General features: G+C 73.1%; 51 protein-coding genes and 1 pseudogene. 26 read left to right on the top strand and 26 right to left on the bottom strand.

Annotation, left to right across the window (positions count from 1 at the left end; translation table 11 throughout):
* Positions 1–189 precede the first annotated feature (189 nt).
* Positions 190–1,374 carry an MFS transporter gene (locus E1266_RS03760; RefSeq protein ID WP_132043734.1) on the bottom strand — a complete coding sequence of 395 codons (1,185 nt, stop codon included), beginning with the start codon at positions 1,372–1,374 and terminating at the stop codon, positions 190–192.
* Between the two features lie 105 nt (positions 1,375–1,479).
* Between E1266_RS03760 and E1266_RS03755 the strand changes: the two genes are divergently transcribed.
* The 4 genes from E1266_RS03755 (at position 1,480) to E1266_RS03740 (ending at position 5,158) form a co-directional block, all read left to right on the top strand.
* On the top strand, positions 1,480–1,989 hold the full coding sequence (locus tag E1266_RS03755; RefSeq protein WP_132043732.1) for an Lrp/AsnC family transcriptional regulator: 510 nt from the start codon (positions 1,480–1,482) through the stop codon (positions 1,987–1,989).
* A 208-nt stretch (positions 1,990–2,197) separates the two neighbouring features.
* Positions 2,198–3,859 carry an AMP-binding protein gene (locus E1266_RS03750; protein ID WP_243718212.1) on the top strand — a complete coding sequence of 554 codons (1,662 nt, stop codon included), beginning with the start codon at positions 2,198–2,200 and terminating at the stop codon, positions 3,857–3,859.
* A gap of 35 nt (positions 3,860–3,894) precedes the next feature.
* Positions 3,895–4,809 (top strand): aminoglycoside phosphotransferase family protein, encoded by a 915-nt coding sequence (locus E1266_RS03745; RefSeq protein WP_243718211.1) that lies wholly within the window; start codon positions 3,895–3,897, stop codon positions 4,807–4,809.
* Positions 4,810–4,876: 67 nt separating this feature from the next.
* Positions 4,877–5,158 (top strand): zf-TFIIB domain-containing protein, encoded by a 282-nt coding sequence (locus tag E1266_RS03740; protein ID WP_132043728.1) that lies wholly within the window; start codon positions 4,877–4,879, stop codon positions 5,156–5,158.
* Between the two features lie 122 nt (positions 5,159–5,280).
* On the opposite strand, the gene E1266_RS03735 is transcribed toward E1266_RS03740, so the two are convergent.
* Together E1266_RS03735 and E1266_RS03730 are read right to left on the bottom strand one after the other, a co-directional pair.
* Entirely contained in the window at positions 5,281–7,833 is a 2,553-nt protein-coding gene (locus E1266_RS03735) for a polynucleotide kinase-phosphatase (protein ID WP_132043726.1), read from the bottom strand.
* Positions 7,830–9,239, bottom strand: a complete 1,410-nt coding sequence (locus E1266_RS03730; RefSeq protein WP_132043724.1) for a 3' terminal RNA ribose 2'-O-methyltransferase Hen1 — start codon at positions 9,237–9,239, stop codon at positions 7,830–7,832. The genes E1266_RS03735 and E1266_RS03730 overlap by 4 nt, the downstream gene beginning before the upstream one ends.
* 106 nt (positions 9,240–9,345) lie before the next feature.
* On the opposite strand from E1266_RS03730, the gene E1266_RS03725 reads away from it, so the two are divergent.
* A complete protein-coding gene (locus E1266_RS03725; RefSeq protein ID WP_132043722.1) occupies positions 9,346–10,176 on the top strand; it encodes a TIGR02452 family protein in 831 nt (276 codons plus the stop codon).
* 92 nt (positions 10,177–10,268) lie between these two features.
* Here E1266_RS03725 and E1266_RS03720 read toward each other — a convergent pair whose 3' ends face one another.
* Positions 10,269–11,195 (bottom strand): LLM class F420-dependent oxidoreductase, encoded by a 927-nt coding sequence (locus tag E1266_RS03720; protein ID WP_132043720.1) that lies wholly within the window; start codon positions 11,193–11,195, stop codon positions 10,269–10,271.
* Between the two features lie 31 nt (positions 11,196–11,226).
* Positions 11,227–11,766: a hypothetical protein gene (locus E1266_RS03715; RefSeq protein ID WP_132043718.1), complete on the bottom strand. Its 540-nt coding sequence runs from the start codon at positions 11,764–11,766 to the stop codon at positions 11,227–11,229.
* 215 nt (positions 11,767–11,981) lie between these two features.
* Between E1266_RS03715 and E1266_RS03710 the strand changes: the two genes are divergently transcribed.
* Positions 11,982–13,007, top strand: a complete 1,026-nt coding sequence (locus E1266_RS03710) for a glycoside hydrolase domain-containing protein (RefSeq protein ID WP_132043716.1) — start codon at positions 11,982–11,984, stop codon at positions 13,005–13,007.
* 24 nt (positions 13,008–13,031) lie between these two features.
* On the opposite strand, the gene E1266_RS03705 is transcribed toward E1266_RS03710, so the two are convergent.
* Genes E1266_RS03705 through E1266_RS03695 form a run of 3 tightly spaced genes read right to left on the bottom strand, consistent with a single transcriptional unit; the run spans position 13,032 to position 17,637 of the window.
* On the bottom strand, positions 13,032–14,216 hold the full coding sequence (locus tag E1266_RS03705; RefSeq protein WP_243718209.1) for a GNAT family N-acetyltransferase: 1,185 nt from the start codon (positions 14,214–14,216) through the stop codon (positions 13,032–13,034).
* Between the two features lie 54 nt (positions 14,217–14,270).
* The gene (locus tag E1266_RS03700; protein WP_207945400.1) at positions 14,271–15,611 is read right to left on the bottom strand and encodes a class I SAM-dependent RNA methyltransferase; all 1,341 of its coding nucleotides are present in this window, start codon (positions 15,609–15,611) and stop codon (positions 14,271–14,273) included.
* The gene (locus tag E1266_RS03695; protein ID WP_132043714.1) at positions 15,604–17,637 is read right to left on the bottom strand and encodes an APC family permease; all 2,034 of its coding nucleotides are present in this window, start codon (positions 17,635–17,637) and stop codon (positions 15,604–15,606) included. The genes E1266_RS03700 and E1266_RS03695 overlap by 8 nt, the downstream gene beginning before the upstream one ends.
* A gap of 145 nt (positions 17,638–17,782) precedes the next feature.
* On the opposite strand from E1266_RS03695, the gene E1266_RS03690 reads away from it, so the two are divergent.
* Both E1266_RS03690 and E1266_RS03685 read left to right on the top strand, forming a co-directional pair.
* Positions 17,783–18,448, top strand: a complete 666-nt coding sequence (locus E1266_RS03690) for a TrkA family potassium uptake protein (RefSeq protein ID WP_132043712.1) — start codon at positions 17,783–17,785, stop codon at positions 18,446–18,448.
* The gene (locus E1266_RS03685; protein ID WP_132043710.1) at positions 18,448–19,101 is read left to right on the top strand and encodes a TrkA family potassium uptake protein; all 654 of its coding nucleotides are present in this window, start codon (positions 18,448–18,450) and stop codon (positions 19,099–19,101) included. Before E1266_RS03690 ends, E1266_RS03685 begins: the two co-directional genes overlap by 1 nt.
* Before the next feature lie 31 nt (positions 19,102–19,132).
* On the opposite strand, the gene E1266_RS03680 is transcribed toward E1266_RS03685, so the two are convergent.
* The 4 genes from E1266_RS03680 to E1266_RS03665 form a co-directional block, all read right to left on the bottom strand.
* Entirely contained in the window at positions 19,133–19,804 is a 672-nt protein-coding gene (locus tag E1266_RS03680) for a DUF3159 domain-containing protein (protein ID WP_243718214.1), read from the bottom strand.
* Positions 19,805–19,863: 59 nt separating this feature from the next.
* Positions 19,864–20,274: an OB-fold nucleic acid binding domain-containing protein gene (locus E1266_RS03675; protein WP_132043708.1), complete on the bottom strand. Its 411-nt coding sequence runs from the start codon at positions 20,272–20,274 to the stop codon at positions 19,864–19,866.
* A 128-nt stretch (positions 20,275–20,402) separates the two neighbouring features.
* A complete protein-coding gene (locus E1266_RS03670) occupies positions 20,403–21,767 on the bottom strand; it encodes an ABC transporter permease (RefSeq protein ID WP_243718208.1) in 1,365 nt (454 codons plus the stop codon).
* Positions 21,764–22,561, bottom strand: a complete 798-nt coding sequence (locus E1266_RS03665; RefSeq protein ID WP_132043706.1) for an ABC transporter ATP-binding protein — start codon at positions 22,559–22,561, stop codon at positions 21,764–21,766. Before E1266_RS03665 ends, E1266_RS03670 begins: the two co-directional genes overlap by 4 nt.
* Before the next feature lie 173 nt (positions 22,562–22,734).
* Between E1266_RS03665 and E1266_RS03660 the strand changes: the two genes are divergently transcribed.
* Positions 22,735–23,436, top strand: coding sequence for a PIG-L family deacetylase (locus E1266_RS03660; protein ID WP_132043704.1), 702 nt, complete (start codon positions 22,735–22,737; stop codon positions 23,434–23,436).
* A gap of 208 nt (positions 23,437–23,644) precedes the next feature.
* On the opposite strand, the gene E1266_RS03655 is transcribed toward E1266_RS03660, so the two are convergent.
* Complete coding sequence (locus E1266_RS03655; RefSeq protein WP_132043702.1) at positions 23,645–24,463, bottom strand: DUF3710 domain-containing protein; 819 nt, start codon at positions 24,461–24,463, stop codon at positions 23,645–23,647.
* A 3-nt stretch (positions 24,464–24,466) separates the two neighbouring features.
* Positions 24,467–24,976, bottom strand: a complete 510-nt coding sequence (gene dut / locus E1266_RS03650) for a dUTP diphosphatase (RefSeq protein WP_132043700.1) — start codon at positions 24,974–24,976, stop codon at positions 24,467–24,469.
* A gap of 229 nt (positions 24,977–25,205) precedes the next feature.
* On the opposite strand from dut, the gene E1266_RS03645 reads away from it, so the two are divergent.
* The 7 genes from E1266_RS03645 to E1266_RS03620 all read left to right on the top strand — a co-directional run bounded on the left by E1266_RS03645 (position 25,206) and on the right by E1266_RS03620 (position 29,639).
* Positions 25,206–25,904: a hypothetical protein gene (locus E1266_RS03645; protein WP_132043698.1), complete on the top strand. Its 699-nt coding sequence runs from the start codon at positions 25,206–25,208 to the stop codon at positions 25,902–25,904.
* The gene (locus tag E1266_RS03640) at positions 25,901–26,431 is read left to right on the top strand and encodes a MauE/DoxX family redox-associated membrane protein (RefSeq protein WP_132043696.1); all 531 of its coding nucleotides are present in this window, start codon (positions 25,901–25,903) and stop codon (positions 26,429–26,431) included. The genes E1266_RS03645 and E1266_RS03640 overlap by 4 nt, the downstream gene beginning before the upstream one ends.
* Positions 26,428–26,910 carry a hypothetical protein gene (locus E1266_RS03635; RefSeq protein ID WP_132043694.1) on the top strand — a complete coding sequence of 161 codons (483 nt, stop codon included), beginning with the start codon at positions 26,428–26,430 and terminating at the stop codon, positions 26,908–26,910. The genes E1266_RS03640 and E1266_RS03635 overlap by 4 nt, the downstream gene beginning before the upstream one ends.
* Entirely contained in the window at positions 26,907–27,509 is a 603-nt protein-coding gene (locus E1266_RS03630; protein ID WP_132043692.1) for a hypothetical protein, read from the top strand. Before E1266_RS03635 ends, E1266_RS03630 begins: the two co-directional genes overlap by 4 nt.
* Positions 27,497–27,664, top strand: a complete 168-nt coding sequence (locus E1266_RS37760; protein ID WP_165965912.1) for a hypothetical protein — start codon at positions 27,497–27,499, stop codon at positions 27,662–27,664. The genes E1266_RS03630 and E1266_RS37760 overlap by 13 nt, the downstream gene beginning before the upstream one ends.
* A gap of 18 nt (positions 27,665–27,682) precedes the next feature.
* A complete protein-coding gene (locus E1266_RS03625; protein ID WP_132043690.1) occupies positions 27,683–28,237 on the top strand; it encodes a hypothetical protein in 555 nt (184 codons plus the stop codon).
* A gap of 115 nt (positions 28,238–28,352) precedes the next feature.
* Positions 28,353–29,639: a cytochrome P450 gene (locus E1266_RS03620; RefSeq protein WP_132043688.1), complete on the top strand. Its 1,287-nt coding sequence runs from the start codon at positions 28,353–28,355 to the stop codon at positions 29,637–29,639.
* A gap of 60 nt (positions 29,640–29,699) precedes the next feature.
* Here the strand turns inward: E1266_RS03620 and valS are convergent, their stop codons facing one another.
* Complete coding sequence (gene valS, locus E1266_RS03615) at positions 29,700–32,219, bottom strand: valine--tRNA ligase (protein ID WP_132043686.1); 2,520 nt, start codon at positions 32,217–32,219, stop codon at positions 29,700–29,702.
* A gap of 127 nt (positions 32,220–32,346) precedes the next feature.
* Between valS and E1266_RS03610 the strand changes: the two genes are divergently transcribed.
* On the top strand, positions 32,347–32,634 hold the full coding sequence (locus E1266_RS03610; RefSeq protein ID WP_132043684.1) for a DUF4235 domain-containing protein: 288 nt from the start codon (positions 32,347–32,349) through the stop codon (positions 32,632–32,634).
* Positions 32,635–32,913: 279 nt separating this feature from the next.
* Here the strand turns inward: E1266_RS03610 and E1266_RS03605 are convergent, their stop codons facing one another.
* On the bottom strand, positions 32,914–33,714 hold the full coding sequence (locus tag E1266_RS03605) for a hypothetical protein (protein ID WP_243718207.1): 801 nt from the start codon (positions 33,712–33,714) through the stop codon (positions 32,914–32,916).
* 28 nt (positions 33,715–33,742) lie between these two features.
* Entirely contained in the window at positions 33,743–34,039 is a 297-nt protein-coding gene (locus E1266_RS03600) for a DUF4193 domain-containing protein (protein ID WP_117404125.1), read from the bottom strand.
* A gap of 505 nt (positions 34,040–34,544) precedes the next feature.
* Here E1266_RS03600 and E1266_RS03595 point away from each other — a divergent pair.
* Positions 34,545–36,254, top strand: coding sequence for a serine/threonine-protein kinase (locus tag E1266_RS03595; RefSeq protein WP_132043682.1), 1,710 nt, complete (start codon positions 34,545–34,547; stop codon positions 36,252–36,254).
* A complete protein-coding gene (locus tag E1266_RS03590; RefSeq protein WP_132043680.1) occupies positions 36,251–39,055 on the top strand; it encodes an ABC transporter substrate-binding protein in 2,805 nt (934 codons plus the stop codon). The genes E1266_RS03595 and E1266_RS03590 overlap by 4 nt, the downstream gene beginning before the upstream one ends.
* Positions 39,056–39,061: 6 nt before the next feature.
* On the opposite strand, the gene E1266_RS03585 is transcribed toward E1266_RS03590, so the two are convergent.
* Complete coding sequence (locus tag E1266_RS03585) at positions 39,062–40,519, bottom strand: HAMP domain-containing sensor histidine kinase (RefSeq protein ID WP_243718206.1); 1,458 nt, start codon at positions 40,517–40,519, stop codon at positions 39,062–39,064.
* Positions 40,516–41,169 carry a response regulator transcription factor gene (locus E1266_RS03580; protein ID WP_132043678.1) on the bottom strand — a complete coding sequence of 218 codons (654 nt, stop codon included), beginning with the start codon at positions 41,167–41,169 and terminating at the stop codon, positions 40,516–40,518. The genes E1266_RS03585 and E1266_RS03580 overlap by 4 nt, the downstream gene beginning before the upstream one ends.
* 207 nt (positions 41,170–41,376) lie before the next feature.
* Between E1266_RS03580 and E1266_RS37755 the strand changes: the two genes are divergently transcribed.
* Complete coding sequence (locus tag E1266_RS37755; protein WP_165950362.1) at positions 41,377–41,553, top strand: hypothetical protein; 177 nt, start codon at positions 41,377–41,379, stop codon at positions 41,551–41,553.
* A gap of 71 nt (positions 41,554–41,624) precedes the next feature.
* On the opposite strand, the gene E1266_RS03575 is transcribed toward E1266_RS37755, so the two are convergent.
* From E1266_RS03575 to E1266_RS03565, 3 genes are all read right to left on the bottom strand, one after another.
* Positions 41,625–42,452, bottom strand: a complete 828-nt coding sequence (locus tag E1266_RS03575) for an inositol monophosphatase family protein (RefSeq protein ID WP_132043676.1) — start codon at positions 42,450–42,452, stop codon at positions 41,625–41,627.
* Complete coding sequence (locus E1266_RS03570) at positions 42,449–43,357, bottom strand: ferrochelatase (protein ID WP_132043674.1); 909 nt, start codon at positions 43,355–43,357, stop codon at positions 42,449–42,451. Before E1266_RS03570 ends, E1266_RS03575 begins: the two co-directional genes overlap by 4 nt.
* Before the next feature lie 91 nt (positions 43,358–43,448).
* Entirely contained in the window at positions 43,449–44,780 is a 1,332-nt protein-coding gene (locus E1266_RS03565) for a lytic transglycosylase domain-containing protein (RefSeq protein ID WP_243718205.1), read from the bottom strand.
* 249 nt (positions 44,781–45,029) lie between these two features.
* On the opposite strand from E1266_RS03565, the gene E1266_RS03560 reads away from it, so the two are divergent.
* On the top strand, positions 45,030–46,340 hold the full coding sequence (locus E1266_RS03560; RefSeq protein WP_132043672.1) for a D-arabinono-1,4-lactone oxidase: 1,311 nt from the start codon (positions 45,030–45,032) through the stop codon (positions 46,338–46,340).
* Positions 46,341–46,370: 30 nt separating this feature from the next.
* Here the strand turns inward: E1266_RS03560 and E1266_RS03555 are convergent, their stop codons facing one another.
* Positions 46,371–47,363 (bottom strand): hypothetical protein, encoded by a 993-nt coding sequence (locus tag E1266_RS03555; protein WP_132043670.1) that lies wholly within the window; start codon positions 47,361–47,363, stop codon positions 46,371–46,373.
* A gap of 415 nt (positions 47,364–47,778) precedes the next feature.
* Between E1266_RS03555 and sepH the strand changes: the two genes are divergently transcribed.
* Complete coding sequence (gene sepH / locus E1266_RS39195; RefSeq protein WP_243718204.1) at positions 47,779–49,767, top strand: septation protein SepH; 1,989 nt, start codon at positions 47,779–47,781, stop codon at positions 49,765–49,767.
* 4 nt (positions 49,768–49,771) lie between these two features.
* On the opposite strand, the gene E1266_RS03545 is transcribed toward sepH, so the two are convergent.
* Both E1266_RS03545 and E1266_RS03540 read right to left on the bottom strand, forming a co-directional pair.
* On the bottom strand, positions 49,772–51,367 hold the full coding sequence (locus E1266_RS03545; RefSeq protein ID WP_243718203.1) for a PH domain-containing protein: 1,596 nt from the start codon (positions 51,365–51,367) through the stop codon (positions 49,772–49,774).
* On the bottom strand, positions 51,364–51,924 hold the full coding sequence (locus E1266_RS03540; protein WP_132043668.1) for a PH domain-containing protein: 561 nt from the start codon (positions 51,922–51,924) through the stop codon (positions 51,364–51,366). Before E1266_RS03540 ends, E1266_RS03545 begins: the two co-directional genes overlap by 4 nt.
* Positions 51,925–52,178: 254 nt before the next feature.
* On the opposite strand from E1266_RS03540, the gene E1266_RS03535 reads away from it, so the two are divergent.
* Positions 52,179–53,171 (top strand): ATP-binding cassette domain-containing protein, encoded by a 993-nt coding sequence (locus E1266_RS03535; RefSeq protein WP_132043666.1) that lies wholly within the window; start codon positions 52,179–52,181, stop codon positions 53,169–53,171.
* Positions 53,168–53,977, top strand: coding sequence for an ABC transporter permease (locus tag E1266_RS03530; protein WP_132043664.1), 810 nt, complete (start codon positions 53,168–53,170; stop codon positions 53,975–53,977). Before E1266_RS03535 ends, E1266_RS03530 begins: the two co-directional genes overlap by 4 nt.
* 100 nt (positions 53,978–54,077) lie before the next feature.
* Here the strand turns inward: E1266_RS03530 and E1266_RS03525 are convergent, their stop codons facing one another.
* Positions 54,078–55,463: an NAD(P)/FAD-dependent oxidoreductase gene (locus E1266_RS03525; RefSeq protein ID WP_132043662.1), complete on the bottom strand. Its 1,386-nt coding sequence runs from the start codon at positions 55,461–55,463 to the stop codon at positions 54,078–54,080.
* Positions 55,464–55,853: 390 nt separating this feature from the next.
* On the opposite strand from E1266_RS03525, the gene E1266_RS03520 reads away from it, so the two are divergent.
* Positions 55,854–56,432 carry a YbhB/YbcL family Raf kinase inhibitor-like protein gene (locus tag E1266_RS03520; protein WP_229807951.1) on the top strand — a complete coding sequence of 193 codons (579 nt, stop codon included), beginning with the start codon at positions 55,854–55,856 and terminating at the stop codon, positions 56,430–56,432.
* A gap of 277 nt (positions 56,433–56,709) precedes the next feature.
* Positions 56,710–57,010: pseudogene (locus E1266_RS03515) on the top strand (hypothetical protein); the annotation flags it as partial.

The following is a 57,010-nucleotide window of genomic DNA, read 5'->3' as shown; positions in this document are numbered from 1 at the left end:
TCTGCATCGGCCCGATGCCCGGCGAGCCTTAAGATGGGCCGGGGGGTAAACGTGGGCAAGCACAACAAGCCGGCGACACGCGGCTGCCCCGGCTGCAAAGGGACCGGCACCAGCACCGCGACCGGGGAGACGTGCAACGTCTGCCGCGGCACCGGCCGCATCTGAGCCCTTCCGGGCTTCTAAGCCCCTTCAGCCCCGTCCGGGGGACGGCGCGCGATCGGGGCGGCGCTGGCTCGCCGTGCCCAGCAGGGCCAGCACGCACGACGCCCAGGCGAGGGCCGCGTACCCGCCGGCCGACAGCACGACGGTCGACAGCAGGCTCGCCGCCGCCGCGATCGTCCAGACGGCGGCGTCGACCGCGCCCTCGACGTGCGGCCGCACCGGTTCCGGCAGGTCCCGCGCGAGGCGGCCGCTGCCGCCGACGAAGCACAGGTTCCACCCGTACCCGAGCAGGAACAGCGCCACGGGACGCCCGAGATCGCCCGTGGCGACCGCCGCCAGCGCCGTGGACAGCGCCAGCGTGAGCAGGCCGGCGAGGATCACCGGGCGGGTGCCGAACCGGTCGGCCAGGCGGCCGGTCACCGGGGACAGCGCGAACATGCCGAGGGTGTGCGCGGAGAGCGCCATCCCCACGGCGCCCAGGCCGTCGCCGTGCATGTGCATGTCCAGCGGCGCGGCGGTCATCACGGCGACCATGACGACCTGCGCCGTCACCATCGCGGCCAGCGCGGAACGCGCGACGGGCGTGGTGACGAGCGTGCGCAGCGGCGGCGGTGCGACCCGCAGCACCGCCCCGCCGCGCGGCGCCGCGGCCATCGCGGCCGCCGCGGCCGCGCAGGTGACCAGGGCCAGCAGGAAGGGGCCGGTGAGCGCCGGGAGGCCGAAGCGGCCGGCGGCGGCGCCGGCCGGATCGAGCAGCAGCGGGCCGCCGACCGCCCCGGCGGCCGCGGCCCACACCACGAGCCCGATGGCGAAGCCGCGCCGGCCCGCGGGGTGCAGATCGGCCGCCGCGTAGCGGGAGAGCTGGGCGGCGGCGTTGCCGAGCCCCAGCAGCAGCATCCCGAGGCACAGGCCGGCGATGTCGCCGTGCGCGACGGCCACGGCGGCGAGGCAGGCTCCCGCGGCCGCGGCCGCGTAGCCGAGGACGAAGGTGCCGCGGCGGCTCGTCCGGCTCATGAGCCGGGTCAGCAGCAGGGCGCCCAGGCCGGTCCCGACGATGCCCGCCGTGACGGGCACGCCTCCCCAGCCCGCGCCGAGCCGGTCGGCGGCGACGAGGGTGCCGGTGGCGCTGGTGACGGCCATGGACGCGTTCATCAGGGCGGTGCCCGAGCACAGGGCGGCCATCGGACGCGACCGCTTCGCATGGAGGAGCATCCCTTAACGCTAGAAATCATGATCTGCGAAAGGAATGGGCAGATCCTGGTCTTCAGCCGCTTCCACCTCTAGTTTGAAAGGCATTCCACCGGGAGGGCCTTTCACATGAATCGGGAACTCGACGAGACCGACTGGCGGATCATCGGCGAGCTCCAGCGGGACGGCAGGCTGTCGTTCAACGCGCTGGCGCGGCGGGTCAGCCTGTCCTCCCCGGCGGTCGCCGAGCGGGTGCGCCGCCTGGAGGAGTCCGGTGTGATCACCGGCTACGGGGCGCGGGTCGATCCGGCGCGGGCCGGGCAGCCGCTGACGGCCTTCGTGCAGATGCGCTGCGCCCACGGCCGCTGCCTGCTGAAGACGACCGAGGCCGAGGACCTGCCGGAGGTCACCGAGGTCCACAAGCTCAGCGGCAACTGGTGTTCGATGCTGAAGGTGCGGGTGGCGTCGATGCCGCATCTGGAGGGGCTGCTCGAACGGCTCGGCGAGCACGGCGAGATGAACTCGCACATCGTGCTGTCGACCGCCTTCGAGGGCCGTCCCGTCGAGCCGCCGGTGCCCGGCGCCCGCGCGGTCACCGCCTCCGCGGGCTGGAGGCGCGGGCGGGAGCGGCCGTCGTGAGGGAGCGTGCGGGCCTTCGCCAGGCGGGGTCGATGCAGTATGTTCGGGGGCCCGGGTCCCTGTCCCGGCCGCGCGGTCCGCCGCGGGGCGGGGGCGGACCTAAAGATCTTGAAGCGGCGGCGCGGACGCCCGATTGATGATTGAATCGTATTCTATGTGGCACTCGTCACAACGATCTGCTCCGTGGCGGCGGTCGTACCAGCCCGGTGTGCCCGGCGATCTCAACATCCCCGACATCCCGGTCACCCAACTCCTCGACGACGCCGCGGAACGCTACCCGCGCCGGCCCGCGCTGATCTTCTTCGGCCGGGAGATCTGCTACCGGGACCTGCGCGAGGCCGTGGACAGGTTCGCCGACGGCCTGCACCGGCTCGGCGTCCAGCCGGGCGACCGGGTCGCGCTGATCCTCCCCAACTGCCCGCAGCAGGTCATCGCGTTCTTCGGCGTCCTCCGCCGCGGCGCGATCGTGGTGCAGCACAACCCGCTGTACACCGAAGAGGAGATGCTGCATCAGCTCGCCGACTGCGGCGCCAGGGTGGCGGTGGTGCTGGATCGTTCCTACGCCACGGTGAAGGCCGTCCAGGCCAAGCTGCCCCTTGAGCACATCGTGGTGACGTCGCTCATCGACTACCTGCCCACGTCCCGGAAGATCGCGCTGCGGCTGCCGCTGGTGCAGATGCAGCGGCGGCGCGCGGCCATCACCGCGGACGTCCCCCCGGACCCGCGCGTCGTCCCGTTCAAGGAGCTGCAGCGGGTCCCGCGGCGGCGCGTGGCCCAGCTGCCGCTGGAGCCGTCCCGGCACCTGGCGGCCATCCAGTACACCGGCGGGACGGAGGGGCGCCCCAAGGGCGCGATGCTGACGCACCGCAACCTCATCGCCAACGCGTGCCAGCAGCACGCGTGGGACGTCGGCGGGCGGCCCGGCGCGGACGTGACGCTGGCGGTGCTGCCGCTGTTCCACTCGTTCGGGCTGATGAGCTGCCTCGTCGCGCCGATGATGACGGGCGGGGCGGTGGTCCTGCTCCCCCGCTACGACGGCGACCGGGTGCTCACCGCGATCCGCAGGTACCGGCCGACGATCTTCCCCGGCGTCCCGACCCTGTACGAGAAGGTCCTGGACAGCCCGCGCTTCCAGCCGTCCGACCTGCAGTCCCTGCGCGTCTACATCTCGGGCGCGATGGGGCTGGGGCAGGGCACCATCGACCGGCTCGGCCGGCTGGGCGCCCGCGGCCTGATCAACTGCTACGGGCTGACCGAGGCGTCCCCGGCCGTCGCGGGCAACCCGCTGGACGGCCGGGCCCGGAACCTGACCGTCGGCCTGCCGCTGCCCATGACCGACGTCGTCATCGTCGACCCGGAGGAGCCGACGAAGGTCCTGCCGCCCGGCGAGCCCGGCGAGCTCGTCGTGCGGGGGCCGCAGGTGTTCGTCGGCTACTGGAACGCGCCGCTCGCGACCGCGCAGGCGCTCTCGAAGGGCTGGCTGCGCACGGGTGACATCGCCGTGATGGACGAGCAGGGTTTCCTCACCATCCTGGAACGCCTGCGCGACATGATCAAGGTCAGCGGGTTCACGGTCGCCCCGAGCGAGGTCGAGAAGGTCCTGCGGCGCCATCCCGCCGTCCACGACTGCGCCGTCGTCAGCGTCCCGGACCCCCGGCGCGGGGAGCGCATCATCGCGCACGTGGTGGAGCACCCCGCGTACCCGTTCTCGGCGGACGAGCTGCGGCGGCACTGCAAGCGCTACCTCTCGCACTACAAGGTGCCGGACGAGTTCCGCCCGCGCACGGATCTGCCCCGCAGCCTCGTCGGCAAGGTCATCCGGCAGCGGCTCCGCGACGAGGTCCTCGACTCCTCCGCTCAGGCGACGTAGCCGGGCGCGGCCCGCGCCGGGTGTTTACTGGGCGGGTGCACATCCAGACCGTCCAGCCGGAGCTGTTCGCCCGGCTCGTCGAGATCGGGCGCGGCTCGGCCGGCGGCGCGCCCGCCGAGCCCACCCCGGAGGGGGTGACGCTGTACGACCGGCACGGGGTGCTGGTGGTCCGCGTCGGGGACGTGGTGGTGAAGGCGCACCAGGCCGACCGCGACCACGGGCCGCGCTTCCTGGAGCGGATACGGCTGGCGGGCACCCTGCCGCGCGTCCTGGTCGGGCCGCTGGGGCTCCCGCTGAGCGTGGACGGCCGGACGGTCACGGTCTCCCCCTTCGGAGAGCCGGTGGACCCGCAGGGCGACCTCCCCTGGGAGGACGGGGCACGCCTCCTGGCGGAGCTCCACTCCGCGGCGGTTCCGGCCGGCGCGCCGTCCTGGGGGCGTCCCGCCCGCATAGCGCGCCTGGTCTCGCGCCTGGCCGACGGGCCCGCCGAGGACGAGGTCCGCCGGGCGTTCGCGACCCTCCCCTCCTGGATACGCGGGGAGTGCGAGGAGCCGCCCGGGACGGCGGAGCGCCTCATCCACGGGGACTGGCATCTCGGCCAGATGGTCCGCGCCGCGGACGGGCGGTGGCGGCTCATCGACATCGAGGACCTCGGCAGAGGCGATCCCGCCTGGGACCTGGCCCGGCCCGCGGCGCTCTACTCGGCGGGCGTCCTGCACCCGGAGGACTGGAGCCGTTTCCTTGGCGCGTACCAGGCCGCGGGCGGCCCGGCCGTGCCCGCCGTCGGCGATCCATGGGAGGACCTGGACATTCCGGCGCGAAGTCTTGCGATCCAGATAGCCGCCACGTGCGTCATATCCGCCAGAAGGGAAGATCGGCCGCTCGATGAACCGGAGCAGGCGATGGTCGACGCCTGCGCGAGAATATCCGCGGCGGGGGACACGGCATGACGTGGCGCGGAACCTGCCCTACATTTAGCCTCTACCTGGGGATCCACACCGGAAGGATGACAAGGCGATGCACTGCCCTAAGTGTCGTGGCGTGATGCGGACCTACACCCGCAGCGGCGTCCACATCGAGCAATGTGACAGCTGCCGGGGGATCTTCCTCGACTACGGCGAGCTCGAGGCCCTGGCCCAGATGGAGTCGCAGTACCGGGCGGCGCCGACGCCGCCTCCCGCCGCGGCCCCGGGATGGGGTGCGAGCGCCCCGGCCCCGGCGGTGCACCACCATCACCACGGCGGGCACCACGGCTACCGCCGTCAGCCGGGTGTGTTCCACATGCTCTTCACGACCTGAGCCGCTTCACGACCTGAGCCGCCGCACGCGGCCGGCCGGGTGACGGCTTCCCACGGCCCGCCCCCTCGGGAGTCCCCAGGTGGCGGGCCGTGCGTCTGCGCCCTTCCTGAGGTCCGGATCCCTCAGAGGCGCGGGTCGACGGGCTCGGATTCGAGCGCGAGGACGGCGAAGACCGCCTGGTGGACCCGCCACAGCGGCTCCCCGCCGGTGAGCCGGTCGAGCGCCTCGGCGCCGAGCGCGTGCTCCCGCATCGCCAGCGACCGCTTGCGGCCGAGCGACCTGCCCCGCAGCCGGTCGAGGTTCGCGGGCTCGGCGTAGTCCGGGCCGTAGATGATGCGCAGGTACTCCGGGCCGCGGCACTTGACGCCGGGCTGGACCCGCCGGTCCTCCGGGAGCGGGGCCAGCGGCTTGACGACCATGCCCTCGCCGCCGGCCGCGGTGAGCTTCTCCCACCAGGCGGTGACGGCGGCCTCCGACTCGGCCGAGGCCAGGTCGGCGGTCACCGAGGCCGTCGGCCGCAGGAGCCCGCTCGGGTCGTTGCCCGCCAGCCGCTCCGCCATCGCCAGGTGCCACTCGTGGTCCCGCTCGGCGGCCCAGGAGCGGCCCTCCCCCGCGAGGATCTGGAACGGGGCGAGGCGCAGCCCGATCAGGCCGTCCACCGTCCAGCAGTAGCGCGCGTAGGCGTCGCGGAAGCGCGCCGCGTTCGCGGCGCGCCGGTCGATGCGCTCGCGGAGGTCGCCGAGGCCGAGCCCGCGTCCGTCCGCGCGTGCGAGGACGCCGGACGCCATCGGCAGGGCCGCGCGGGCCGCGGCGCCGGTCGCCGCGTACTGGGTGCGGATGAGGTCCATGGCCTTGGCCGACCACGGCATCAGCTCGGCGTCGACGACGAGCCATCCGGTGTCCAGTTCGTCCCAGAGGCCGGCGGCGCCGATCGCCGCGCGGAGCCGGTCCAGCACCTCCGCCGTCCGGGACGGGTCGCGGAAGAAGGAGCGGCCCGTGCGGGTGTACAGGGCGCCGGTCGTCCCGTCCTGCACGCCGAACCGGCCGGCCGCCACCGACGCGTCGCGGCACACGACGGCCACGGCCCGCGAGCCCATGTGCTTCTCCTCGCACACCACGCGGGCGACGCCCTTGTCCCGGTACGCGGCAAGGGCCTCGGCCGGGTGCTCCAGGTACCCGGGCAGCGACGACGTGGCGGCGGGCGCCATGGTGGGCGGCAGGTAGACGAGCCAGCGCGGGTCCACGGCGAAGCGGCTCATCACCTCCAGCGCGGCAAGCGCGTTCTCCTCTCGGACGGCGACGCGGCCCATGAGCCGGGTCTCGACCCCCTGGTTGCCGAGGACGTCCTCGATGTTGAGGATGTCGTCCTCCCGATGGGCGGCGCCGGGCCCCGCCGGGGCGGTCAGCGGGCGCGCCGGCTCGTACCAGACCTTCTGGGCGGGGACGGACACCAGTTCCCGCTCGGGGTAGCGCAGCGCGGTCAGCTTCCCGCCGAACACCGCGCCGGTGTCCAGGCAGATCGTGTTGTTGACCCATTCCGCTTCTGGGACGGGCGTGTGCCCGTACACGACCATGGCCTTGCCCCGGTAGTCACGCGCCCACGGGTACCGGACGGGCAGCCCGTACTCGTCGGTCTCCCCTGTGGTGTCGCCATAGAGCGCGAACGACCGGACGCGTCCGGACGCACGACCGTGGTACTCCTCCTTCAGCCCGGCATGGGCCACGACGAGGCGTCCGCCGTCCAGGACGTAGTGGCTGATGAGCCCGTCCATGAAGCGCAGCGCGCCGTCGCGGAACTCCTCGGCCTCGGCGGAGAGCTGCTCCATCGACTCGGCGAGCCCGTGCGTGAGGCGCACTCTGCGTCCGCGCAGCGCACGGACGAGCTTCGCCTCGTGGTTGCCGGAGACGCAGAGCGCGGCGCCCGCGGCGACCATGCCCATGACGAGGCGCAGCACGCCCGGCGAGTCGGGGCCGCGGTCGACGAGGTCCCCCACGAACACCGCGGTCCGCCCGCCGAGGTGGCTCGCCCCGGCGGCGCGTCCGGCCGCGTCCCGCTCGATCTCGTAGCCGAGGCCGGTGAGCAGGTCCTCCAGCTCCGCGCGGCAGCCGTGGACGTCGCCGACGATGTCGAACGGGCCGGTCAGCTCCCGCCGGTCGTTCCACGCCTTCTCGTAGGCGATGGTCGCGGCGTCGATCTCCGCGACGCCGCGCAGCACGTGGACGCGGCGGAACTCGCGCTCCAGCGTCCGCATCCCGCGCCGCAGCTCGCGCCGCTGCCGCGGGATGACGTGGGCGGGCATGTCCCGGTCCGGGCGGGCGGCGTTGCGTTCGGCGGCGACGCCCTCGGGGACGTCCAGCACGATCGCGACCGCCCGCACGTCGTGGTCCTTGGCTATCTGGAGGAGCGACTGGCGCGCCTTGCTCTGCACGTTGGTCGCGTCCACGACGGTGAGGAGGCCGCGCCGCAGCCGCTTGGCCACGATGTAGTGCAGCAGGTCGAACGCGTCCCCGGTCGCGGACTGGTCGTTCTCGTCGTCCGACACGACACCGCGGCAGTAGTCGGACGACACCACCTGCGTGGGCTTGAAGTGCTTGCGCGCGAAGTACGACTTGCCGGAGCCGCTCACGCCGACCAGCACGACGAGCCCCATGTCGGGAACGCGGATCTCGGTCATCGGGTGAACACCCCCATCTGCGTCGGCGCGCCAACCTCGGGGTCCTCGGCGCCGACGGGAACGTGCCGGACGCGGTAGCCGTGCGCGGCGGCGACGCGGCCGGCCCACGCGCGGAACTCGTCCCGCGTCCATTCGAACCGGTGGTCGGGGTGGCGCATGGCCCCGTGCGCGAGCCCCTCGTACCGGACGTTGTGCTCGACGTTCGGGGTCGTCACCACCACCACGCGGGGCGAGGCGTCCCCGAACACGACCCGCTCGATCGCGCCGAGGCGCGGCGGGTCGACGTGCTCGATGACCTCCATCAGCACGGCCGCCTCGTAGCCGCGGAACCGTGCGTCGGCATAGGTGAGCGCGCCTTGGAAGACGTCCGTGACGCGGTCGTTCTCGCGGCGCGGCCGCTTGTCCCAGCCGAGCCGCCGCCACGCGTGGGTAAGCGCCCGGTGCGAGACGTCGGCGCCGGAGATCTCGCTGAAGAAGTCGTCCTTCGCCAGCCGCGAGATCAGTTTCCCGGAGCCGCACCCAAGGTCGATGACGCGCCGGGCGTTCTCGTCGCGCAGCGCTTGCACGACCGCCTGGAGGCGGTGCTCGGCCAGCGGGACGGACTTCTCGTCCGCCTCCGCCGGCGGCTCCTCCTCCACCTCGGCGGGGTCGAGGGCCTCGTCGGTCGCGTCCTCGGCGTCGGCGAGGCGTCCCAGCGCGGTGCGCACGAGACCGCGCCGGTTGGCGAGGTACCGGCGGGTGATGGCCGCGCGGTCGGGGTGGGAGGCCAGCCAGCCCTCCCCCGCCCGGATGAGCTTGTCGACCTCGTCGGGGGCCATCCAGTAGTGCTTGGCGTCGTCGAGGACGGGCAGCAGCACGTACAGCTGGTTGAGCGCGTCGGCGAGGCGCAGCGTGCCGGTGAGCGTGAGCGTCACGTAGCGGGAGTCGCCCCACTCGGCGAACTCCGGGTCGAGCGGGACGGGCACGGCCGACACCTCCCAGCCGAGCGGCCCGAAGAACCGCCCGGCCTGCGCGGCCCCGCCGCGGCACGGCAGCGCCGGCAGGACGATCTCCAGGGGGATCGGCGCCTCCGCCAGTTCGGGGCGCAGGTCGCAGCGGCCGCGCATGGCGGTGCGGTACACGTTCGCCATCGCGGACGCCAGGAGCGACGACGCCGCGTAGGGCCGGTCGTTCACGTACTGGCCGAGGGAGAAGTCCGGGGTGCCCCTTCCGCGCGTGCGCACGAGCTTGACCGGATCGACGTCCAGCAGCAGGGCGGCCGTGCACTGCTCGTCGTCCGCGTCGGGGTAGAAGACGTGCGCGGTGCCGAAGGACTGCTCGAACCGCTGCACCCGGTCAGGGTGCTTGTGCAGGAGGAACCCCAGGTCCGTCGCCCGGCTCATCCGGGTGTTGATCGTCAGAAGCACCCCACGAGTCTGGCGGACCGCGCCGGATCTCCCCATTTGTTTTCCGGCGGACGATCACGAAAACGGTTTGCCCGCCATTCCTGGCGTCGAGAGACTTTGCAGCGATATGAGCAGACATCCCCGCCGGATGACGGCGCAGGAGACCGTGGCCATCATGGAGCGCGGCGACTACCCGGCGCCCTCCGGACGCACCGTGCCGATCGCGGAGAGCCTGGCGCGGGCCGTGCAGGGCACCGTCCTGTACCGGCCGGACGAGCTGGACGACCTCCTGGAGCGTCTCCCCGCCGCCGGCCCCGGAACGGACACCCGGATCGAGGTCACCGGCGAGACCACCCTCGCCGCCGCGCGCCGGCTGTGCGCACCCGGAAAGGTCCCGTTCGCGCTCAACTTCGCGTCCGCGAAGAACCCGGGCGGCGGGTTCCTGAACGGGGCGCACGCCCAAGAGGAAGGGCTGGCCCGCTCGTCCGGCCTGTACGAGTCGCTGCGCTCGGCCCGGGAGTACTACGACTTCCACCGCGCCCAGCGCGACCTCCTCTACAGCGACCACATGATCTACTCGCCGCGCGTCCCGGTGTTCCGCGACGACGCGGGGCGGCTCCTGGAGGAGCCGTACGAGGTCACGTTCCTGACGTCGCCCGCGCCCAACCGCGGCGCGATCCGCGACGCCGCGCAGGCGGCGCGCATACGGGACGTGCTCGACCTGCGCGCCCGCAAGCTCCTCGCCGTCGCGCTCGCCAACGGGCACGGCCGGCTGGTCCTGGGCGCCTGGGGCTGCGGGGTGTTCGGCAACGACCCGGCGGAGGTGGCCGAGGTGTTCGCCGAGCAGCTGCGGCCGGGCGGGCTGTTCGCGGGCCGCTTCGAGCACGTCGTCTTCGCGGTCTGGGACACCGCCAAGGGCGCCCCCAGGCACGCGGCCTTCCAGACCGCCTTCGCCTAGCGCGAACCGTGACCTGCGGCGTGTTGTTGCCATCGGCCTGCCAGAACAACAACACGCCGCAGGTCAACGAGAGCGGCGGCGCTTCCGCGGGGTCAGAGCTTCGCCATGACCTCGGAGGCCAGCAGCTCCAGGTGGTCCAGGTCCTGCATGTCCAGGAGCTGCAGGTAGATGCGCTCGGCGCCCAGCTCGCCGAAACGGCCGATCTTGTCGACCAGCTCGCCGGGCGTGCCCGCGAGGCCGTTCTCGCGCAGCTCCGGCACGTCCCGCCCGATGGCGTCGGCGCGGCGCCGCAGCTCGGCCTCGTCCCGGCCGCAGCAGACGACCTGCGCGGCGGAGCAGACCGGCGGCCTGGCCCGCCCCGCGTCGGCGCACGCCGCGCGGACCCGCTCGAACGCCTCGCCGGTCTCCCCCACCTGCTTGAACGGGACGTTGTACTCGTCGGCGTAGCGGGCGGCCAGCCGCGGCGTCCGCTTCGCCCCGAACCCGCCGATGATGATCGGCGGGCCGCCCGCCTGGGCGGGCTTGGGCAGCGCCGGCGACTCGACGAGCGTGTAGTGCTCGCCGCTGAACGCGAACGTCTCCCCGGCGGGCGTCCGCCACAGCCCGTTGAGGATCTGGACCTGCTCCTCCAGCCGCTCGAACCGCTCCCCCAGGCTCGGGAACGGGATGCCGTAGGCGGTGTGCTCCTGCTCGAACCAGCCCGTCCCGATGCCGAGGTCGACCCGTCCGCCGCTCATCCGGTCGACCTGCGCGACGGCGATCGCCAGCGGTCCCGGGTGCCGGAACGTCGCGGCGGTCACCAGCGTGCCGAGCCGGATGCGGCTGGTCTCCCGGGCGAGCGCGCCCAGGGTGATCCAGGAGTCGGTCGGGCCGGGCTCGCCCGTGACGTCGCCCATCTTGACGAAGTGGTCCGAGCGGAAGAACGCGTCGAAGCCGAGGTCCTCCGTCGCCTTGGCGACCGCGAGCTGGGTCTCGTAACTCGCCCCCTGCTGGGGCTCGGTGAAGATCCGAAGTCTCATGGTCCCATCTTGCTACCCGTACGGAGCGGCCCTAGCCGCCCCTCGGCCCGCCGTCGTGGACTGGCCCGGGCGCCGCGGCGCGGGCCGTCGCCGGAGCCTCCTCGGTCGTGAGGAAGCCGGCGGCCTTGGCCACGCGCACCGCGGGGAACCTGCGGGCGGCACGCGCCTTGCCCCAGGTCACCGTCCCGCGTGCCGAGATCTTCTGCCCGGCGTCGGCCCGCCTGGACACCTTGGCCTTGATCGCGCCCTTGACCTTCTGGCCCTTCCTGACCGTGCCTAGGCGGCAGACGACCTTCCGTCCCTTCGACCGGCAGTGCCTCGTGCCCGTCACGAACTCCAGCGGTCTCGGCATTGTCATCCGGAAGACGGCCTTGCCGGACTTCGCCGGGCCCTTGGCCAGCATCTTGAACGTCCATGCGTAGGTGCCTCCCGGCAGGACGTCCTCCTTGGGCGAGGCCGTGCGGAGCGCCACGCCCGCGTCGGCGTGCGCCCCGGTCGCCATGGGCACGAGGCCCAGCAGCGGCGCGGCCGCCAGCAGGACGAGACCGCGCTCCTTCCATGTCACGATCACGATGAGACCTTCCGTGGCCGTCGGTTACTTCCCGGACCCGTCCGTTGTAGCGAGCGACCGGCCGTTCTCATAACGTCATGTCGGCGTGTCGTCACAGACAGTCACGACTCACCCGGACGTGCGTTTCACGAACCTTCCTATGGAATCTCCTGCGATCTTCGGGGCACACACTGTTGAATCGGCAATGACCCCCTTACCGATCATGGAGTCCACCGATGGCTGTCTTCGGCGTCGACTACTCGTGGGGCCGTCCCGGCGTGGCCGCGCTGAAACGCGCCGGGGTGAAGTTCGCGTGCCGCTACCTGTCGCACGACACGTCCGGCAAGAACCTGACCCGCGCGGAGGCCGAGGAGCTGTCGGACGCGGGCATCTGGGTCGTGGTCGTCTGGCAGAACAGCAAGACCGGGCCGCTGGGCGGCCGGGCCGCCGGGGAGGCCGACGCCAGGGACGCCGCCCGGCAGGCCGAGTCCTGCGGCATGCCGGACGGCAGGCCCATCTACTTCGCCGCCGACTGGGACGCGTCCGCGAGCCAGCAGGCCGCGATCAACGCCTACCTCGACGGCGCGGCGAGCGTCCTCGGCCGCCGCCGGGTCGGCCTCTACGCCGGCTACGGGCCGATGAAGCGCGCCTTCGACGCCGGGAAGACGACCTACGGCTGGCAGACCTACGCCTGGTCGGGTGGCCGCTGGGACTCCCGCGCGCAGCTCCAGCAGTACCTCAACGAGCAGACCATCAACGGCGCGGCCGTCGACTACGACCGCGCCATGGCAGACGACTACGGGCAGTGGCGCGTCGGCGTCTCGCCCGAGGGAGACGACATGCCCGACTACGTGTCCGTCGGCACGACCACCGAGCAGCGGCTCGCCCCCGGAGTGTGGACGGACGTCAACTGGGAGACCGAGTACTCCGACCAGCACCACCAGCACTGGAACCAGGGCGGCTCCAGCGTCCTGACCGGATCCGCCCGCTACAGCCTCACCGTGGGCGCGACGGTCACCGGCGTCCCGGCGGGCACCCTCGTCCAGGCCCGCGTGGTGGAGGTCAACATGGACGACACCGGCAATTTCGAGGTCGGCCCCATCCAGGACTTCGTCTCCGTCGGCGACAGCACCAACCTGGTGTACGGGCTGGCCGCAGACACCGTGCGGGCGAACCACCGGGTGCGGTTCCAGCTCGTCCAGCACGGCACCGCCGACGCCGCCGTCACCAGCGGCAGCGCCAAGGTCTTCTTCTGGAGATAGCGGTCCGGGCGGCCCGCGGACGCCTCAGAAGTCGTCGTTCATGTACGGGGCCAGCGGGACGGCCAGCGCCGCGTCCAGCCGGGCCGCCGCGCCGGGAGTGTGCTCGGTGACCACGCCGACCCGGACGAGCGTGGTCGCCGGCGTCCCGCCCAGGTAGACGGCGGCCAGGTCGGCGGCGGACAGCGTCAGGTCCGGTTCCGCGGCCGTCCGGTCGCAGGCGGGTGCGGTGCCGGTGGCCAGGCGCCAGCGGCCCTCGTTCGCGGGGACGCGGTCGTCGCGGACCTCCAGGACGAACGTGTCCGCGGTCGCCCAGGACCGGGCGGCCAGCGCGCCCGGGACGTCGATCAGCCGCAGCCAGAGCGCACCGGCGTCGTTCTTGATGACGACCTGGTCCGGGTCGGCCGCCATGTGCGGGAGCAACTCGTCCACGGGGCGGTTCGTGGCCTGGACGCGCCTGGTCAGGTCGATCGACGCCAGATACCGCCAGAGCGCCGCCTCCACCGCCGGCGTCTCGGCGACGAGGTCGACGACCCGGACCGTCCCCTCCTCGTTGGTCCGGTAGACGGCGTAGCCCGCCGGGTGGACCACGACGCGCGGCTCGGTGAAGCCGGGGGCGGTCTCGGGGTCGGCGGCCGGCAGGATGCCCCGCCGCCACCACTCGTCGTCGCGGACGAGGCCGCCCGGCCGGGCGGCGAGGGCGCGCATGTGCATGGGCCCGAGGACCTCCGCGGCGGAGTCCGGATCGACCAGCCGGAGCGGACGCTCGTCGGGGACGGTGCGAAGTTCGAGCGGCCGGGAGGAGTCGACCTCCAGGGTGATCGCCCGGGTGGCGAGGCCGTACCCGTACCGGCCGTAGATCGCGCCCTGCGAGGCCCAGAGCACCGCGACCGGGCGGCCCGCGGCGGCCGCGTCGGCGTGCATGCGGTCCATCATGGAGGTGAGGACGCCGCGCCGCCGGTGCGTGGGCAGGACGCCGACGTACGTGACCGCCGAGCAGTCGAGGAACGCGCCCGGCACGGCGAGCCGCATCGGGATGGCCGCGACCTGCCCCGCCAGCGCCTCGCCGTCGTAGGCGCCGATGCGCTCGGCGCGGCGGACCCGCCACCCGTCGCGCTCCTCCTCGCTCTCGATGCGCACGTGGAACACCAGGCAGGCGAGGTCGACCATGCGGCCGACGTCCGACTCGGGGATCTCCCGGATCTCGATCACGGTTCCCACGTTATGCCGTCCCGCAACCCGTTTTCGTGATGCCCGGTCCCTGCATCAGCCTCGGATCAGGGTGGCCAGGCACTCCACGTGCTGGGTCATCGGGTAGGCGTCGAAGGCGCGCAGGGTCTCCAGCGTCCAGCCGCGCTCGCCGAAGTAGGCCAGGTCGCGGGCGAGGGTGGCGGGGTCGCAGGACACGTAGGCGATCTTGCGGCCGGCGAGCCGGGTGATCTGCTCGACGACCTCGCGGCCGGCGCCCGCGCGGGGCGGGTCGAGGACGACGACGTCGGCGCGGCGGACGCGCTCGCCGCCCTGGTGGCCGCCGCCCCGCTTGTTCTGCGCGCGGGACCCGCCGCCGGACGCGCGGCCGAACTCCAGTTCAGCGACGACCTCCTCGACCGGGCCGCGCTCGATGGACACGTTCGGCAGGTCGCGCAGGTTGTAGCGGGCGTCCCGGACGGCCTGGCCGTCGGACTCGACGCCGACGACGAGCCCGTCCGGCCCGATGCGGTCGCCGAGGACGCCGGCGAACAGCCCGGCGCCGCAGTACAGGTCGAGGGCGATGTCGCCGGGCTTGGGCTCCAGGGCCTCGACCACGGCGTCGGCGAGGAGCTGCGCGGCACCGGGGTGGACCTGCCAGAAGCCGCTGCCGCTGACCTGGTACAGCCGCCCGGAGACCTCCTCGCGCACGTAGGGCAGGCCGGAGCCCGGCTCGGGCTTGCCCCGGACGAGCCGGACCGGCACGTCCAGCCGCGGCACCCGGATCTTGCGCCGGTCGCGGCCGCGCAGGACGACCAGGCGGTCGCCGGTGGACGCGGAGACGATGCCCTCCACGCCCGACGCGCCCGGCCAGCGCTTGCGTTCGATGCCCATCAGCTCCACGCCGGGGTGGGCGATCAGGCACTCGTCGATGGGCTCGATGTCGTGGGAGCGGTGCTTGCGCAGCCCGACGGCCCCGGACGAGACCGCGAACTGCACGCGGGTGCGCCAGCCGAGCCCGGGCGGCGGCATCACCTCCGAGTCCGCCGGATAGGGGACCTCCTCGACGGTCACCGTGCGGGTGATCCCGGCGAGGCGCTGCAGCTGCTCCTCGACGACGGCCGCCTTCAGCGCGCGCTGCGCGGGCAGCGAGGCGTGCTGCCAGTCGCAGCCGCCGCAGCGTCCGGGGCCGGCGAACGGGCACGGCGGCTCGACCCGGTCCGGCGACGCCTCGATGATCTCCACGGCGTCGGCGCGGAGGAAGTTCTTGGTGCGGTCGGTGATCCGGGCCCGCACCCGCTCGCCGGGCAGGGCGTGCCGGACGAAGACCACCCGGCCCTCGTGCCGGGCGACGCAGAAACCGCCGTTGGCGACGTTGCCGACTTCCAGTTCCAGGACGTCGGGCTCCAGTTCAGTCACGGTCCGAAACACTACCGCCACCGTGGCGCGCCCCGGCCCGCGGCGGACGCCGGGACGAGCCCGGCACGGGCGGCTCGACCCGCCCCTTGAGCCGGTCGGAGGACTGCAGCTGCCACGCGACGCTGGTCACCATGACGCCCGGCTGGAACAGCAGCCTGCCCTTGAGCCGCAGGGCGCTCTGGTTGTGCAGGAGCTGCTCCCACCAGTGGCCGACGACGTACTCGGGGATGAACACGGTGACGACGTCGCGGGGGCTCTTGCGCCGGACGCTCTTGACGTAGGCGAGGACCGGGCGGGTGATCTCCCGGTACGGCGAGTCGAGGATCTTCAGCGGGACGGGGAGGTCGAGCGCCTGCCACTCGTCCTGGAGCCGCTGGGACTCCGCGGCGTCCACCGCCACCGTGACCGCCTCCAGCGTGGAGGGGCGGGTGGCGCGGGCGTAGGCGAGGGCCCGCAGCGTCGGCTTGTGGATCTTGGAGACGAGCACGATGCCGTGGTTGCGGGCGGGCAGCGCGACGTCCTCGCCGGACGGCACCAGCTCCTCGGCCACCCGGTCGTAGTGCTTCCTGATCCCCTTCATCAGCAGGAACAGGACCGGCATCGCGATGCAGACGATGTAGGCGCCGAGCGTGAACTTGGTGACCAGCACGACGGTCAGCACGATGCCGGTGAGGGTGGCGCCGAAGCCGTTGATGGCCCGGGACGTCTTCATGTGGCGGCGCTGCGCCGCGTCCCGCTCGGTGGCGAGGAGCCTGTTCCAGTGCCGCACCATGCCGATCTGGCTGACGGTGAAGGAGACGAACACGCCGACGGTGTAGAGCGGGATCAGGGCGCTGACGGACGCGTCGTAGGCGTAGATCAGCAGCCCCGCCATGACGGCGAGGATGATGATGCCGTTGCTCAGGGCCAGCCGGTCGCCGCGGGTGTGGAGCTGGCGCGGGAGGTAGCGGTTCTGCGCGAGGACGGAGCCGAGGACGGGAAAGCCGTTGAAGGCGGTGTTGGCCGCGAGGAACAGGATCAGCGCGGTCATGATGGCGACCAGCGCGAACCCGAACCCGAAGTTGCTGAACACAGTGTGCGCTACCTGCGCGATCACCGGTTCGGCGTCGGTGACCTCCGCGCCGGTGGCCGGGTCGATCAGGTGGCTCCCGTGCGCGGGTTCGGAGAACTTGGCGTCGGTGATGTGGGCGAAGACGGTCACGCCGCCGAACATCGTCATCGACACGAGCCCGAGGAGCAGCAGCGTCGTGGCGGCGTTCCGCCCCTTGGGCTTGCGGAACGCGGGCACGCCGTTGCTGATCGATTCCACGCCGGTGAGCGCGGCGCAGCCGGACGAGAACGCCCGGAGCAGCAGGAAGACCAGGGCGAAACCGGCGATGTCGGCCTCGTCCCCGCGCAGCTCATAGCCCGCGGTCTCGGCCTTCAGCTCGGTGCCGGCGAGGAGCCGCACCAGGCCCCACGCCAGCATGCCCAGGATCGCGGTCATGAACAGGTAGGTGGGGATGGCGAACGCGATCCCCGCCTCCTTGAGGCCGCGCAGGTTGGCGATGGCGAGCACGGCGAGGACCGCGACCGCCGCGAGGACCTCGTGCGGCTGGATGAACGTCAGCAGCGCCCCGAGGTTCTCGATGCCGGACGACACCGACACCGCCACGGTCAGCGTGTAGTCGACGATCAGCGCGCTGGCGACGACGAGGCCCCAGTTGCCGCCGAGGTTGGTCGTGGCGACCTCGAAGTCGCCGCCGCCGCTCGGGTAGGCCCGGACGTTCTGCCGGTACGAGGCGACCACCGTCAGCAGGACCACCACCACGGCCGCGGCGACCCAGGGCGTGTACTTGTACATCACCAGGCCGCCCGCCGCGAGGGCGATGAGGATCTCCTGCGGGGCGTAGGCCACCGAGGACAGGGCGTCGCTGGCGAAGACGGGCAGAGCGATGCGCTTGGGCAGGAGCTGCTCGTGCTGCTTGGAACTGCTCAGCGCGCGGCCCACGAGCAACCGCTTCGTGAGGTCCGGAAGCTTGGACACGAAAGGAGACTCTAGCCGCAGCCCCGGCCGCGCTTCGCGAGCACCGCGGGGACCTGGTTGGGTAGTACTCCCCTGGGCGGATGTGTAGTTTTGCAGCCCGGCAGGGACGGGGGGAACGGCCCCCTGGACGGAAGAGGGAACGGCCGTGCATATCGTGATCATGGGCTGCGGGCGCGTCGGCTCGACGCTCGCCCACATCCTTGAGGACCAGGGCCATTCGGTGTCCATCATCGACCAGAACCCGGAGGCGTTCCGCCGGCTGCGCAGCGGGTTCCGGGGCCGCCGCATCACCGGGTTCGGGTTCGATCGCGACGTGATCGCCGAGGCGGGCATCGAGCGCGCGTCGGCGTTCGTGGCCGTCAGCAGCGGCGACAACTCCAACATCATCTCGGCCCGGGTGGCGCGCGAGACGTTCGGCGTCGACAACGTCGTCGCCCGCATCTACGACCCGCGCCGCGCGGAGGTCTACCAGCGCCTCGGCATCCCGACGGTCGCGACCGTCCGCTGGACCGCCGACCAGATCCTGCGCCGACTGCTGCCCGAGGGCGCCGAGCCGCTGTGGCGCGACCCGACCGGCGCGGTCGTCCTCGCCGAGCTGGACTCCGGGCACCTGTGGGTGGGCGAGAAGGTCGGCGCGCTGGAGGAGCACGCCGGCACGCGGGTGGCGTTCCTGTCGCGGATGGGCGAGGCGCTCGTCCCCGACCGGGACACGGTGATCCAGGACGGCGACATCGTGCACATCATGGCCGGCTCGGACGACGTGGAGCGGGTGAACGCCGCCGTCGCGGCACGGAACGGGGAGGACGCCTGATGCGGGTCGCGATCGCCGGGGCGGGCGCGGTGGGCCGCTCCATCGCCCAGGAGCTGCTGGAGAACGGGCACGAGGTGCTCCTGATCGACAAGAACCCCAAGGCAATCAAGGTCGAGATGGTGCCGCGGGCGGAGTGGCTGCTGGCCGACGCGTGCGAGATCTCCGCGCTGGACGACGCGGCGCTGGAGCGCTGCCAGGTCGTGGTCGCCTCGTCCGGCGACGACAAGGTCAACCTCGTGGTGTCGCTGCTCGCCAAGACCGAGTACGGGGTGCCGCGCGTGGTGGCCCGGATCAACCACCCGAACAACGAGTGGCTGTTCAACGAGTCGTGGGGCGTGGACGTGGCCGTGTCCACCCCGCGGCTGCTGTCCGCGCTGGTGGAGGAGGCGGTCAGCGTCGGCGACCTGGTCCGGCTGATGACGTTCCGGCAGGGCGAGGCCAACCTCGTCGAGCTGACGCTGCCGGAGGACGCGCCGCTCGGCGGGCAGCGCGTCGGCTCGGTGGCCTGGCCCCGCGACACCGCGCTGGTGGCGATCCTGCGGGAGGGCCGGGTGCTCGTGCCGACCCCCGACGACACGCTCGAACCGGGCGACGAGCTGATGTTCGTCGCCAGCCAGGACGTCGAGGACGAACTGGCCGAGTTGTTCTCCTGAGCGGCGCCCTCGGCGGCCGGGCCCCGGGGGGTCAGGCGGGTCTGCCGCGCTCGATGGGGGTTCGGCCGCGGGCGAGGAGCCACACCATGGCCGCCAGGGCCGCCACCTGCAGCGGCCAGCCCATCGCGATCTTGGCGGCGCCGAGCAGGCCGCTCTGGTCGCCGTCGGCGAGGTAGATCGGGTACTGGACGGCCACCCGGGCGACGCAGGGCAGCAGCAGCAGCCAGGTGAGCCGGGAGCAGAGCTTCACGATCCCGGGGTCGCGGCGCCACGCGGTCGGGTCGCCGGTGACCGAGCCGATGATGAAGCCGACGACCGGCCAGCGGACCATGATGGAGAAGAGCATCGCGGCGCCGTAGCCGGCGTTCAGGATGATGCCGGGCAGGAACGCGTCCTCGGCCCGGCCGGAGCGCAGCGCGAAGAACGCGGCGATCGCGATGCCGACGAGGCTGTTCAGGACGAACTGGGGGTTGGACCGCTGCGCGAGGCGGACGCCGAGCAGCACCACCGCGGCGGCGACGCCGGCGATGACGGCGAGCCGGACCTCCTCCAGCAGCACGTAGGTCCCGGTGAAGGCGATCACGGGGACGGCGGCCTCGACCATGCCGCGGACGCCGCCCAGCGCCTTGCTCAGCTGGGCGCGCACGGCCGCCTCGACGGTGTCGTGGGCGTCGCCGTCCGGCGGCGTGGTCTCCGTGTCCACGCCGCGTCCTCCGCCGTCTTCCCGTTCGCTCACATCGCACTCCCGGCCGCCGGCGCGTCCTACGGACCGCCGCGGAGCTCGTATCGCGGATTGAAGATGACCTTGCGCCCGTCCTGCACGCTCACCAGCCCTTCGGCGCGCAGCATGCGACCCGGGTCGATGCCGGCGATCCGGCGGCGGCCGAGCCAGACGAGGCTGATCACGTCGGTGCCGTCGTAGAGCTCGGCCTCCAGGGCCGGTGCGCCGCCCCGCGGACGGAGCGTCACCGTACGCAGCGTACCCGCCACCCGGTGCCGCCTGCGCTCGCCGCACTCGGTGATCGGCGTCGCGCCCTCGCCGCCGGCGGTCTTCTGCAGCTCCTCGGCCTCGAGCTCGGCGTTGCTCGACGTCACCCGGTGCAGGAACCGCCGCAGGCCGCCCCTGCCGCGCTCGCGCGGCCCGCGCCCGGCGCCCGGCGAAACCTCGTCCATGACTCGAAGCGTATGGCATCCCGGTACGAATCGGACCCCTCGCCTCCCCCCTTCCACCGCCCGCCCGCGGGCGCGCCGGAGCCCTCCGCGGGACGGTCCCGCAGAGGGCTTCCGGGCGGCGGCGTGGCTCAGTTCAGCGCCGCCTCGACCGCCGGGACGCGGAGGGTGCGGCGGGTCGCGCCGTAGGCCGTCGCCCCGGTGAGGACGGCGGCGAGCGCCACCACCCCGAGGTAGGTCCACACGCTCCCGTCAGGGGTGAGCGAGTCGCGCCGGGCGAGGCCGAACGGCACGATCGTGAAGACCGAGGCGACCGTCCCGCACACCACGCCGGTGCCGGCCACGACCGCCGACTCCAGCGCCGCCACGCCGAGCACCTGCCGCGGCGTGGCGCCCGCGAGCCGCGTCTGGCCGAACTCGCGGCGGCGGTGCGCGGTGCCCGCGATCAGCGTGTTCACCAGCATGATCGCGGTGAAGAGCACCACCATCCCGATGACGACGAAATTCAGCGTCTCGATGTCCTTCTGCTCCGCGGTCTTGCCCAGCCCGGCCGCCGCCGTCGCCGCGTTCTCCGTGGCCTGCAGGAAGAGCGTGCCGACCGCCGTCCCGACGAACAGGATCACCGGCGCGGCCGCGGCGGCCATGGCGCCCGTCCGGCGGCGCATGACGGCCGCCGCGAGGTCGCCGGTCGAGCCGCCCAGCCGCCGCACCGGCCCGGCGAGCAGCGCCGTCGCGCGGCGCATGATCGCGGGCGCCAGCAGCGCCAGCCCGATCGCGGCGAGGATGTCGGCCTGCCCGGACGTCGCCATCGCGTCCATGCCCTTGCCGTCCATCACCGTCACCGTGATGACCGCCTGGTTGGTCGCGACCAGCAGGAACAGCACCGCGAACACGATGCGCCGCCGGCTCGTCCGCCCGGTCTCGGCGGCCGCGGCCGCGAGCGACTCGGCCGCCCTGATCCGGGTGGCGCGGCGCGCGGTGATCAGCGCGGCGGCGGTCGCCGACACGAACATGATCCCGATGCCCATCGCCGGCGCGACGGGCCCGAACGCGTGCGGGACCTCCGCCGGCACCTGGCCGGTGTCGTGCAGCATCCGGAGCAGCCCCCGGCCGAGCAGCAGCGCGGGGACGATCCCGAGCAGCGCCGCGGCGACGGCCAGGCCCGCGGCCTCGCCGACGATCATCCGGGCGAGCTGCGCGGGGGTCGCGCCGACGCTCTTCAGCAGCGCGATCTCCGCGGCCCGCTGCCGGACCGACAGGGTCATCGTGGAGGTGACCGCGAAGACCACCAGCAGCAGGCCCCAGCCGCCGACCACGTACGCCATGATCTCCAGGGTCTCGCGGGCCTGGCCGGTCGCGCCGCCCGCCGCCGCGGTGTCCAGCATCGAGGCGAAGGCCATGATGATCGCCGAGCCGAGGAACATCGCGAGGAAGCTCGCCGCGAACGCGCCGGTGCGCCGGCGCAGGGAACGCATCGCCAGTCCGAGCACGGTCACGCCCCCGCCATCGTCCGCTGGCGCTCGACCTCGTCGGCCAGGTGCGTCATCCGCTCCGCGACGGCCTCGGCGGTCGGCGCCGCCTGGTGGCCGACGATCCGCCCGTCCGCCAGGTACAGCACCGCGTCCGCGAAGGACGCGGCGACCGGGTCATGGGTGACCATCACGACCGTCTGCCCGTGCACCCGCACCGACTCTTGGAGCAGCCCCAGGACGTCGCGGGCGCTGCGGGTGTCGAGCGCCCCGGTCGGCTCGTCGGCGAACACGACCCGCGGTTCGGTGACCAGCGCCCGCGCGATCGCCACGCGCTGCTGCTGCCCGCCCGACAGCTCCGCGGGCAGGTGGCGGAGCCGGTCGCCCAGCCCGACCCGGGCGAGCACCGCGCGCGCCCGCTCCCGGTCCACCCTGCGGCGCGCCAGCTTCAGCGGCAGCACCGTGTTCTCCATGACGTCCAGCGTCGGCAGCAGGTTGAACTGCTGGAAGACGAACCCGATCCGGCGGCGCCGGAACTTCGTCAGCGCCGCCTCGTCGTCCCCGGTCAGCTCGGCTCCGGCCACGAAGACCCGCCCCTCGGTGGGCCGGTCGAGGCCCGCCGCGCACTGCAGCAGCGTGCTCTTGCCCGACCCGGACGGCCCCATCACCGCGGTGAACGAGCCGGCCGGCAGCGACAGCGACACACCGTCCAGCGCGACCACCCGGTTGTCCTCGGCGCCGTACACCTTGCGCACGCCGTCCAGGCGGAGCGCCTCACCCGTCGCCTGATCCGCGGGGGCCGGCCCCCTGCGTCCGAACATGCTCTTACCTCCCGCCCGGCGCCCTCCAGGCGCCTACGGAAGAGAAGCTACGGACGGTGACGGCGGCGGAGGATGGGTCCAGCACGCCGATCGGGGTAGGCAAAACCCTACTGTCGCTCCCCGCGGCGGCGATCGGCCATGACGTCGGCAGGGATGTCGGCCAGGATGAGGGCATGGAAGCGGTACCGGAGGACTGGGAGCGCGCGCTGGCGATCGTCGCGCACCCCGACGACCTGGAGTACGGGGCCTCGGCGGCCATCGCGCGGTGGACGGGCCAGGGCAAGACGGTGACGGAGGTGCTGGCCACCCGGGGGGAGGCCGGCATCGACTCGATGGACCCCGACGACGCCCGCCGGGTGCGCAGCGCCGAGCAGATCGAGGCGGCCCGCCGGGTCGGCGTCGACAACGTCGAGTTCCTCGACCTGGCCGACGGCATGCTGGACTACGGGCTGCCGCTGCGGCGCGCCCTCGCGGGCGCGATCCGGTGGCACCGGCCCGAGGTGGTCCTGTCGGTCAACTTCCGGGAGGAGTTCGCCGGCGGCGGCTTCAACATGGCCGACCACCGGGTGCTCGGGCTGGCCGTCGCGGACGCGGTCCGGGACGCCGCCAACCGGTGGGTGTTCCGCGACCTCGACCTCGAACCGTGGCGGGGCGTCCGGTTCGCGCTGTTCGGCGGGTCGCCGCGCGCGACGCACTACGTGGACGTCACCGGCCACCTGCAGGCCGGCATCGACTCGCTGCTCGCGCACCGCGTGTACTTCTCCGAACTCGGCGCGGACTTCGACGCGGCGGCCTTCCTCACCGGCATAGCCGAGGAGGGCGGGCGCGCCGCCGGCGTCCGGCACGCGATGACCTTCGAGATGATCGGGTCCTAGCGGCGGGCGTTGGGCCGCCTGCCCTTGTTGCTCTTGCTGCGCTTGCGGGCCCGGCGTTTGCGCGTCTTCTTCGACATGCCCCGATTGAGCACCCGGCGGGCGTCCGAGGCAAGGGTCCGGCCGTCCGGCGCAGGGCAGGAACCCGCCCGGCCGCACGACCGAAAAGCGTGCGGCCCGGCAGGCGGGTCCGGCGGGCGGGACGGCCCGGTCAGCGGACCTCGGTGATCTCGGGGCCGCGCTCGAAGGGGTTGAAGTGCTCCTCGCCCTCCGCGGCCTCCCCGTCCTCCTGGCCGGCCTCGCTGAACTCCTTCGGGATCTTCAGCTCCAGCAGGTCGCGCGGCGGCATCGGCGCGTCGCCGCGATGCACGACCACGCCGCGCAGCACGTCCTCCAGGACCTGCCACTGCTCCTCGTCCTCGATCGCGGCGCCCTGCACCACGGCCTGGAGGAACCAGCGGGGACCGTCCACCCCGAGGAAGCGGATGATCTGCGGCGCCCACCCCTGCTCGACGAACTCGGCCGGGATCTGCTCGCGGACCTCCTGCGGCATCTCGGCGAGGACCTCCTCGGTCAGCGCCGCGGGCACCATCGCCAGCAGTTCGGGGCCGAACGGGCCCTCGCCCTCCTGGGTCTGGCCCTTGGCCTCCTCCTCGATGTCCCTGGCGGTCTCCCGGCGCACGTCCTCCCAGATGCCGCTGCGCTTCGGCGCCGCGAACACCTGGAGCTGCATGGCGCTCTCCTCGTACTGCACGAGCACCGCGACGGGCCGCCCGTCGGTGGGGTTGCCCTCCGCGTCCACCTGGGTGGGCTCGATGTTCACCTGGAAACCCAGCCCGGGCGCCACGGGCACCTGCAAGGCTCCGAAATCGAGACGCTGAATCTCGGGGAAGGAGTCCTCGGAGTCCCACGGACCGCCTTCAGGGGACTCCGCCTTGGCGGGAGCCTCCTCGGCGGCCTCCGCCGGCTCCGCTTGCGCCTCGGTCCCCTTCTCGGGCTCCTCGGCCTGCCGGCGACGTCCAAAAGCCACGACTCACGCTCCTTCTCGACTGTGCTCATTGTCCCCCGGGCCAGGCGCGGGACCGAATTCGCCCGGGGAGCCGAATCCGCCCGTGGAACCGAAGCCGTTCGCGCCGCGCGCCGATCCCGGAAGCTCGGCGACCTCGTGGAACACGGCCCGCTCCACCCGCTGCACGACCATCTGCGCGATCCGGTCTCCGCGCCGCAGTCGCACGGTGGCGCGGGGGTCGGTGTTCAGCAGGGTCACCTTGATCTCACCCCGATAGCCGGCGTCGACCGTACCGGGTGCGTTCACTATGGTCACCCCCAACCTAGCGCCCAAACCGGACCGGGGGTGAATGAAAGCGGCGTAGCCGTCCGGCAGCGCGATCGCCACCCCGGTCGGGACCACGGCGCGCTCCCCCGGCGGCAGCTCGACGTCCACGGCGGCGACGAGATCGGCGCCCGCGTCGCCCGCGTGGGCGTACCGGGGCGGCGGCAGGCCGGGATCCAGCCGCCGGATCAGCACATCGACCTTGCCCATGGACTCACCTCATACGCGCCTGCCGGAGAACCCCACGACCCTACCCAGGGCGCGGCACCCGGCCGGCGCTGAAACGCCGCGCCGCGCGGGTCCGGCAGTCGACCCTATCCCGCGACGGGTGGTGACCACTTCCGGAAGGTTTGCCGCCAAAGCGAGAGATCACGCGTAGCGTCACGTCTGTTACCCGCGGTACTTCTGTGGGAGGTGCGTCCCACAGAAAGGGGACGGTATGAGCGCACCCGGAAAGTACGTCACCCACCGGTCGCTGGACGGCGTGCGGGTCCGGATCTCCGGCGCCCAGGACCTCCGGCGGCCCTGCACGTCGGTGGCGCGGATCGCCGACGGCGGACGGCTCCACGAGATCTCCAGCGGCACCCGCGCGGACGCCCTGGCCTGGGCCGAGGACATCGGGCTCGACCGGTTCGAGCAGGAGTTCCGGATGCAGGGCGGGCGGCTCCGGGTGGGCCGGACGGCGGCCCGCGACGCCGAGACGGGGGTCAGCGACCCGGTCCTCGCGGCCGTGTGGGAGGGCCGCGGCCATGCGGTCTTCACGCACCTGTACCACGCGCGGCCGGCGGACGCCGTGGCGTTCTTCGGCACGCTGCGGCTGACCGAGCACCCCGACGGGATCACCGCCGTCCCGCGCGGCCGGGCCCGGCGTCCCGAGCCCGCCGAGATGGTCAAGGAGGTCCCGGGCCTCGGGCTGCTGGAGATCACCGCGCTGAACCAGCAGACGCGCCGGCGGCTCCCCTCGTGGCGCGGCGCGCCGGTCGCGGGCGGGGAGCTGTTCCAGGACGTCGTCGAGGGCCAGGGCCCCTACTTCCTGCTCGCGCTGAGGTCGCTGCTGGTGACCGTCCTGCCCGAGGAGGACCGGGTGCGGGAGGTCCCGCGGCGCCTGGCCGGACTGTCGGTCCAGGCGATCCGGTGACCGGGGCGCTCGCCGGGATCGCGGCGGTCGCGGTCCCGCTCGTGCTGCTGCTGTCGGCGGCCGGGCAGGCGCGCAGGCCCGGCAGGCTCGTGGCGGCGCTGCGGGCGCACGGCACGCTCCCCCGCGCCGCCACCGGCCCCGCGGCGGCCGCCGTGATCGCCGCGGAGGCCCTCGCCGGGGCGGGCGGCGCGGTGGCGCTGCTGCTGTGGGCGGACGGCCCCATGCGCGCGGCGTCCGCCGCGGCGGCCGTCCTGTTCGGCCTGTACGCGGGCTACGGGACGTACGTGGCACGGACCCGGCGCGGCGTTCCGTGCGGCTGCGCGGGCGGGGACACCCCCATGACCGGCTGGGTCGCGGGACGGGCCGCCGCCCTCGCCGCCCTGGCCCTCGCGGGCGCCCTGCACGGCCTGCCCGCGGGCCCCGAGGCGTTCGAGCTGACCGTCACCGCCACGGCGGGACTGGCGTTCGCGGTGCTGCTGTGGACGCTCCCGCACGCCATGACAGAGGAGAGGAGGCCGGCCGGATGAGCTTCCAGAACAGCGCGCTGCTGCTGTCTTGGGTGGCGATCCTGCTGCTCGCACTGGTGGTCGCCGGGCTGGTCCGGCAGGTGCACGCGCTGAGCCGGGGAGCCCCGGCCGGGCGGCGGAGCGGGCTCGGGCCGGCGCCCGGCACGGCCGCGCCCGCGTTCGACCGCCTCGGGCCGGGCCTGGTGCTGTTCCTGGACCGCGACTGCGGCGTCTGCACCGAGGTGCTGGCCGCCGCCGCCGCGCCGGACGGCCCGGTGCCGGACGGCCCGCTGCACGCGGTCTTCGCGGGCCCGCCCGCCGACGGCGTCCCGCCCGGCGCGAGCGTGCTCGCCGGGGAGCAGGACGGCCTGTTCGCCGCATACGGCGTCCCCGCCACCCCGTTCGCCGTGCTCGTCGGCGACGACGGGCGGGTGCGGGCCGCCGAGCCCGTGGGCTCCCCCGAGGCCCTCCGCGAGCTGACCCTGGAGGCGACCCGATGACCGAGCCGGAAACCGACCCGATCACTGGACCCGCCACCGGGCCGGTGATCGAGCTGGAGGACGTCCCGCCGCTGCGCGGCCCGCGGCCGGCCGGGGCGCGGCGCGCCCGCCGCCGTCCCGTCCCGCCGGACGGGCCGACGCTGCGGCCCGCCCGGCGCAGCATCCTCACCGGGCTGTTCGCCGCCGGCGCGACCGCCGGGCTGAAGGCCCTCGGCGTCTTCCCGCCCGCGCGGGAGGCCGTGGCGTCCGGTTTCCAGCTGGCCGGCTACTACGACATCTATCCGCGGTGCCCGTCGTACGCGGCCGACCACAACTGCTCCCCCGGCTGCGGGCCGAGCTACGCGTGCAGCTGGTGCTGCCGGACGAGCGGCAAGTACAAGGGCTTCCACAAGTCGGGCGTCTCGCATCCGGGCTGGTACAAGCTGCGTCCCAGCCAGTGCTACAGCGGCGGCTACGACGGGTGGCTGTGGGCGTACGCCAAGAGCTGCGGCAAGTGCAAGAAGGGCGTCACCTGGCGCTGCCACGACGGCTGGAAGAAGTCCAAGAAGGGCAACTGGTACAAGACCATCTGCCGCAAGGCGGTGACGTGCAAGAACTGACGGCCGGGCGGGTGCGGCGGGGGCTGGCCGACCCGCTGCCGCCCGCCGCGGCCCTGGCGCTGCTGGCGGTCGCGGCGGCCGCGCTGGACGCGTCCGTCCTGTGCTGGTCGTCGATCGGGGCGCTCGCGGGGTTCTCGCTGTCCGGCAGCGTTTGAACGCGCAACAGCGAATCCGTGCTGTTCTCGCCAGGTTGGCGGGCTCCCGTACGGCAGGGCGAGGTCCTGGCCGTCTTCACCCTCGGGCTGCTGGCCGGGGGCACGCTCAGCGCGGCGGTCGTCTGGCTGCTGTCCGGACTCGCCGCGCCGCTGCCGCCGTCCGGGCGCGCGGCCGCGATCCTGGGCGTGGCCGCCCTCGGCGCGGCCCGCGAGCTCGGCGTGCTCCGCGTCCCGCTTCCGCAGAACGCCCGCCAGATCCCCCCTGAGGTCCTGCAGGCCCGGCTGCGCCGCGGCTCACTGCAGTTCGGCTTCGAACTCGGCACTGGTGTGCGGACCTACGTCTCCGCCAGCAGCCCGTACGTCCTTGCGCTGGCGCTCCTCCTCAGCCACCAGGGCCCGGCCGCCACCCTCGTCACCGGCACCGCCTTCGGTGCGGGACGCGCCCTGAGCGCCCTCCTCACCTATCTGGCCCGGGACGAGCACCGAGGCGCCGTTTTGGCCGTCCGCATGCCGGCCGTCAAGACCACCGCAGCGCTGGCCATCCTGGCCGCCCTCGCCCTCCTGCTGCTGTGACCCCCGCTACAGGGCGATCGCCCGGTTCGCCTTGACGTCCTCATTGGACCCCGATTCGATAGAAACCGAACCACATTCTGAATTACGGACGCGGCTGCGAAGGTGGGTGCCCGGCATGACGACCACGGCGCGGGACAAGGTCGACGGCAACCTGTCGAACCTGAAGTTCTGGGCGCTGCCCCCCGAGCAGCGCATGGCGGCGTTCACCCGGCTGCGGGAGCTGGACCACCCCGCGTTCTTCCCGGAGCTGAAGCTGCCGTTCGTGAAGACCGGGCCCGGCTTCTACGCGCTGGCGCGGCATGCCGACGTGGTCGAGGCCAGCCGCACCCCCGAGGTCTTCAGCAGCGAGCCCTGCTCCAACAGCATCGCCGACATGCCGGGCTACCTCGCCCGCTACTTCGGCTCGATGATCAACATGGACGACCCCCGGCACGCCAAGATCCGGCGGATCGTGTCGCGGGCGTTCACCCCGCGCATCCTCGAGAAGATGGAGACCGACCTCCAGGCGTCCGCGACCCGGATCGTGGACGACCTCATCGAGAAGGGGTCGGCGGACTTCGTCACCGACGTCGCGGCCCGGCTCCCGCTCCAGGTCATCTGCGACATGATGGGCATCCCCGAGAGCGTCCGCCCGATGGTGTACGACCGGACGAACATCATCCTCGGCCTCGGCGACCCCGAGTACAGCGGCGGCCGGGACTACACCCGCGACGGCATCACCGTCCTCGGCGCCCTGTACGGGCTCCTGAAGGTGATGGTCGCCGGGTACGAGCTGAACCACCTGGCGATGAAGCTGGCCCGCAAGCGGCGCCGGCGGCCCGGCGACGACCTGGTCTCCGCGCTGGTCGCCGCCGAGGTCGACGGCGAGCGGCTGACCGACCAGGAGATCGGCTCGTTCTTCATCCTGCTGGTGGTGGCCGGGAACGAGACGACGCGAAACGCCATGTCGCACGGCCTCAAGCTGCTCACCGACAACCCGGAGCAGCGGGCCCTGCTGCTGGAGGACTTCGACAAGCACATGCCCGGGGCCGTGGAGGAGATCGTCCGCATGTCCACGCCGGTCATCCAGTTCCGCCGGACGGTGACCCGGGAGTACGAGATGAACGGGCACCGGTACAAGACCGGCGACAAGGTCCTGCTCTTCTACAACTCCGCCAACCGGGACGAGACGGTGTTCGACCGGCCCGACGTCTTCGACATCACCCGCTCCCCCAACCCGCACGTCGGGTTCGGTGGCCCCGGCCCGCACTTCTGCATGGGCGCAAACCTGGCCCGCAGGGAGATCACGGTGATGTTCCGGGAGCTGTTCACGCGCGTCCCGGAGATCCGCGCGACCGGGGAGCCCGACCGGCTCTTCTCCAGCTTCATCAACGGGATCAAGCACCTGCCCTGCAAGGTCTGACCGCCGGCCCCCGGCCGCCGCGTCCGCGGCGGCCGCGGACGCGGCGGCCGGGAGCCGTGCTCAGGGGGCGAGGACGACGTCGACGGTCAGGTCGGCGGGGGCGTCCTCCAGCGTCAGGTCGGCGATCCGGCCGGCCGCGGCCAGATCCGGCCGCGAGATCCGCAGCACCTCGGCGCCGCGGACGACCGCGCGCGAGACGTCGGCGCGCATCGACGCCCGCGCCTCCGACTTGGCCTTGCGGACCTGCCGCAGCGCCTCACCGGTCGCGGCGAGGACGGCCGGGTCGCCGCCGGGCGGCAGCTCGGCCTGCGCCGGCCACGGCGCCGTGTGCACCGACCCCCGCCGCCACCACGACCAGACCTCCTCGGTCACGAACGGCAGGATCGGCGCGAACAGCCGCAGCAGGACCGACAGCGCCGCGCGCAGCGCCGCCCGCGCCGACTGCGCCTCCGGCCCGTCCCCGTAGGCGCGGGTCTTGACGAGCTCCAGGTAGTCGTCGCAGAACTCCCAGAAGAACCGCTCCGTGCGTTCCAGGGCCCGCGTGTAGTCGTAGCCCTCGAACGCCTCCGTCGCCTCCCGGACGACGTTGGACAACGCCGCCAGCATCGCCTTGTCCAGCGGCTCCGTCACCGGCGCCTCCCGCTGGACCTCGCCGAGGCCCAGCACGAACTTCGAGGCGTTGAGGATCTTGATGGCGAGCCGCCGGCCGATCTTGATCTGGCCGGTGTCGAACGCGGTGTCGGTCCCCGGGCGGCCGTTGGCGGCCCAGTAGCGGACGGCGTCGGAGCCGTACTCGCGCAGCAGGTCGATCGGCGTGACGACGTTGCCCTTCGACTTCGACATCTTCTTGCGGTCCGGGTCGAGGATCCACCCCGACAGCGCGGCGGCCTTCCACGGCAGCGTGCCGTGCTCCAGGTGCGCGCGGACGACCGTGGAGAACAGCCACGTCCGGATGATGTCGTGCGCCTGGGGGCGCAGGTCGTAGGGGAACACCCGCCCGAACAGGTCCTCGTCGCGCTCCCAGCCGCCCGCGATCTGTGGGGTCAGCGACGACGTCGCCCACGTGTCCATCACGTCGGGATCGCCGGCGAAGCCGCCCGGCCGGCCCCGCTGGTCCTCGGTGAAGCCCGGCGGGACGTCGGAGGACGGGTCGACGGGCAGCGCGTCCTCCGGCGGCGTGATCGGCTCGTCGTAGCGGGGCTCGCCGGCCTCGTCCAGGGGATACCAGACGGGGATCGGCACGCCGAAGAACCGCTGGCGGGAGATCAGCCAGTCGCCGTTCAGGCCCTCGACCCAGTTCTCGTAGCGGGCCCGCATGTAGCCGGGGTGCCAGTCCAGCTCGCGGCCCCGCGCGAGCAGCTCGGCGCGCAGGCCCGCGTCCCGGCCGCCGTTGCGGATGTACCACTGGCGGGTCGTGACGATCTCCAGGGGCTTGCTGCCCTTCTCGTAGAACTTCACCGGCCGGGTGATCTTGCGGGGCTCGCCGTCCAGGTCGCCGGACTCGCGCAGCAGCTCGGCGACGCGCTCCTTGGCGGAGAACACCGTCCTGCCGGCCAGCTCGGCGTAGGGCCCGGCGGGGACGCCCGGCGGCGGGTCGGCGGCGAGCCGGCCGTCCCAGCCGATGACCGCGCGGGTGGGCAGGTCCAGCTCGCGCCACCAGGTGACGTCCGTGACGTCGCCGAACGTGCAGATCATCGCGATGCCGGAGCCCTTGTCGGGCTCGGCCAGCCGGTGCGCGACGACCGGGACCTCGACGCCGAACAGCGGCGTGCGGACGGTCGTCCCGAACAGCTCCCGGTACCGCTCGTCGTCGGGGTGGGCGACCAGCGCGACGCAGGCGGGCAGCAGCTCCGGGCGGGTCGTCTCGATGTAGACCGGCCGCTCGTCGCCGCGGAACCGGAGCCGGTAGAACGCGCCGGGCTGCTCGCGGTCCTCCAGCTCGGCCTGGGCGACGGCCGTGCGGAACGTGACGTCCCACAGCGTCGGCGCCTCCGAGACGTACGCCTCGCCGCGCGCGAGGTTGCGCAGGAACGCGCGCTGGGACGCCGTCCGGGACACGTCCCCGATCGTCGTGTAGAGCTGCCCCCAGTCGACCGACAGGCCGACGCGGCGCCACAGTTCCTCGAACGCCTTCTCGTCCACCTCGGTGAGCCGCTCGCACAGCTCGATGAAGTTGCGCCGCGACACCGGGAGCTGCCGTTTCGGGTCGGGCTTGGCCGGCGGCTCGAAGTCGGGGTCGTAGGGAAGGGACGGGTCGCACCGGACACCGAAGTGGTTCTGGACGCGGCGCTCGGTCGGCAGGCCGTTATCGTCCCATCCCATGGGGTAGAAGACCGCCCGACCGCGCATGCGGTGGAACCGCGCGACGGCGTCGGTGTGGGTGTAGGAGAAGACGTGGCCGACATGGAGGGAACCGCTCACGGTGGGCGGCGGGGTGTCGATCGAGTAGACCTCACCGCGCGGCCGCGTGCGGTCGAACCGGTAGACGCCGCCGTCGTCCCAGGCGCGTACCCACTTGTCCTCCAGGCCGTCCAGTGAGGGCTTGGACGGGATGTGCGGAGTACGCGGCTGCTCTGTCATGGGGCAATGGTATTGACATCGGCCCCCGCCGCATGCCGATTACCGCCGCCGACGCGGCGATCACCGCGACCGCCCGCGGCGGGCGGTTCCGGTAGCGTCGGAGACACCGACCGAGTGGAGGACGATCATGGCGGACAAAGGCGATATCGGCTGGAAGGTGATGGCCGGTGCCGCGGCCTTCGCCGGCGGCTTCGTCGCGAGGAAGGTCATCACGGCGGCCTGGAAGAAGACCACCGGCAAGGAACCGCCGACGAACCCCGAGTCGCCCGACGTCGACCTGATGGAGGCGCTCGGCTGGGCCGTCGTGATGGGCGTCGGCATGGAGATCTCGCGGGTCCTCGCCACCCGGGCCGTGGCCAACCAGTGGGTCAAGGGCACCGGCGAGCTCCCGTCCCACCTCAGGCCGAAGAGCTGAGTTCGTGCAGGCCGGGCCCACTGCGCTCGCTAGCGCTCGCTCCGTGACCCGGCCTGTGCGAGCGCGGCATCGCTTCGCGATCTTTCCGGTGGGGCTCGCCTCCGGCTTTGCCCCACCGGTCAGGTAACGCGCTCGCGTGCGGGGCCTCGGTCTCCTGCGGACGACATGCAAGGGCCCGGTGGGGGCGACGCGGATCGCGTCGCCCCCACCGGGCCCTTGTACGTCCGAGAGGCGGTCACCGAGCGGGCCGCCGGGCGAGCGGAGCGGGCCGGGCGGCGATCAGTGCAGGGGCGGGTGCTCGCCAGGGCGCGGGAGGGGGACGCCCACCGTTTCGCGGAGGTCGTTGCGGACCTTCAGGGCGAGGGCCCTGGTCGCGGACCGGTTGAGGGCGGCGCCCGCGGCGGCGCCGGTGAGGAAGGGGCCCATCGTGCCGAGGCTGCGGCCGAAGGTGCGCAGCATCCGCTTGCGCAGGGCCGCCTTGGACGCCGTCCCCAGGGCACTGGTCAGCGAAGCGGTCTCCAGGGGGTTGATACCGCGCTGCCGTGCCCAGGACGTCACGAACGCCGCCCCGCGCGCGGTGCCGCTGCCCTCGACGCGGACGCCGTAGACCTCGTGCAGCTCGGCGATCATCTTGACCTCGATGGCCGCGATCACCAGGGTCTCGGCGGCGAGCTGGGCGGGCGCCGTCAGCAGCAGCGGCGGGGCGGTGAACTGGACGGCGGCCAGCGCGCCGCCGGCCGCGCCGACCGCGGTGGTGCCGTTTCCGGCCGTCTTGACGAGCTTGTCGGCGAGCTCCTCGCCCAGCAGGCCGGGATGGTGGGCCTGGAGCGTCTCGAGATCGCGGATCGGGATGTGCGGGACGGCCTCGACGAGCAGGTCGCCGAGCCACCGTCCGCGCGCGACACCCGCGGCGCCCACCTTGCGGGCGCTCTGGCCGAGCAGCCTGGCCAGTCGCCCCAGCAGGCGGCCGCGGGTCTCGCGGTCCATGTCCTCGTCGCCGGTGAGCCTTCCGATCAGCTCACCGAGCTCCGTGGAGCCGTCGCCGTGCGCCGGCTCCACGTCGTCCTGACGCCTTTCCATACCGCCCGACACCTGCGGCCGCTCCCGGTCAGGCGGCGCACTCGCGGCAGACCGGCTGGCCGTTCTTCTCGGTGGCCAGCTGGCTGCGGTGGTGCACCAGGAAGCAGCGCGTGCAGGTGAACTCGTCGGCCTGCCGCGGAACCACCCGGAAGGTGAGCTCCTCGTTCGACAGGTCGGCGCCGGGCAGCTCGGCCACCTCGCCGGCGTCCAGGTCCTCATCGATGATGCTGGCCGCCTTGTCGGCGCGCCGGGCCTGGAGCTCCTGGAGGCTGTCCTCGCTCAGGTCGTCGTCGGTCTTCCTTGGGCTGTCGTAGTCGGTCGCCATCTTCTATCTCCATCCCCCTCAGTGCTTTATGCGCCCCGTCGCGCGGATCTAACGCTCGGGGGGCCGTTCTTGTGCCCGATCCGGGCGGGAAATTCTGTCACGGTTGGTGAGCTGCGACACACAAGGCGCGACCGTTCCCACGAGTGACCGCTGTCACCCGAATCTCTTCCTCGTAATGTGTCTTCCGTCACATATCCGGCAGCTGTCACGGCGGCGAGCGCCACCGGAACACCCGCCGGAGACTCCCGCGGCGGCGGGGATCATATCGGTCCCGGGGCGCTAATGCGCGCCGACCGGCCCGGCGCGGCGGGACGGCCCGATCCGGCTGCCCGGCCGTCGAACCAGACGCTTCGGTGAAACGTCTGAACTAACGCGATATCGTGCCCGCCTGAGGATGGGGGCGGACCCCCTGCGGGGTCAGCCCGGCCGATGCCGGCGGACGGCCCCCCGGCGGGGTCCGGCGCACACTATCGCGGGACATCACTGCGGGTCACTGGAGGGTCAGATGCCGGATGCCGCTCCGCTGGAGCCGGGCGATCCTAGGGCACTGGGACAGTACGAAGTCGTCGGAAGGCTGGGCGCCGGGGGTCAGGGCGCCGTCTTCCTCGGCAAGGCGCCGGGAGGCGAGTACGTCGCGGTCAAGCTGCTGCACGCGCAGATGGCGAACGACCCGGCGGCGCGCGCCCGCTTCACCCGCGAGGTGAGTGCGGCGCAGAAGGTCGAGCCCTTCTGCACGGCCCGGGTCATCGAGGCCGACGTCCACGGAGACCAGCCGTACGTCGTCAGCGAGTTCATCGACGGGCCGTCACTGCACGACGTGGTGGCGCACGACGGGCCGCGCAGCCCCGCCGAGCTGGAGCGGCTCGCGATCGGCACGGTGACCGCGCTCGCGGCCATCCACGAGGCCGGGATCGTGCACCGCGACTTCAAGCCCAACAACGTCATGCTGGCCGCGGACGGCCCCCGCGTCGTCGACTTCGGCATCGCGCGGACGGTCAACTCGCAGGAGAGCGCGGTGACCGCCACCGGGATGGTGGTCGGCACCCCCGGCTACCTGGCGCCCGAGCAGCTCACCGGGGCGCCGCTCACCCCGGCCGTGGACATCTTCGCCTGGGCCGCGACGATGGTGTTCGCCGCCACCGGGCAGTCGCCCTTCGAGGCGGACACGCTGCCGGTCATCATCAACCGCATCCTCAACGAGGAGCCGGACCTCTCGGCGCTGCCCCCGGGGCCGCTGCGCGACCTGATCGGGCAGTGCCTGTCCAAGGACGCGGGCCTGCGCCCGCCGGCGCCGCAGCTCCTGCTGAACCTCCTGGGGCACGTCGGCGCCGCCCCGGCCGGCCAGGCCGGCGCGGAGGACCTCCTCAACCAGGGCACGCGGATCGCCTCGCAGCTTCCGCCGCCGCCCCCGGTGCCGCCGGCGCCGCAGGCGCGGCCGCAGCAGCAGATCACGCCGCCGCCCATGCCGATGCACCAGGGCCCGCCGCAGGGCCCGCCGCACGGCCCGACGACGCCGCCCCCGCAGCCGATCACGCCGCCGCCCATGCCGATGTACCAGGGCGCGCCCCCCGGGCCGACGACGCCGCCCCCGCAGCAGATGGGGCAGCAGATGGGGATGCCCCACCCCGGGGCGCCGCGGCCGCCGGTCCCGCCCGGGCCGCAGTACGGGGCGCCGAAGCAGTCCAGTTCCGCCGGGCCGATCATCGCCATCGGCTGCGGCGTGCTGGCGCTGATCACGATCATCGCGATCGTGGCGGTGATCGTCATCGCCAGCAACGAGGGCGGATCGGACCCCGATCCCGACCCGTTCCCGCCGCCGAGCACCTACACCCCGCGCCTGCCGACCCCGGGGAGCACCTCCCGGGGCGGGCTCCTCGGCGTGTACGAGGGCGACGCCAGGCAGCCGGGCGCCGACGCGGGCCACCAGAACTTCCAGGCCCGGTTCGCGCTGCTCTACACGAGCGGCACCGCCCGGTACACCTACCCGTCGGGCGCGCAGGACAACTGCTACACCAGGCTCACGCTGCTGTCCGGTGACCGCACCAGCGAGAAGGTCGAGTACCAGGAGACCCCGATGGCGGGGATGGACCCGAGCAAGTGCGCGGCCGGGTACATCACCTTCACCCAGCAGGGGTCCGAGGAGACCCTGCGGTGGGAGTGGCGGCAGAACCGCTCCGACCCGACGGCCTCCGCCTACGGAACCGTCCGCAAGTGACGGCGGCGGTCACCCCGCTTCGCGCGGGTGATCCGTCCCGTCTCGGCGCCTACCGCCTGACCGGCCTCCTCGGGGAGGGCGGTCAGGGCGCCGTCTTCCTCGCGGAGGACGGGGCCGGCCGCCGGGTCGCCGTGAAGCTGCTGCACGCGCGGTTCAGCGGCGACCCGAAGGCGCGGTCCCGGTTCGCGGCCGAGGTCGCGGTGGCCAAGCGCGTGTCGGCGTTCTGCACGGCCCGCGTCCTGGACTCCGACGTGGAGGGCGACCGGCCCTACATCGTCAGCGAGTACATCGAGGGGCCGTCGCTGTCGGAGGTGCTGGCCGCCGACGGCCCGCGCCGCGGCGCCGACCTGGACCGGCTGGCGATCGGGACGATGACGGCGCTCACCGCCATCCACCAGGCGGGCGTCGTGCACCGCGACTTCAAGCCCGGCAACGTCCTGCTGCCCACGGACGGCCCGCGGGTGATCGACTTCGGGATCGCGCGGGCGCTGGACGCCACGGGCACGATGTCGAGCACGGCCGTCGGCACCCCCGCCTACATGGCGCCCGAGCAGATCTCCGGCGCGCCGGCCGGCCCGGCCGTCGACGTGTGGGCGTGGGGCGCCACGATGGTCTACGCGGCCGCCGGGCGCACCGCGTTCGGCCAGGACTCCATCCCCGCGGTCATGAACCGCATCCTCAACCTGCCCCCGGACCTCGGCGACCTGGCGGAGCCGCTGCGCGGGATCGTGGCGAACTGCCTCAGCAAGGACCCGGCGCTCCGCCCCTCCTCCCAGAACGTCCTCGCGCACCTGCTGGAACTCGCGGGGAGCCTGCCTCGGGCCGGAGCCCCGCAGGACGCGGGGGGCGGCGAGGACGCCGCGATCCTCACCCAGGGCGCCGCGACGGCGGCCACCGGCACCGCGCAACTGCGCGTCCCGGCGACGCCGGCGCCACCCCAGCCGCAGACACACCAGCCGCAGACACCCCGGCCGCAGGCACCCCGGCCGCAGGTCTCGCCCGCGCTGCCGGTGCCGGGACCTCCGCCGCCGGGCGGGCAGGCCCCGGGGGCGCCGTGGGCACCGGCCGCGGGGCACGGCGCGCCGGCCTGGCCGTCCGGACCGTCCTTCCCGGACGGGGGCGCCCAGCCCGCCGGTTCCGGCGGAGGGCCGCGCAGGCCCGGCATCGGCGTCCTGACGAGCGTCGGCGGCGCGGCCCTGGTCGCCATGGTGCTGGTCGGCACCGTGATCCTCGTCCAGTTCCGGGGGGACGGCGGGCCGGATCCGAGGACGACCCCGGCCGGACGGACGGGCGGGACGTTCCGGATGGCCGTCCCGTCGCCCGGCACCCTGGACGAGGGGATCGATCCGGCGCACGTCACCGGCGGTACCGGGCGGTTCCTGGTCGATCAGCTGTTCACCGGCCTGACCGAACTCGGCGCGGACGGTGTCGTCCGCAACCGCCTCGCCTCGCGGATCGCGTCCGACCGGAAGTGCGAGCAATGGAAGATCGAGGTCAAGGAGGGCACGAGCTTCACCAACGGCGAGCGCGTCGACGCGCGAGCGTTCGCCCGCGGCTGGGCCCGGAGCGCCGCGGCGAAGACCGGCAGCGCCTCCTACCTGATGACCGACATCCAAGGCTTCTCCGACGTCGCGGCCGGCAGGGCCGAGGAGCTGTCCGGGGTCCGCGCGCTCTCCCCCGCCTTCCTCGACGTCACGCTGACCTCCCCCAACTGCGACTTTCCCGCCCGGCTCTCCGAGCCCGCCTTCATGCCCGGCCCCGAGGAGGCCGGGAAGCCCGACAACCGGACCTACAACACCCGTCCCGTCGGGAACGGCCCGTTCAAGATGGAGGAGCACCGGCCCGACACGGGCGCGACACTCGTGCGCAACGACGGCTGGACGTTCGGCAGCACCAGGTTCGACGGCGTCCAGATCGTCTTCAGCGACGACCCCGCCCGGGGACGCGCGGCCTACTCCGCCGGGGAGGTCGACTGGACCGCCCTCACGCCGGGCCGGTCCGCCCCGGCGCCCGGAGAAGAACTGGTGACAGGCGCCGGCCCGGCGACGCGGATGCTCGTCCCGCTCACCGCGCGAGGACCGATGAAGTCGAGGGAGGCGAGGCAGGCGGTCTCCTACGCCATCGACCGCGCCAAGCTGAGCCAGGTCCTCGGCGGCGTTCCGAAGCCCGCCCACGGCATCGTCCCACCGGCGGTCTCCGGCTTCGGGAACCCCGGCCCGTGCCCGTCGTGCGACAAACCGGACCCCGCGAAGGCCAGGGAACTCGCCGGGCAGGCCGGGCTCGGAGCGGGAAGCGAGGTGAACCTGTACTTCCGGCAGTCGTCGGTGTACCCGGACCTCGCGGAGGTGATCCGCGAGCAGCTGCAGACGACGCTCGGGTGGAAGGTCGCGATGAAGGCGTCCCCGCTGGAGGACTTCGAGGAGTTCCGCGAGACGCTCGTGTCGAAGGACGCGTCCGGCCTGGCCCTCTTCGCCTGGGGCCCCGACTACCCCGGCGCCTACTCGATGCTGTGGCCGCTGCTGGGAGGCGACGTCGTCGCCACCGGCGGCAACTCCCACTTCAACTACTCGGGCTGGAAGAACGCCCGGTTCGACGCCGTGATCTCGGAGGCCCTCGCCGACCAGGACGCCGACGACCGGACCAACCTGTTCAAGGAGGCCGAGAAGACGGCCCTGGACGACATGGCCCTCATCCCCCTCCTCAACGACGGCCACGCGGCCGTCGCGAGGAGCGACCGTTACGTCGGGCTCGGAATGGACTACCACGGCTTCCCCACGGTGACCACGGCCGCGCTCAAGTAGCCGCGCTCAGCCCGGAGGCAACCGGACGGTGACGATCAGGCCGCCGCCGGGCCGCGGCGCGGCGTAAACGGCGCCGCGGTGCGCCAGCACCACCGACCGGACGATCGACAGGCCGAGGCCGGCGCCCTTCGCCGACTCGACCCGGTCGGCGTTCAGCCGCCGGAACGGCTCGAACAGCCGCTCCACCTCGTAGGCGGGGACGGCCGGGCCGGTGTTCTCGACCTGCACGGTGGCGTAGCCCTCCAGCATGCCGGTGCGGATCCACAGCTCGCCGCCGTCCTCCTCGTTGTGCTTGATCGCGTTCTCGACGAGGTTGGACACCAGGTGCTCCAGCAGCACCGGGTCGCCGAGCGCCGTCCCGGACGTCAGCTCCGGGTGCACCGACACGTCGTTGTCGTGGTCGCGGCGCGCCGAGTGCTCCAGCACCGTGGCGGCCACCTCGGCGAGGTCGACCGGGGTGCGGGTGGTCAGCTCCCGCTCGCTGCGGGCGAGCAGCAGCAGGCCCTCGATGAGCCGTTCGTGCCGGGCGTTGGTCGCCAGCAGGGTCCGGCCGACGGCGCGCAGGTCGTCCGACGCCTCCGGGTCGCCGAGCGCGACCTCCAGCAGCGTCCGGTTGATCGCGAGGGGCGTGCGCAGCTCGTGCGAGGCGTTGGCGACGAACCGGCGCTGCGAGTCGAACGCCTGCCCGAGCCGCTCCAGCATCGCGTCGAAGGTGTCGGCCAGCTCCTTGATCTCGTCGTCGGGGCCCTCCAGCGCGATCCGCTCGTGCAGGGTGCTCTCCGACAGCCGGCGCGCCGTGGTGGTGACCCGCTGCAGCGGGCTGAGCGCCCGGTCGGCGACGAACCAGCCGAGCACCAGCGTGATGATCCCGACCCCGGCGAGGGCGAGCAGCGACCGGCCGAGCAGCTGCTTCATCGTCTGCTCGACGAACTGGCGCTTCAGCTCGGCGGCCTCGGCGTCGGAGATGCCGAACCCGATCACCTGGACGTTGCCGAGGATGTTGGCCATCAGCACCGTCATCACGAACAGCAGCAGCGCCCCGGCCATGAAGAACAGCAGCCCGTACAGCAGGGTGAGGCGCAGCCGGACGCTCATGCGGCCGGGCAGCGCCTTCAGGTCGGTGAACGACCCGCCGCCACCGCCGGACCACCCGCCCTGGGCGGCCGGGTACGGCGGCGGCACCCGGTGCGGGACCTGCTGCGGGCCCGGACGCCGCCACCGGCCGCCGCGGCGGCCGCCCGGCACGGCCGTCGGCTGCGTCGCCTGCCCGCCGTCCTCGCGCGGCTCCGCCGGGCCCGTGCTCGGCTGGCCCGTGCTCGACTGGCCCGTGCTCGACTGGCCCGTGCTCGGCCCCGTGTCTTCTTGCGAGCCCGGCCCCTGCCCCTGGTCCGGCCCGGCGGGAGTCGCGCCGGGGCCCGCGGACGGCTCGTCGGGGCCGCCGGGCGATACGGGTCCGCTGTTCACAGCCGGTACCCCACGCCGGGCACGGTCTCGATGACCGGCGGGTCGCCGAGCTTCTTGCGCAGCGTCATCATCGTGACCCGCACGACGTTGGTGAACGGGTCGATGTGCTCGTCCCACGCCTTCTCGAGGAGGTGCTCGGAGCTGACGACGGCGCCGTCCGCGCTGAGCAGCACCTCCAGCACCGCGAACTCCTTGCGGGTCAGCTCGACCGGGCGGCCGTCGCGGGCGACCTCGCGGCGCGCCGGGTCGAGCGTGATCCCGGCGCGCTCCAGCACCGGCGGCAGCGGCGCGGCGGCGCGGCGGCCGAGGGCCCGCACGCGGGCGATCAGCTCGGCGAACGCGAACGGCTTGGCCAGGTAGTCGTCCGCGCCGATGGACAGGCCCTCAACGCGGTCGTCCAGCTCGCCGGCCGCGGTGAGCATGATGATCCGCGCCGGGTAGCGCTGCGCGACGAGCTGCTTGCAGACGTCGTCGCCGTGCACCTTCGGCAGGTCGCGGTCCAGCACGATGACGTCGTAGTCGTTGACGCCGGCGCGCTCCAGCGCACCCGCGCCGTCGTAGGCCACGTCCACGGCCAGCGCCTCCCTGCGCAGGCCGGTGGCGATCGCGTCGGCGAGCACGCGCTCGTCCTCGACGACTAGAACACGCACAGGGTCCCCCTCCTGGTCGGGGCGCGGCGCGCCCCCGCGGTTCCAGATATGACACGGGAGCCGTAAGACGCCCGTAAGCACTTGTTCGCTCGGAGTACGCCGAAGCGGAACATCACGGACGCAACAATCCGCGAAATTTGCAGCGACGCACAGGTTTATCTTCAGCCTAGGGCTGGGTAGGCATGGGCAGGATCCGGGAGGAGGCCCATGGGCGAGTTGTCACGCATGATCCAGCAGCGGCTCGATGACGCTTACGCGTCGCTGCGGAGCGCCCACGCGGATGGGGACACCTACCTGGCCGACATCCGCCAGGAGGAGATCAACGATCTGCGCCGGATCGCAGCGAACAACGACATCGGCGTCGAAGCACCCCGCTGCGACTGAGGGACGCACGAGCGTAACGGGAGCCCGGGACACCCCCGTCCAGGGCTCCCTTCTCATTTCCGGCCGCACCGTCAGTCGGTGAGCGGGTCGAGTGGCATCAGGAGCTCGTGCAGCGCCTCGAACGTGCCCGGCCCGGCGGCGATGGTCAGCTCCGGGCTCGCGGGGGCCCCGTGCAGGCCCTCGACGCGTCCGCCCGCCTCCTGGACGATCAGCGCGCCCGCGGCGACGTCCCACGCCTGGACGCCGCGCTCGTAGTACGCGTCGACACGTCCCGCGGCGAGCGAGCACAGGTCCACGCAGCAGGAGCCGCCGCGCCGGATGTCGCGCACGCCCGGCAGCACCCCGGTGAGCACCCGCGCCTGCCCGGCCCGCCGCCCGGCGTCGTAGCCGAACCCCGTGGCCACGAGCGCCTCGCCGAGCGGCACCCCGGCGTTCACGCGGAGTTCCCGCGTTCCGGACGCGGTGTGCAGCAGGGCTCCGCCGCCGCGCACGGCCGTGCAGGTCTCGCCGCGGCGCGGCATGTCCACGGCCCCGGCGACGGTCGTGCCGTCCACCTCCGCGGCGATGCTGACCGCCCAGTCGGGCAGGTCGTAGAGGTAGTTCACGGTCCCGTCGATGGGGTCGACCACCCAGCGGACCCCGCTGCCGCCGTCGCGGGAGCCGCCCTCCTCGCCGAGGAACGCGTCGTCGGGGCGCACCGCCCGGATCCGCTCGATGATCAGCTGCTCGGCGGCCCGGTCCATCTGGGTGACGACGTCGGTCGGGGACGACTTGGTCTGCACGACGTCCGGGCCGTCCAGCGGCCGCTTGTCGATCAGCATCCGGCCGGCCTCCCGCGCGGTCGCGGCGGCCAGTTCGAGCAGTTCCGCGGCGAGGTCCGGCGTGCTCGCGGCGCTCATCGGGCGTCTTCCAGGAGCCTGCGGGGCAGCGTGGCGAACCGGGGGTCGGTCCCGGGCGTCCCGGCGCGGGCGAACGCGATCCCGAGCTCCGCGGCGAGATCGGCGGCCTCGACGTCGAGGTCGTACTTGACCTCCATGTGGTCGGAGACGAACCCGATCGGGACGACCGCGACGGCGCGGACCCCCTTGCCGTGCAGATCGCTCAGGTGATCGGTGATCTGGGGCTCCAGCCAGGGCTGGCCGGGCGGTCCGCTCCTGCTCTGGTAGACGAGGTCCCACGGCGCTCCGGGGGCGGCCTTCTGCGCCACCGCCAGCGCGGCCGCCTCGAGCTCCGCGACGTACTTCTCCTGGTTGGGCTGGGAGAGGGGCACGCTGTGCGCGGTGAAGACCAGGCGGGCGCCTTCTGGGAGGCGGCTCAGCGCGTCCTTCGTCGCGTCCGCGAACGGCTCGATGAACTCGGGCCTGTCGGAGTACACGGGCAACTTGTCGATCTCGGGCGCGTCCTCGACCTCTTCGCGCACGCGCGCGATGTCGTCGAGGTACTGGTCGTTGGTGGAGTACCCGCTGTAGGCGGACGTGACGAAGGCCGCCGCGCGCCGGATCCCGTCGGCCTTCATCTGCCGGACGGTGTCGGCGAGGTAGGGGGTCCAGTTCCGGTTGCCCCAGTAGACGGGGAGGCCGACGCCGTGGTCGGCGAAGTCGGCCTCGATCGCGGCCTTGAGGTCCCGGCACAGCTGGTTGATCGGGCTGACCCCGCCGAACAGGTAGTAGTGCTCGCCCACCTCTTCCAGGCGTTCCCGCGGGATGTTGCGGCCGCGGGTCACGTTCTCCAGGAACGGGAGCACGTCATCGGGCCCCTCGGGCCCGCCGAAGGACAGCAGAAGCAACGCGTCGTACGACGTCATGCTCCCCATCCAATCAGCCCCGCGGCGGTGCCCCGTTCCGGGCCGGTGTCGCGGAGAGCCCTTCCCGGGGCCGCCTCATGAGCGCCGACGGTCACTCGTAGCGCGCCGCGTACGCCTTGGCCAGGTTGAGGACCTTCTGCACGTACCAGTGGGCGTGGTTGTAGTGCCAGATCGCGTTGTAGAGCTGCTTGCCGCCCTTGCCCGCGCCGTTCGCGCACAGGTAGTTGGCCGCGCCCGGGATGGCGTCGTAGGGGTTCATGATGTCGGCCTTGCCGTCCCTGTCGCCGTCCACCCCGTACGCCTTCCACGTGGCGGGCATGAACTGCATCGGGCCGAGCGCCCCCGCGCTGGACGGGCCGACGTTGCGGCCGTGGCTGCTCTCGACCTGGCCGATCGCGGCGAGGACCGTCCAGGAGAGGCCCGGGCACGTGCCGGCCGCCTGCTTGTACAGGTCCATGTAGCTGGTGGCGCCACCGCCGCCGCCCGCCTGGTTCTGGTACTTGGACTCGTGCAGGTTCACCACGTCCGTGCCCGGGCCGAGGACCTTGGTCACGGCCCTGGCGACCTTGGCCGGGTCCGCGCCGGGGGCGTTGACCAGCACGGCGACGTTGGGGATGAGCCCCATGTCGGTCCCGGACTTCTGGCTGACGAGCATGTCGATCCCGGGCACGCCGAGGGCGCCGGAGCCGCCCATCGTCAGCGACGGCATCGTGCGCCCCACCACCGGGTACTGGGTGCCCTTCGCGAGCTGGAGCTGCTCGGAGGCCGCCGGGGACACCACGAACTGGCCGCCGGCCAGGGCCTCCCACAGCTCGGTCTTCTTGGCCGTCCCGGGCGGCGTCCAGGCGCGGAAGTCGGACGGGTCCACGGCGAACGCGTTCACCTGGCGGCCCTGGAGCTGGACGGCGCCGCCCGCGACCGCCATCACGTCCTTCACCTGGCTCAGCTTCGCGATCCGCTTGATCTTGGCGGTGGAGATCGAGGCGCCGCCGACCGCCAGCACGTCCGGCGGGACGACTCGCTCCAGCGGCGCGACCTGCCCGCTCTGGGCCACGTTGACGGGGTCGCCCTGCAGGTTGTCGGGCGGTGCGGCCGCCGCCGGGCCGGCCTCGGCGCGCTCCGGCTTCTCCGCGGTCAGCGCCGCGTAGGCGCCGCCGGAGGCGGTCGCGACGGCGAGGAGCGCGATGGCCGCGACGAGCAGCGGCGATCCGCGGCGCCGAGGCGGGCGCGCGTACCCGTTCCGCGGCCGCCGCTCCTTCTTCTCCGGCTTCGGCCTGCGCGGGCGGGGGACGGCCGTGTTCCCGCCGTTCGCGATCACGTCCGCGCCGGGCGGGCGTTCCCCGGGCTCGGAGGCGGTCGACGGCGCCTTCTTGGCGGCCGCGTTCGCGATGGAGTCGGTGCGCCGGGCTGATGGAGGGGCCACAACAATTCCCAACGAGTGTCGCTACGGACGGTTACCCGCTTTTTTCACTTCTTTCCCCCATGTCACGCCAGGATGGGGCCGACCACGGACGAAGCGATGTCGTGCCGGATGCCCGCATCGTTCCATGCCCGTAGTTACCGGATCGTAGGCTATCGCCCGTTCCATGACCGCCTCCCAGGCATGATCGTCGGCCCCTCGGGCGGAAAACATGAACTTTCCTCATGAACGTTGGACGAGTAGAGTCGCCGCATGTCCCCCGTGACGAACCAGAAGTGGCAGAACTGGGCGGGAAACCAGCAGGCCACGGCGCGCCGCGCCGCGACCCCGCGCACCGCCGGAGAGGTCGCCGCGCAGATCCGGTCGGCCGCCGACGACGGCCTCACGGTCCGCATGACCGGCACGGGCCACTCCTTCACCGGCGCGGCCGTCGCCGAAGGGGTCCGGCTCCGCCCCACGGCGCTCACCGCGGTCCGCTCGGTCGACACCGCGACCGGGCTGGTCACCGTCGAGGCAGGGCTCCCCCTCCACGAGCTCAACCGCATCCTGGACGAGCACGGTCTCGCCCTGGCCAACATGGGCGACATCCAGCAGCAGACCGTCGCCGGCGCCCTCCAGACCGCCACCCACGGCACCGGACGCGACGTCGCCGGGCTCGTCTCACAGGTCGCCGCCCTGGAGCTCGCGCTCGCCGACGGCACCATCGTCACCTGCTCGCGCGAGGAACGCCCCGACCTGTTCGACGCCGCCCGCGCGGGCCTGGGCGCACTCGGCATCGTCACCGCCGTCACCTGGCGGACCGTCCCGTCGTTCCTCCTGCGGGCGCAGGAGGAACCGATGAAGTGGGACGAGGTCCTCTCGCGCGTGGACGAGTTCGAGGCCGCCAACGAGCACTTCGAGTTCTACTGGTTCCCGCACACCGAAGGCTGCCTGACCAAGCGCAACAACCGCGTCGAGGGTCCCGCCGAGCCGCTGTCCAGATTCCGGTACTGGCTGGACGACCGGTTCCTGTCCAACACGGTCTTCGAAGCCATCAACAAGGTCACGCACAGGGCGCCCGCCACGGTGCCGTTCGTGAACGGCATCTCCGCCAAGGCCCTCGGGGCGCGCACCTACAGCGAAACCTCGTACAAGGTGTTCACCAGCCCGCGCACGGTCCGGTTCAAGGAGCAGGAGTACGCGATTCCGCGGGAGCGGCTCGTCCCCGCCCTGCGTGAGCTCCGCGCCCTTTTCACGAAGAAGGGCTGGCGGATCAGCTTCCCCATCGAGGTCCGGCTCCTCCCCCAGGAGGACGCCTGGCTGTCGATGGCGCACGGACGGCACAGCGCCTTCATCGCCGTGCACGTCTACCACCGCGACCCGCACGAGGAGTACTTCCGGGGCGTCGAGGACCTGCTCGCCGGCCTCGAAGGGCGTCCGCACTGGGGCAAGCTGCACACCCGCGACGCCGCGTACCTGGAGACGGTGTACCCGAGGTTCGGCGACTTCGTCGCCCTGCGGGACAAGCTCGACCCGGACCGGCGCTTCGCGAACCCCTACACGAGGCAGGTCTTCGGCGACTGAGCCCGCTCGCCCTGTGTCACCTGCGCAGGGTCACTCGCTCGGGGTGGAGCGGTTCTGGGGGTCGTCGGCGCCTGGCCCCTGACCACCGTCCTGGCTGCCCCCGGGCGCCCCGGTCGGTGCCGGGGTCTCCGGGTCCGTCGGCGCCGGGGTCGTCGGCTGGGGCGTGGGCGCCTGGGTCGGCTGCCCGGACGGCCGGCCGGTCGGCTGGTCGTCCGGCGGCGTGCCCGGCTCCGTGGCCGGCGCCTCGCCCGTCGGGGTCTCGCCCGGAGTGACACCGGGCTCGGTCGGGCCGTCGGTCGGGTTCTGCGACGGGCCGTCCTCCTGCTGCTTCCCGCCGCCACCGCCCAGCACCTCGGTGACGGTCAGCCCGCCGCCGCCGCGCCCGATGGGCTCCCCGGCAGCGGCCTCGTAGATCGTGATCCCGCCGATGACGATCGCGAACACCGCGGCCGACGTGACCGCCAGCTTCCCCCAGTGCGCCTTGGCCCACTCGACCGTGCTCTTCCACGCCGACCGCCGGACGACCTGCCGCACCGCGTCCTCGCCCGCCTCCTCGGCGAGCGAGCCGGCGACCGCCTCCACCGGGTCCACGCGCGTCGCGCTGGGGTCGCCGCCGGCCACCGGATCGAGCCGGGTCGCGTTCGGATCACCGCCGGCCGGCTCGAAGCGGGTGGCGTTCGGATCGCCGGCCGGGTCGAACCGGGTGGCGCTCGGGTCGCCGGGCCACGCCACGGTCCGGGTCGGGTCGGCGCTCCTCGCCTCCTCCACGGCGTCCTCCGCCGCGCCCCGGCGCCGCGTCGCGGCCTGCATGTGCGTCAGTTCCTTGATCTGGTTGCGGCCCTGCTCCAGGTAGTGCTGCCCGATCGCCGACCCGGCCGTCGAGATCACGCTCATCAGCGCGGCGCCGATGATCGTCCCGTAGACCCCCAGGGTGGAGGCGCCGAAGGCCGCCACGGCCGTCGCGATGGCGCTCGCGACGAGCTGCGTCGTGCTGATCTCCGGCTTGCGCGGCATGAACCGCATCACTCCCGTCTAATCGCCATGAGCCCCTTGATCACTAACTGATCGGGGCGACCCGGTTGTTCCTGCCCAAGACGTGACGCTCGCAACGTCAAAAAGACGCGGCGCCGCGATCTCGCCAGGCACGGTGTGGAAAAAGATGCACAAGGATCCGGCAGGGTGGCCCCGGGCGGGTCGCGGCACCGGCAAGCTTGGCCGGGTGCCCTCTTCTACCTCGTGAAGGGGGCTTCGAGAGCGGCGATGTTCGGACATGCCGGGTACGGTGCTGGCAGCAGGTGTGTCCGAAAGAGAGACTCGGGGACCCGGGGGAAAGGGCACGCATGCGCCCTCGGTGGGCATCGGACGGCCGACCGGTGAGACGAATGGTCGCGCGGTCCGGCGTCCTCCGTGCCATCAGGACAGGGCAGGAAGGACACGCATGCAGGAGCTGCGCCTCGTCGCGGTCAGCGAGGACGGTACGTACCTCGTCCTGGCGACCGCGGGCCGGGGCACCCGGTTCACCCTGCCCGTCGACGACCGGCTCCGCGCGGCGGTCCGCGGGCACTTCTCCCGCCTCGGCCAGTTCGAGATCGAAGTGGAGAGTCCCTTGCGCCCCAAGGAGATCCAGGCCCGGATCCGGTCCGGCGAGACCGCCGAAGAGATCGCGGAGTCGGCGGGCATCCCGGTCGAACGCGTCCGCTGGTTCGAGGGCCCGGTCCTGCAGGAACGCGAGTACATGGCACAGCAGGCGCAGCGCGTCGCGGTCCGCCGGCCCGGCGAGTCCGCCCCCGGCCCGCCCCTCGGGGAGACCGTCGAGGAGCGGCTCGGCCGCGGCGGCGTCGACCTTGACGAGGTCGAGTGGGATTCCTGGAAGTGCGAGGACGGCACCTGGCGCGTCCGCCTGTCCTTCTTCGACGACGGCCGCCCGCACGCCGCCGAGTGGACGTTCGACCCGCGCCGCCGGCACGTCTTCCCGCTGGACGAGATCGCCGCCCGCCTGACCGCCGTGGAGTGGGACGACGACGCGCTCTCCGACACCGTCACGCCGCTCGTCCCGCGCCGTCCCGCCATGAAGGTCGTCTCCAGCGACCGCGACCCGGCCGCCCGGGGCCTGCCCGGCGAGCCCGGCGCCCACCAGGGCCGGCTCCGCCCCGCCGAGCCGCGCGAGTACCCGGCGGAGCCCCCTCGCATGGCCGAGCCCCGCCCCTTCCGCGAGACCTCCCACGAGGGCGGCGGCATCGGCAGGGCCCCCGCCCGGAGCACCGCCGAGCCGGCCCGGTTCCAGGACGCGCCCCGGCAGCGCGGGACCGCCCCGATCCGCGGAACCGGCGAGGCCCGCACCGCGCACATCCGCGAGACGGCGGAGACCGACCGCTTCACCGACGGGACCCAGGCCCCCGAGGACGCCCGCGAGGAGTCCGGCTTCGACACCCTGGCCGACGACCGCGAGACCCCCGCGGCCGCCGAGGTGCGCGCCACCGGCCGCGACGCGTCCGAAGAGCGCGAGACCGCCGTGCAGGCGGAGGCGCCCGAGGCTGAGCCCGAGCGCGAGACCGCCCAGGTCCGGGAGGACGACGAGCCGCGCGACACCGCAGAGACGGACATCGCAGAGACGGACGTCGCCGAGACGGATCTTGCCGAGGACGAGGCCGAAGACCGGGACACCGCCGACACGCGCGAGACCGGCCGTTCCGAGGACGAGGCCCAGGACGACGAGGTCGCTCGTCCCGGCGAAGCGAGCGAAACGCACGCACCCGAAACCGACCAGGCCCCGGAGACGACCGACGACCGGGAAACGGCCGAGGCCGGCGAGACCGCCGCGGCGGAGCGCCTGGAGGACGCGTCTCCCGACCGGGAGACCGCCGAAGCGCAGACCACCGGCCGCGACACGTCCGAAGAGCGCGCCGGGGAGACCGAGCCGGCCGACACCGCCCGCACCGACGAATCGCCCGCCGCGGCGGACGAGCGCGCGGCGTCCCGGCTCGCCGAGACCCCCGCACGGCGGGCCGCCCGGCTCCGGGCCGCCGCCGAGGCCGCGGAGGCGAAGGCCGTGGAGGCTGAGGAGGCCGAGGCTGAGGAGGCCCAGGCGGAGGAGGCTCCGGCCGACGTCCCGGCGCCGGAGCCCGAGGCCGCCGCACCGGCCCGCAAGAGCGGGCCCGGCGGGGAGGAGAAGCCCGCGCGGGAGAGCAAGCCGGCGGCGCAGCGGCCGGGTCAGCGGCAGCCCGCCCGGACGCCCGCGAAGAAGAAGCCGGCCGCCCGTCCCACCATGCCCGCCGCGCAGGACAAGCCGGCGACGCCCGCGCCCGCGGCCGCCGCGAACAGCGAGCCCGCGGCGCAGCGGCCCGCGCGGCGCCGCAAGGCCAAGGGCAAGCGCGCCTCCGTGCCGTCCTGGGACGAGATCATGTTCGGTGCGCGCCGCCCCGAATAGGGCGTCAGTTCTCGGGCGGGGTCTCCAGGAACGGCGTCACCCAGTCGGGCGTGATGCCGGCGGCGAGGGCGACGGCGTCCCCTTCGGCCATGTCGATGGCGGAGTAGCCCCCGTCGCCCGCGCCGACCGCCGCGACGAGGGTGGCGAGGCCGAGCCTGCGCTGGAAGACGGTCCGCCGGATGCGCCAGCCGACGATGGCGGTGTGCTCCACGACGGCCTGGCGGCGGCGCAGGGACCCTGACCGGACGCTGAGCCGGTCCCCGTCGGTGACGTGGCCGAGCTGCCGGTACCGGTCGAGCCCGAGCGGTACGGCCAGGACGGCGAGGACGCCGAACACGTAGGCGGCCCACGGCTGGCCGGTCGCGACGGCGAGGACGGCGAAGGCGGCCGGGAGCCCGACCGCGCGGGTGACGCGCCGGCTCCGGGCCGCCGGAGGATGCGCGACGAGCGGGCCGGGGACGGCGCCGATCACGCGGGCGGCGAGGGCCTCGGCGACCGGGCGCGGGGCGGCGGGCAGGAGGCGCCCGCGGTGCGCGGCGTCCCCGAGCCCGGTGATCAGCGCACCGAGCCGGGTCACTCCGGCGGCGCGCTCGAAGGGATTGTCGGCGAGCTCGACGCCGCGCAGCCGCCGCAGCTCCAGCGAGACGCTCCGGCGGGTGACCAGGCCGCGCTCGACGGCGAGCGACCCGTCCCGCTGGTGGACGGTGAAGTCCCAGTTGAACAGCATGAAGACGAACACCGACATGACCGGCATGGCGAGCAGGACGAGGATCGCCAGCGCGACGACGAGGGCGGTGGACAGGCCGACCACGTCGTGGCCGACGCTCTCCACCCGCTCCCGCGTGATGAGGCCGAGGTCGTCGCCGAGGTTGTAGACCGTGCCGAGGAGGGAGCCCGCCACCGCGAACGGCGTGAACAGGTAGGCGCCGCTCAGCGGCGCGTACGCGTACCAGCGCCGCCGCATCCGGGCGAGGACGCGGCGCGGCGGGGCCGGGGCGTCCCGCGAGAGCAGGACGCGGCGCAGCCGTTCGGCCTCCTGGAGGGAGACCGCGTTCAGCGCGCCCTCTCCGCCGTCCGCGCCGGCGTCGATGTGGACGACCGCCAGGCCGAGCAGCCGGTGCGGGAGGGACGCGCTGATGTCCACCCCCCGGATCCGGTCGCGCGGGATGCTCTTGACCGACCGTCCGATGAGCGCCCGCCGGAGCTCGATCCGGTCGTCGAACAGCACGTAGGTGAACGTCAGCCAGCCGGCCACGTGGAAGAGGAGGCCGAACGCCAGGCCGGCGAGCGCGAAGTAGAACGCCGTGGACAGGCCGCCGACCATGAGGCCCGTCGCACCGGCGGCGACGAGGGCGAGGAGTTCGCGGACGGCCCCGACGACGAACGTCAGCGGATGCAGCCGCTGGCCGCGCGGCCGCTCCTTCCGCGGACGCACCACGCCCGGCCCGGCCTCCGCACCGCCGTGTCCCGACTCGTCGTATTCCGTACGCGCCGAGTCGTCCAGACCGCGGTCGGCACCGCCGGCGGGGCGGTCCTGCGCGGCCGGAGGGCCGGCGTACGGGCGGATCACGCGGCCCTGCTCGCCGCTTCCCGTGGTCACGTCGCGTCGTCGCGCAGGTCGTGGGCGCGGTGCGCGAGGTCCTCGGCGAGGCGGGTCGCCACGCCCACCGGCAGCCCGGAGACCTCGGAGGACCCCGCGTGGGACGCGGTGTTGACCTCGATGGTCGCCAGCCCCAGCATCCGCTCGATCCAGCCCTGCTGGGTGTCGACGGTCTGGATGCGGCCGACGGGGACCAGCAGCCATTCGCGGCTGAACCAGCCCGTCCGCGTGTAGACGACGTCGGCGCTGACCTCCCAGCGGTGGACGCGGTAGCGCCAGACGGGCGCGACCGTCACCATCAGCAGGCCCGCGGCGCCGACGGCGTAGGGCAGCCAGCCGATGCGGCCCGACAGCCACCCGGGCACGCCGTCCCAGCCGGAGTCGCCCACCCAGGCCGCCACGCCGAGGGCGAGCCCGAACGCGAGGCCCCACACGAGCAGGTACTCGATCGCCCAGTGCGCGATCGCGCGGGCCGACACCCGGTGTTCGGGCGGCCGCAGCCGCGGCGGGTGCGGCCCCCCGCCGTCCTTGTGGTGACTGCGCCGCACCGACGTCACACCGCGAGTCTAGAACGCCGGAGGCCCCCTCCCGCCGGTTCGCCGCCCGCGAACCGCCGGATGTGGGCACAATCGCGCGGGCATCAGCGTTCTGTCAGAGGGTCATGCGATGTTGGGGGACGCTCCGGCACCCCCCGCAGAGCCCCGCTGGGCGGCGGAAAAACTGGATGCATCCGAGCCGGACACCACATATTTTCGGCAGATCCGTCTCGACCGAGACGGTGACGTCCGGCGACACGATCTCAGGAGATCACATGACGTACGCCATCCAGGCCGACGGCCTGGAGAAGCGGTTCGGTGAGACCCAGGCGCTGGCCGGCGTCTCCCTCACCGCCCCACCGGGAACGGTCCTCGGAGTCCTGGGCCCCAACGGCGCCGGCAAGACCACGATGACCCGGATCCTCGCGACACTGATCGAGCCGACGAGCGGCAACGCCCAGGTGGGCGGCTTCGACGTCGTCAAAGAGGCGCACAAGGTGCGGCAGCTCATCGGCCTCACCGGCCAGTACGCCGGGGTGGACGAGATGCTCACCGGCACCGAGAACCTCGTCCTGATCGGCCGGCTGCTCGGGATGTCCCGGCGGGCGTCCAAGGCGCGGGCCGCAGAGCTGCTCGACAGGTTCCAGCTCTCCGACGCCGCCGAGCGCGCCGCCAAGACCTACTCGGGCGGCATGCGGCGCCGGCTCGACCTCGCGGCGAGCCTCGTCGGGCGGCCGCAGATCCTCTTCCTGGACGAGCCGACCACCGGCCTCGACCCGCGCAGCCGCAACGGCCTGTGGGACATCGTGCGCGGCCTGACCGGCGACGGCGTCACGGTGCTGCTCACCACGCAGTACCTGGAGGAGGCCGACCAGCTCGCCGACGACATCGTGGTCATCGACCGCGGGCAGATCATCGCGCACGGCACGTCCGACGTGCTCAAGTCGCAGGTGGGCGGCCAGGTGCTGGAGGTCCGGCCGGTCGACGCGGCCGACGCGTCCACCGTGGCGAAGATCGTCGGGGAGCTGGCCGACACCGTCCCCGAACTCGCCGACGACCTGGTCAGCGCGCCGATCACCGACCCGGGGCTGATGCCCGCCGTGGTCCGCCGCCTGGACGAGGCCGGCGTCGCCATCGGCGAGCTGTCGCTGCGCAAGTCGAGCCTGGACGAGGTCTTCTTCGCCCTCACCGGCCACCACACCGAGGACCTCGACGCCGAGGCCGGCGAGCTCGCCGAGTCGGCCAGCAAGGAAGGGGCGTCCGCGTGAGCACCGCGACGTTCGCACCGCAGGACCTCGCAAAGCGGGTCGCGCCCGGCACCGCCCTGCGCAACACCGCCACGCTGGCCTGGCGCAACCTGGTCCAGATCAAGCACAACCCGATGGAGCTGCTGGACCTGTCCATCCAGCCCATCATGTTCGTGCTGCTGTTCGCGTACGTGTTCGGCCCGGCGATGTCGGGCAGCGTCGACGCCTACCTGCCGGTCGTCATCCCCGGCATCATCGCGCAGAACGCCCTGTTCGCCGGGATGAGCACCGGGTTCGGCCTCAACACCGACATCACCAAGGGCGTCTTCGACCGGTTCCGGAGCCTGCCGATCGCGCGCAGCGCCCCGCTCGCCGGACGGATCATCGCCGACACCGCCAAGCAGGCGTGGTCGATGATGATCCTGCTGGTGGTCGGCTTCATCATCGGCTTCCGCATCGAGACGAACGTCCTCGCCATGTTCGCCGCGTTCGCGCTGCTGCTGGCCTTCGCCGTCCTGTTCTCCTGGACGTCGGTCTACATCGCGATGAAGGTGAACGAGCCGGAGAAGGTGCAGATCTTCGGGTTCGTGGTGATCTTCCCGCTGAGCTTCATGAGCACCGCGTTCATCCCGAACACGGACGGCATCCCCTCCGGGCTGGCGTTCGTCATGGACAACAGCCCGGTGACGCACCTGGTGGAGGCGATGCGCGGCCTCCTGGTCGGCGGCCCCGTCTTCGAGCACGCGGTCACGGCGCTGATCTGGGGGATCGGCTTCTCCCTGATCTTCGCCCCGCTCTCGCTGCGGGCCTTCAAGAAGCGCGCCTGATCCATCGGAATCCATTGGCTCGGTCCCGCCGCGCGGGATGCCGAATGCCCCGGCGGTTGCGGGTACCGCCGGGGCATTGGTCTTGGTCCGGTCGGACGGGTCAGGCGGCCGGCTCCCTGGCCTGGTCGGCCGCCCGCTCCTTGGGGCGGACGTCATCGAGGGCTGCGAGCTGGAAGTCGGCGCGCGGCTGCTCGATGGTGGCGAGGGAGACGGTCTCGCGCTTCAGGAACAGGGCGAGCGTCCAGTCCGCCACGACGCGCAGCTTGCGGTTGAAGGTCGGGACCTTCGCGCCGTGGTAGGTGCGGTGCATGAACCAGGCCGGCCAGCCCTTGACCTTGAACCCGTAGGTCTGGGCGACGCCCTTGTGCAGGCCGAGCCCGGCGACCGCGCCGACGTTGCTGTGCACGTAGGGCTTGAGGGTCTTCCCGCGCAGCGAGCGGACGATGTTGTCGCCGAGGAGCTTGGCCTGGCGGACGGCGTGCTGCGCGTTCGGCGGGCAGTACACGCCGTCCTGCGTGAGGTCCGGAATGGCGGCGTTGTCACCGGCGGTGAACGCCCGCACCATGCCCTCGATCGTCAGGTACTCGGTGCCCTTGACGCGGCCCTTCTCGTCCACGGGCAGGTCGCCCCGCCGGACGACGGGCGCCGCCTTCACGCCCGCGTTCCACACCAGCGTCCCGGCCTGGAAGGAGCTGCCGTCCGACAGCTCGATCCGCCCGTCCACGGCCGACTCCAGCAGCGTGTTCAGCTTGACGTCGATGCCGCGGCCGCGGAGCTGCTCGGCGGTCCACTTGCCCATGTCGGGGCCGACCTCGGGCAGGATGCGCCCGGCGGCCTCGACGAGGATGAACCGCAGGTCCTGCGGGGTGACCTTGCGCATGTACTTGGTGGCGTCGCGGGTCATGTCCTCGAGTTCGGCGACCGCCTCGACGCCGGCGAACCCGCCGCCGACGAACACGAAGGTGAGGGCCTTGCGGCGCAGCTCGGCGTCGTCGGTGGACTCGGCGATCTCCAGCTGCTCCAGCACGTGGTTGCGCAGGTGGATGGCCTCGCCGACGGTCTTGAGGCTGATCCCGTGCTCGGCGAGCCCGGGGATCGGCAGCAGCCGCGGCACCGCGCCCGCGGCCATCACGAGGTAGTCGTAGGGGATCCGCTCCGGCGGCCCGGCGAGCGGCTGGACGATCGCCCACCCCTCGTCGTGGTTCAGCTCGGTGACCCGGGCCTTGCGCACGGTGCACTTGGGCAGGACGCGGCGGAGCGGGACGACGACGTGCCGCGGGGAGATGTTCCCGGCGGCGGCCTCCGGGAGGAACGGCTGGTACGTCATGTACGAGTTCGGGTCCACGATGGTGACCCTGACCTCGCCCCGCCTGAGCTCGGGTCTGAGCTTCTTCTGCAGGCGCAACGCGGTGTACATGCCCACATAGCCGCCACCCACGATGAGGATGTGGGGAGCGCCAGGGCTCTCCTGGGCGATCCTGGCCATTGCGGCCTCCAATGTCACGGTCGGCTTGTGAAGACATTCACAAGCTAGCCGATGGAACGTGCTCGGCACCAATCAATAACCAGGGAAGAACAGCAGATCTTCCCGTCCTGGCAAAGCAGGACGCCGATACGGCTGTGAAACCCGCCACTCCTTCCCAAAAACTGGCATGTACCGGGGCAGAACACGCATGATCAAGCTCACAGCGCCCGTCCGGCCGGAGGGGCGTCCCGCGGTGGAGGGAAAGGCCCGTTCCAGTCCCGGCGAAGCCCTAGTGTTGGGGCCGAATCGTTGGGGCCTACGAGGAAGGGGCGCCGGCGGGCGGGGCGCATGCGGCCGAGATGACGGCGATCCGGCGGCGCGCCGCGTACGATCTCGCCCGGGAGCGTATCGATGATGAGCAGACACCGGCGTCCGATCACGGCCGCGGCGGGCGCCCTCGCGGTCGCCGCCTCCGTCGGCGGCTGCGGCCTGTTCGGCCAGCCGGAGAACAAGAGCGCCGAACTTTCCGAGTGGTTCACCGTGACCAGCCCGGTGTTCCGCGATGGGCAGGACTTGCCCCCGCGGTACGGCTGCACGACGTACCCTGGCGGGCAGGGAAAGACCCCGCCGCTCCGGTGGTCGGGCACGCCGAACGGGACGCGGTCGTACGCGATCGTCGTGGACGACCCGGACGCGTCGGGCGGCGCCCGCGTCCACTGGGTGATCGCGGGCATCGGCGGGACGGTGAACGAACTCGTCGAGGACGCCCGGCTGGACAGGACCGTCGAAGGGTTGACCACAGAAGACAAGGCGGGCTACGCGCCGCCGTGCCCGCCCAAGGGAGAACGGCACCGGTACCGGTTCACGATCTACGCGCTGGACCACCCGGAACCGTTCGCCGACGGCGCCGCACTGAAGGACTCGCTCCCCGCCATCGCCCGGCACACGATCGGACGGGGCAGGATCATCGGGAACTTCGGCGGCAACTAGGCGCGTTGACCGTGGAGCCTGAGGGCCCAGGGTCAGGGCGGACCCCACCGGGGGGCTGAGCCGACAGGGGCGTACCGACGGGCGGGATTGGCCGATCGGGACGTGCCGTGCGAGGGTGAATGTGCGCGATGGGTGTGACAACGGTCATAGCAGTCGGTCAGAATCGGGCTAGACCGAGGCGGCGGCGACCAGAGCAGCACCGGTCGCCTGCGACAATCGGGACGGACTCGCGGTCCGCGCCAGGGACTCTCACCGGGCCAAGGCATTGGGTGGTGGCATGACTTCTTACATCGTGGTCTTCGGCCTCATTGTGGTCGTGGTCCTCGTGGTCGTCCTCGTAGCCCTAGGCCTCCGGGCCAGCAGGGCGGGACGCGACGACGACGACTGGATGGACGACGAGCCGCAGCACCCGCGCGGCCGCCGGGCGGGACCGCCCCAGGACGACATGGGCGGCCCGGACGACTACGGCTACAACGACGGGTACGACGGCGCCTACGACGGCGGCTACGACCGGCACGGCGCGCCCGAGCCCGCCCATGACCGCCGGGTCGCCGGCGGCCCGCTCGCCGCCCCCACCG

The organism is Actinomadura sp. 7K534 (assembly GCF_004348575.1).
Classification (GTDB): domain Bacteria; phylum Actinomycetota; class Actinomycetes; order Streptosporangiales; family Streptosporangiaceae; genus Spirillospora; species Spirillospora livida.
The sequence above is the reverse complement of the archived record's forward strand: the minus strand, read 5'-3'. Positions and strand labels throughout refer to the sequence as shown.

Bases quoted from the DNA above. Each gene is read 5' to 3' on its own strand.
- E1266_RS03760 (WP_132043734.1), bottom strand. From the start codon at position 1,374: ATGCTCCTCCATGCGAAGCGGTCGCGTCCGATGGCCGCCCTGTGCTCG.
- E1266_RS03755 (WP_132043732.1), top strand. From the start codon at position 1,480: ATGAATCGGGAACTCGACGAGACCGACTGGCGGATCATCGGCGAGCTC.
- E1266_RS03740 (WP_132043728.1), top strand. From the start codon at position 4,877: ATGCACTGCCCTAAGTGTCGTGGCGTGATGCGGACCTACACCCGCAGC.
- E1266_RS03735 (WP_132043726.1), bottom strand. From the start codon at position 7,833: ATGACCGAGATCCGCGTTCCCGACATGGGGCTCGTCGTGCTGGTCGGC.
- E1266_RS03725 (WP_132043722.1), top strand. From the start codon at position 9,346: ATGAGCAGACATCCCCGCCGGATGACGGCGCAGGAGACCGTGGCCATC.
- E1266_RS03720 (WP_132043720.1), bottom strand. From the start codon at position 11,195: ATGAGACTTCGGATCTTCACCGAGCCCCAGCAGGGGGCGAGTTACGAG.
- E1266_RS03710 (WP_132043716.1), top strand. From the start codon at position 11,982: ATGGCTGTCTTCGGCGTCGACTACTCGTGGGGCCGTCCCGGCGTGGCC.
- E1266_RS03685 (WP_132043710.1), top strand. From the start codon at position 18,448: ATGCGGGTCGCGATCGCCGGGGCGGGCGCGGTGGGCCGCTCCATCGCC.
- E1266_RS03675 (WP_132043708.1), bottom strand. From the start codon at position 20,274: ATGGACGAGGTTTCGCCGGGCGCCGGGCGCGGGCCGCGCGAGCGCGGC.
- E1266_RS03665 (WP_132043706.1), bottom strand. From the start codon at position 22,561: ATGTTCGGACGCAGGGGGCCGGCCCCCGCGGATCAGGCGACGGGTGAG.
- E1266_RS03660 (WP_132043704.1), top strand. From the start codon at position 22,735: ATGGAAGCGGTACCGGAGGACTGGGAGCGCGCGCTGGCGATCGTCGCG.
- dut (WP_132043700.1), bottom strand. From the start codon at position 24,976: ATGGGCAAGGTCGATGTGCTGATCCGGCGGCTGGATCCCGGCCTGCCG.
- E1266_RS03645 (WP_132043698.1), top strand. From the start codon at position 25,206: ATGAGCGCACCCGGAAAGTACGTCACCCACCGGTCGCTGGACGGCGTG.
- E1266_RS03635 (WP_132043694.1), top strand. From the start codon at position 26,428: ATGAGCTTCCAGAACAGCGCGCTGCTGCTGTCTTGGGTGGCGATCCTG.
- E1266_RS03630 (WP_132043692.1), top strand. From the start codon at position 26,907: ATGACCGAGCCGGAAACCGACCCGATCACTGGACCCGCCACCGGGCCG.
- E1266_RS03620 (WP_132043688.1), top strand. From the start codon at position 28,353: ATGACGACCACGGCGCGGGACAAGGTCGACGGCAACCTGTCGAACCTG.
- valS (WP_132043686.1), bottom strand. From the start codon at position 32,219: ATGACAGAGCAGCCGCGTACTCCGCACATCCCGTCCAAGCCCTCACTG.
- E1266_RS03610 (WP_132043684.1), top strand. From the start codon at position 32,347: ATGGCGGACAAAGGCGATATCGGCTGGAAGGTGATGGCCGGTGCCGCG.
- E1266_RS03605 (WP_243718207.1), bottom strand. From the start codon at position 33,714: ATGGAAAGGCGTCAGGACGACGTGGAGCCGGCGCACGGCGACGGCTCC.
- E1266_RS03600 (WP_117404125.1), bottom strand. From the start codon at position 34,039: ATGGCGACCGACTACGACAGCCCAAGGAAGACCGACGACGACCTGAGC.
- E1266_RS03595 (WP_132043682.1), top strand. From the start codon at position 34,545: ATGCCGGATGCCGCTCCGCTGGAGCCGGGCGATCCTAGGGCACTGGGA.
- E1266_RS37755 (WP_165950362.1), top strand. From the start codon at position 41,377: ATGGGCGAGTTGTCACGCATGATCCAGCAGCGGCTCGATGACGCTTAC.
- E1266_RS03575 (WP_132043676.1), bottom strand. From the start codon at position 42,452: ATGAGCGCCGCGAGCACGCCGGACCTCGCCGCGGAACTGCTCGAACTG.
- E1266_RS03570 (WP_132043674.1), bottom strand. From the start codon at position 43,357: ATGACGTCGTACGACGCGTTGCTTCTGCTGTCCTTCGGCGGGCCCGAG.
- E1266_RS03560 (WP_132043672.1), top strand. From the start codon at position 45,030: ATGTCCCCCGTGACGAACCAGAAGTGGCAGAACTGGGCGGGAAACCAG.
- E1266_RS03555 (WP_132043670.1), bottom strand. From the start codon at position 47,363: ATGCGGTTCATGCCGCGCAAGCCGGAGATCAGCACGACGCAGCTCGTC.
- sepH (WP_243718204.1), top strand. From the start codon at position 47,779: ATGCAGGAGCTGCGCCTCGTCGCGGTCAGCGAGGACGGTACGTACCTC.
- E1266_RS03535 (WP_132043666.1), top strand. From the start codon at position 52,179: ATGACGTACGCCATCCAGGCCGACGGCCTGGAGAAGCGGTTCGGTGAG.
- E1266_RS03525 (WP_132043662.1), bottom strand. From the start codon at position 55,463: ATGGCCAGGATCGCCCAGGAGAGCCCTGGCGCTCCCCACATCCTCATC.
- E1266_RS03520 (WP_229807951.1), top strand. From the start codon at position 55,854: ATGATGAGCAGACACCGGCGTCCGATCACGGCCGCGGCGGGCGCCCTC.